This window comes from Dactylosporangium darangshiense (assembly GCF_039537565.1).
Taxonomy (GTDB): Bacteria; Actinomycetota; Actinomycetes; order Mycobacteriales; family Micromonosporaceae; genus Dactylosporangium; species Dactylosporangium darangshiense.
Map to the genome: position 1 here is coordinate 115,344 of NZ_BAABAT010000023.1, position 57,671 is coordinate 173,014.

The following is a 57,671-nucleotide window of genomic DNA, read 5'->3' on the forward strand; positions in this document are numbered from 1 at the left end:
ACGTCGTCGTGCTCGTCGGCGATGAAGCCGTCCACCGACACCGAGTTGTTCATGATGACGATGCCCACAGGGTCTCCTCCAGTCTCCTTGCGCCTTCGCCTCCGATCCTGTCGGCCCCGGGGCGGCCGGGCATGTAAAAAATCAATCGGCGGGCATCGGGCCGCTGTCCGGCGCGAACCCCGGCTCGGCGGGGAACCTGCGCCGCAGGGCCAGGTACTGCGTCGGGGCGTGGCCGGTGAAGTCCTTGAACTCCCGGCTGAAGTGGGCCTGGTCGAAGTAGCCCGCCGCATGGGCGAGCGCCGCCCAGTCGACCGGATGCCGGGCGTCGACGGACAGGATCAGCCGCGCAAAGCGGTAGATCCGCGCCACCCGCTTCGGTGTGACCCCGACATGGGACTTGAACTGCGCGGCCAGGTGGTTGCCGCTCACCCCGGCGGCATCGGTCAGCGCACCGACCGATACGCCACCGTGGGACGTCTCCAAACGCCCGCCCGTGTGCCGGACCAGGTCGAGACCGCGCGGCGGTTGCCCGGCAAGCCGCGTCCGCAGCTCCTCCTCCAGCACCCGCAGTGTCTCCGTGGCCGATGCGCTCTCGCCGACCCGGTTGCGAATCCGGTCCAGCGACCGTTGCCAGACGTCGCCGGCCGGCACCCAGCGGTCGCACAGCTCGGTCGCCGCCACGTCGACGAACGGCGACAACCCCCAGGGCTTGAAGTGCACCCCGACCAGCCGCACCCGAGCGGGGTACTCGACGACGAAACGCCTGGTCCACAGGCCCATGAACCACCCGTCGGTGAACACCGCCGGCGGCACCGACGGGTCGCAGTCCCACAGGCGGGCGGGTTCGCCCAGGTTGAGGAACAGGTGCGCCGACGGCATCGGCGGGACGTTCATCCGGCGGTGGCGCGGCGGCCCGGTCAGGCAGTAGATGTCGTCGATGAACCGGTCGAGCGGCGGGGCGGGCACCCGGCTCACGTACTCCATGGGCTCAGTCTGCTCGACAAGGGTCCGGTTTGCGCGATACCGGGTTTTGACAACCGCCGGGCCGGGCCGGTCGCACCTAGTAAGCGAGGAGGGTGCGATGCCCAGCGGGGAAGGCGATGAACAGCGGCAGTTCCGGGAGTACTTCACAGCCCGGCACGACAGTGTGCGCCGCACGGCCTACGTCCTGTGCGGAGACTGGCACTGGGCCGACGACCTGACACAGAACGCGTTCATGCGGCTCGCGGTGAGCTGGTCCAAGGTCCGGGACCGCGGCGCGCTCGACGCGTTCGTCCGGACCTGCCTGGTGCGGGCCTATCTGGCCGAGGCGCGGCGGCACTGGCGGCGCCGGGAGTCCAGCGTGGCCGACCCACCCGATCGGCTGGCGCCGCCCGGTAGCGCCGAGGGCACCGAGGGCCGGATGGCTTTCGCGGCGGCGCTGCGGCGGCTGCCAGCGAGGCAGCGGGCGGTGCTGGTCTGCCGCTTTTACCAAGACCTGGACGTGGCGGCAACGGCAGCGGCACTGGGCTGCTCGGCCGGCACGGTGAAGAGCCAGACCGCCCGTGGCCTGGCCCGGTTGCGCGAAGTACTGCAGGAGGACGGGGAGATAACGATGGCCGGTGATTGGCGATGACGAACCTTCACACGCGATTCGAGGACCTGGCGGGAACGTCCGGGCCACCAACCCGGCTCAGCGCCGACGCGGTATACATTGCGGCGCACCGCCGCCGGCGCCGCCGGCAGACGACGTGGACCGCCACCGGTGTGCTGGCCGGCGCGCTCGCCCTCGGCGTGGGCCTGCAGATGCTGCGCCCGGCCCCGGAAGCGCCGCAGCCGGCCCAGCCGACCGGCGGCTCGGTGGTCTCGGTCGCCGCCACCGACGCCAAGCACCTGTACGCCGGCGTGCGAACCTGTCCCGATGACGGCTGCAAGATCCAGCTCATCGGCTCCGACGACGGCGGCCGCACCTGGACGGTCCGCCAGGACGACTTCGGCGATGGCCAGGTCGACGCGCCGGCCCCTGGTGTGCTGGTGCACGTGACCGAGAGCGAGGGCGACCCGTCCGCTCAGACCGGGCCGAAGATCGTCTACACCTACCACGTCAGCACGGACGGCGGCCGGACCTGGCGCGACCTACAGGCCGTCGGCGAGGCCGTGGCCGCAGTGCCCGCCAACGGCTGGGTCCAGTGTTCCCAGACAACCCTGGAACAGCCTTGCCGGCTACTCGCCGCCGACCCGGCCACCGGGCGCCTGGCCCCCCTGGCCGACCAGCCGCTGTTGAGTATCGGCCTGACGGCGGCCGCGCCGGGCTCGCCGGGCACCTGGATCACCGGCCACGCGTCGACCACCGACTTCCGCGCGGCCGTCGCACTCAGCCACGACCGGGGGCGCACCTGGTCGCTGCGCACCTTCGGCCCGGCGAGCGAGGAGAACGTCGCCGTGTCGACCGTCGACGGCATGACCGCCTACGTCGTCGTGTCCAGGGTGCAGTCCGCGACGGAACCGGCGGCAACGGCCGCAGGCAACACGCTCGAGGTTCTGCGCACCACCGACGGCGGCCAGACGTGGGCATCCACGGATGCCGGACATTCCCTGCCGAGCGTCTTCGGCTACATCCAGCAGGGCGACTCCTACGTGTCCGCCGACGGCAGCCACGTCGTGCTGTCGCGCGACAACGACCGGCAGCAGTGGTACGTCAGCAACGACAACGGTGCCACCTATCGCGCCGGGACGCCGGCCGGACTCGGCGACCACCTGACCGTGTCCGGAACGCGCCCACCGGTCCAGACCACCGTGCCCGGCGTGTACCTGGCGTTCGACGATCGGGCCGCCTACACGTCCGCAGACGGCCTGCACTGGACGCGCGTCGCGATCGAGCCCGTGTAGCGGCGTCACCCGCCGTCACGGGGTTCGGCGATACCGCGACCCGTAGACTGCCGAGCCGTACGGGTGCCCGGACGGCGACGAAAGCCGAAAGGCGCACAGCTTCCCGATCTTCATGCCCGGCCGCTGCATCATCGGCAGCTTGCCGACGTTGCGCAGCTCCAGCGTCACGTGCCCGCAGGAGCCGGGGTCGGTGAAGCCCGCGGTCGAGTGCGTGAGCAGCCCGAGCCGACGCAGGCTGGACTTGCCCGCCAGCCGGCCGGCGCTGGACGTCCGATCGGCCGCCAGGGTGAGGGCGGGCGCCCGGCCCGCCCTCACCTACCTCACCGCGCGAAGCGCCCAATCGCGGCGATCACGCCACCGAGGGCGATCAGGACACCGGCCAGCGCCGTGAGGACGGCGGCCAACCCGCTGATCGCCCCGCTGACCCACAGGACGATCACGATGAGGACAATTACGGCCAGCACCGCGAGCAGCGGAAACCACGGCCACATGCCGGGGAGCCGCTTTCGGGCAGGCCTACGGTGGGGACCGTTGTCCCCTTGTACTGTGTGCATTACGGAGTGGACTCCTTAGCGGTTCGCAGCCGGCTGGGACAACTTCGTGCGCGGGCCGCCGGTCTTGACCACCGGTGGCCCGCTCCTCATTGCTCTCCAAGCTGAACTTGTCAGAAGAGCCGAGGAGGCGGTCGCCCGCCTGCCGCACACTCTCGCACACAGAGTTTCTGGGACGCCTCCAGCAGCTCGCGCCTCATAACCTGGCGTCACCAAGGTCAGCCGGCAGCGGGCTGCAGCGTAACCGCAGGTGAGGCGGGTGGGGCGGTGCGCACGAGAACTGTCGTCGGTGTATCCCCGTTCCCGCTGCGTGCCCTCCGCGCCCAGTCGCCGGGCCTGCAGAGAGCCGCAGATCTGCTGGCGGCTGACCTGTACGTTCTCCATCTCCGATGCGGGCGAACGTGGTGGCCTCCCGCTCGATTGTTCGAGGGGTTGCGAACAGGACGGTGAACATCGTCGTGGGGAAGCCCATGGCCTTGTAGATCAGGCCCGTGTAGAAGTCGACGTTCGGGTACAGCTTGCGGGAGACGAAAAAGTCGTCGGCCAGCGCGATCTTATCCGGCGTTCTTGGCACACGATCATCCGCAAAGCGTTGCTGGTCAACGGATCGACTGGCCGCACTCATCACGTCCGCCCGCTATCGACACCCATGCCGTTCCATCTCCAGAACCAGCATGCCTGACCGGTCGGTCAAGGGCTGACCGACCGGTCAGAGCGATTCGGTGGTATTGGTCGCGGTGCCCCCCTTCCAGGCCAGCATGCCCGCCGCCCGGCTGAGGCGGTGGAGGGTAGCCGGGCGACGCCGCGGGTAGACCCTCTTCCACCGTTCGGCGGAAGGGCGGCGAACGCGATGAGTGGGCAAGCTCCGCCGATGCTGTTCCTGGTCGGCCAGGACGCCGAGGAGCTCGGCGCGTTGCGGCAGGCGCTCGAGCGGCGGTTCGGCGCCGACTACCAGGTCGAGGCGGAGACCGTCCCCGAGCGCGGGCTGTCCGCGCTTGCCGCGTTGAGGCAGCGCGGCGAGCAGGTCGCGGTGCTCGTCGCGGACCTGGCGTTGGCCGGCATGAGCGGCGATGAGTTTCTGCAGCGGGCACACGCGATGCATCCGTTCGCGCGGCGAGCGCTGGTGGTGCCGATCTTCAACCGCCCGGCCGAACAGGAGGTTTTTCGCGGCATGGCGCTCGGACGGGTGGACATGATCCTGATCAGGCCGTGGAGTCCGGCTGAGCACTGGCTGTACCCGCGCGTCGGCATGCTGCTCGACGAGTGGGTACAGGCCACCGAACAGCCCGGCGAGGTCAACGCGATGCGGATCGTCGCCGAGCCGGGCGCACCGAGCACGCACGCGCTGCGCGACCTGCTCCACCGCAACGCCGTCCCGTTCCAGTCGTTCCCGCCCGGCTCGCCCGAGGGCCAGCGCCTGCTCGAACTGGCTGGGCAGGACGGGCGGCGGTTACCAGTCTGCGTGTACTTCAACGGACGGGTGCAGACCGATCCGTCGGTCCCGCAGATCGCCGAGGCGCTGGGGTTCGGCAGCCGTCCCCGGCACAGCCGGTACGACCTGATCATCGTCGGGGCCGGGCCCGCGGGCCTGTCCGCCGCCCTGTCCGGCGCCTCGGAAGGACTGCACACGCTCGTCCTGGAACCGCACACGGTCGGCGGGCAGGCCAGCACCACCTCGATAATCCGCAACTTCCTAGGCTTCCCGTTCGGGGTCAGCGGCAAGACCCTCACGACCCTCGCCCGCAACCAGGCGTTGCTGTTCGGCGCCGAACTGGTCTTCAACCGTGCCGCCGGACTCCGCAGGCGCGGCCAGCAGCTGCTGATCACATTGGCCGACGGCAGCGAGGTGAGCAGCGGCGCCGTGGTGCTCAGCGTCGGCGCCCGGTATCGCCGGCTGGACGCGCCCGGTGTCGAGGATCTGGTCGGCGCCGGCGTGTTCTACGGCGCTGCGGTCAGCGAGGCGCCCGCCACCCGAGGCCAGCCCGTCTACATCGTCGGCGCCGGCAACTCTGCCGGCCAGGCCGCGGTACATCTCGCGCAGTACGCCGAACACGTGACCCTCGTGGTCCGCGGCGAAACACTGTCGTCGAGCATGTCGGACTATCTGATCCAACAGATCGCCATCCGGCCGAACGTCACCATCTGCACCAATACCCAGGTTGTAGGCGCCTCCGGGGCAGGGCGGCTGGAACGGCTCAGCCTGTACGACGCGGCGACCTGCCGTACCAAACCGGTCCCGGCATCGGCTCTGTTCATCCTCATCGGCTCCACGCCGCACACCGACTGGCTGCCCGCCACCTTCGTTCGAGATCAGTCCGGCTTTCTGCTCACCGGGCGTGAGCTGGTACGCCGTCAGCCGCCGACCGGCTGGCCGCTGACGCGCAACCCGCTGGCTATGGAGACGAGCGTCCCCGGCGTGGTCGCCGCCGGCGATGTACGGCACGGATCGACGAAGCGGGTGGCCTCGGCGGTCGGCGAGGGCGCCGCGGCCGTACACGCTGTGCACCGGCTGCTCGACAAACCCGCCGACCAGTAGCCGCCGAGCGAAGGTGGTCACCATGTGGGATGAGGTGGGCTTGCCAGCGGCCGGCCTAGCGTTGCACCATGCGGCTGGTGGTCGATCTGACCCGGTGCCAGGGGTACGGACAGTGTGTCTTTGCCGCGCCGGGGTGTTCCAGATGCACGGCGACGAAGCGGACCCGCCGCCGTACCGGCCCAATCCCGTCCTCCGCGGCCCACGGCACCTGCCCGTCGCCCTCGCCGGGGTCCGCTGCGCCGAGGATCGCCGCACGCGAGGCACTACCGGGCTCGTGGAGTCGGTCTCCTGAGGAGGCCGGGCCGGAAGGCTGACTCGTACCCCATGGAAACCAGGCCGGAGCGCAGCGCCGACGAGCTGAGGTGGCTCGCCGACGAACAGGCGTCGCTGGGGCGGATCGCGATGCTCATCGCGCGGGGATCGCCGTCGCCGGTGGTGCTCGCGACCGTCGCCACAGACGTGGGCCGCCTGCTGGACGCCGAGTCCGCGGCCGTGGCCCGGTACGACGCCGACGGCGCTGTACTGGTCGGCGCTTGGGACACGGCCGGCGACGCCGTAGCGACCGGCGGCCAGATCCCGCTCGGCGTCCGGGACGTCACCACGCGTGTCCACGAGACCGGCCGACCGGCGCGGACCGACGGGCGCTCGGCTGACTCCCGCGCAGCAGCCGCCGCGGTGCACGGCCACGCCGCGCGGTCGGCTCTCGGCGCGCCGATCACCGTCGAGGGCCGCCTCTGGGGAACGGTGGTCGTGTGGTCGCCGCGCGACGCGGGCTTCCCCGCCGGCGCGGAGGGCCACCTGGCGGTTTTCGCCGACCTTGTCGCGGTCGCGATCGCCAGAGCCGAAGCGCGCGACGAGCTTCTCCGGGTCGCCGAAGAGCAGGCCGCGCTACGCCGGGTGGCGACACTGGTCGCCCAGGGAGTGGGGCCGGAGCTGGTGTTCGCCGCGGTGGCCGAAGAGGTCGGCGCGCTCTTCGACGCCGACACTACGGTGATCGTGCGATTCGAGCCGGGCGGGGAGGCGACGCTGATGGGACGCGCCGGCTGCATCAGCCTCGAACCGGGGGCGCGCCGGAAGCTCGACGAGCGCGCCGCCCAAACGCCGGTGCGCGAGACCGGCCGCTCCGTCCGCTTCGATATGGACGACCCGGCGTCGCCGACCGTGCCCGCGAGCGCCCGCGCGGAAGGAATCCGCTCCGCCGTCGACGTTCCGATATCGGTCGAGGGTCGCATCTGGGGCGCGATCGGCGTCGGCTCCCGAGGTCGACGGTTTCCTGCAGATACCGAGCACCGGCTGCTCGAATACACCGACCTGATCGCACAGGCGATCGCGAACGCCGAAGCGCGCAGCGAACTGGCACAGACACGCGCGCGTCTCGTCGCCACCGCCGACGCAACGCGCCGACGCATCGAGCGGGACCTGCACGACGGGGCCCAGCAACGGCTGGTGTCGCTGGGACTGCAGGTGCGAGCGGCGCAGTCCGCGTTCGGTGCGGAGCTCGACGGCATCGCGGCCGGGCTGACCGAGGCGCTGGACGATCTGCGCGAGATCGCGCGCGGAATCCACCCCGCCATCCTCGCCGAAGGCGGTCTGGTTCCCGCCCTCAAGGCGCTCGCCCGCCGATCGTCCGTGCCTGTGGAGCTGAACATACGGACGTCCGTGCGGCTGCCCGAGCCGCTCGAGGTCAGCGCGTACTACGTGGTCGCCGAGGGGCTGACCAATGTGGCCAAGCACGCGCGGGCCTCCGTCGCCACGGTCACCGTCGAGGTCGTGGACGAGCAGGTACGCGTGTCGGTCCGCGACGACGGTACCGGCGGGGCGACCTTCACCGGCAGCGGCCTGGTCGGCCTCAAGCAACGCGTCGAGATGCTCGGCGGACGGATCTCCCTCGACAGTCCGCCCGGGGCCGGAACGATCCTGCAGGCAGAGCTGCCGCTCACCGTGGCCGACGACGGCATTGGCACGGGATCCGCATGACGCTCAAGCCCGGAACACCGGCAAGGCGGCGCACAGGTCCGGCAGGTCATGCCCAGCACGCATCACCGTGCCGTCCGGGCGCACGACGGCGGCGCATGCACCGCCTTGTATCAGCCACTGGTGTAGTTGACCGCCGGGTGAGGCGGCGACCAACACCGCGCCGCGGCGTTCGATCTCTGCTCGTTGCGCGGCGGACGGCGCGACGGACGTGACCACTGCAAACCGGCCTGCGGCCACGTCGTCGAAACGGCCGGCGCCGTCGACGACCGCGTTCGGGCACAGCGTGCCCGCCAGGGTGCGGCGCAGCCGTGGCCGCATCACCAGGGCGGATCGGCGCAGCGCCGGCGTCGCGCTGTGCATGGCCTGCTGCCTGAGGCCGGGTATGAGGCGCCACCGCGGCGCGACGACGCGGCGGGCGACGTGGCCGAACCGGCCGCCGCCCGTCATCGCGGTGCCGAGCAGTATCGCCAGCCTGATCATCGAACGGGCGTGGGCCTTGCGTTCGATCTCGTAGGTGTCGAGGACGGTGCCGGGCAGAGTCGCGCCGAGAACCCCGGCGAGCTTCCAGGCGAGGTTCATCGCGTCTCGCAGCCCGGCAGACATGCCCTGGCCGATGAACGGCGGGGTGAGGTGGGCGGCGTCGCCGAGCAGGAACACCCGCCGGTCGCGCCACCGGTCGGCGACCTGCCCGCGGAAGGTGTACTCGGCCACTCGGACGATGTGCAGCGCCTCGGCCGGGACGGCCTTGGTCCACGGCATGATCAGCGGATGCAGGTGGGTGATGTCGCGGTAGTGCTCGGCCGTCTCATCCGGCGTCATGCGGAACTCCCACCGGTAGCGGGTCTGCCCGACGCGCATGTACGTGGCCGCGCGGACGGAATCGCAGACCTGATGGACGCCTTCCCAATGGCCGAGGTCGGCGTCAGTGGCTACGTCGACGACGAGCCAGCGTTGCGTGAACTGCAGATCCTGCATGGTGGCGCCGATTGCGGCCCTGATGAGACTGTTGGCGCCGTCGCAGCCCAGGACATACTCGGCAAGCACGTGGTACCGCCTGCCGGTCGTCCGGTCCGTGACGTCGACCCGCACGCTGCCGGCCTCCTGGGTGAGCGTGGTGACCTCGGTGCCGCCGCGGACGGTCACGCTGCCGTACCGCTGGAGGTTCCCGCGCAGGATCGCCTCCAGCTCAGGCTGGTCGAACATGCTTCCCTCGGGATAGCCGTGCCGACCGTGCTCGCCGTCGCGCCGGAACTCGGCCAGCACCCGCATGCTGCGGTCGACGAGTCGCAGCCCCCGGTGTGGTCTGGAGATCGCGGCGAACGCATCGCGGAGACCGAGGCGCGCCAGGATGCGGTGGACCTCGTCGTCGAGGGCGACCGCGCGCGGCTGCGGGTAAACCGACGCCCACCGCTCCAGCAGCAGGCACTCGACGCCGTACTGGCCGAGCAGCGTCGCGGCGGTCAGCCCGGTGGGGCCCGCGCCGACGATCACCACGGGAACCGCGCTCACCGCGTCGTACCGAGATGGAGCATCAGGTAGGAGGCGACGAGGAGACCGCAGATGACGGCGGGGGTGGACTTCCGCGGGCCGTCGCCGTTGCGCAGGTGCACCACGACGGCTGCGCCGAGCAGGAGCAGCAGCCCGGCACCGGCCAGACCGCCGATCGGCGGCTCGATCAGGCCGGTGAGCAATCCCGTCGCGCCGGCGATCTCGAGCACGCCGATGCGGCGGTAGGCGGCGGTGGAAAACCCTGCCTCCGCGGCCCGCACGCGCATCGGCGCCAGGGTCAGGATTTTGGCCGTACCCAGGGCGAGGAAGACCAGGGCGAGCAGCCCCGCGAGGATGGCCGAAGCGAGTGTCACGACAGCACCACCAATCGCCATTCGATGGCATAACGGCCCAGGATGGCCTTGATGGCCGCCTCGTCGGTGGATGGAGAGACCTTGACGGTGGTTACGATGGCGCTGCCCTTGATTGTGGCTTCGATGTCGTGCACCCCGTCGATCTCGTCGAGTGCGGCGCGGAGCTCGCTACGGGTGGCGTCCGCCCGCAGCGCGAGCTTGTACAGCTTGCCCACGGCGGTGACGGGAAGTGCATCGAGGACCGTCACGGCCTTGGGCGCCGCGGCGGGGTCGGGCACCCGCTCATGTGTCCAGTCGCGCAGTTCGCTCTCGGTTACCGTGGCGCCGGGAGCGAGGGTGACGTAGGCGACGGGTACCTCGCCGGCATGGAGGTCGGGGCGCCCGACCGCGCCGGCCGCGGTGACCTGCGGATGGGCCAGCAGCGCGTCCTCGATGCTCGCCGGGTCGATGTTGTGCCCTCCGCGGATGATGAGGTCCTTGGCCCGGCCGGCGAGGTAGACGAACCCGTCCCCGTCGATGCCTGCGAGATCGCCTGTGTCCAGCCAGCCGTCAACGAGCTTGCCAAGGCCGTCCAGGACGTGGCCGTTCTCGCCGCGGCCGATGACGTAGCCGGGGAAGACCGTCGGGCCGCTGATAGCCAGCACGCCCGTCGATCCTGGGGGTAGCTCCTCCCAGGTTCCGTCCGCTCCGACATGCACCGCCCGCATTCGCTGATAGGGCAGGCGCTGCCCGACGGAGCGCGGCCGCGGCGCTTCGGGGAAGCTGCGTGCGCTCGCGCAGGTCGCCTCGGTCAGGCCGTATCCCTCGATCAGGCTTGTCCCGGTGGAGGCCCGGAAGCTGTCCCGGACCGCGATGGGCAGCGGCGCGGCCCCCACCATCGGGAATCGCAGGCTGCTGATGTCGGCGTCGACCGGGCACTGGGCCAGCGTGGCGTACACGGTGGGCACCGCGCTCATGGCTGCGATCCGGTAGTGCTCGACGATCTTCCAGAACTCGCCGTACAGGGCAGGGTCGCGGTAGCCCAGCGGACCGGCCCACACCACCGTCTGCCCCTTGAACATGGGCGCGAGCAGGGTGACGACGAGTGCGTTGACGTGGAACAACGGAAGGGCCGCGAAGGCCACGCAATCCTGGTCGAACAGATTGCTGGCGGCCAGCATCCAGGCGTCGGTGATCTCGTTGGCGTGCGTGTGCGCGGCCAGTTTCGGCGTGCCGGTGGTGCCGCCGGTATGGAACATCGCGGCCAGATCCGACAAGCGGGGCAGGTCACCGTCGAAAGTGGACGAGCCCATGGCGGCGGCGAGCTCGCCCAGATAGCCGACGCGCACGCCGGCGACCGCGGGCAGCGGCTCGGGCGTGCACGCCGCCTCGGTGGGCCGCACTGCCAGGATCGCGTCGAGCAGGCCGTCGCGGGCGAGCGCTTGCGCGGTGTCCCACGTGTCCGGCGCGAGGTCGGGCCCGGCCGTGATCAGGACCCGGGCACCGCAGCGTCCAAGGAGTTCGCCGAGGTGTGGCCGTGACAGGCTGCCGCCCAGGGGTACGGCGATCCCGGCGAGCTGTGCGGCCAGCGTCGCGGTGATCAGTTCGGCGCAGTTGGGTGCCATCACGGCGACCGCGTCACGCCGTCGGATACCGAGGTGGTGGAGCAGGTTGGCGTATCGGTGGACGTCGGCCAGGACTTCGACGAAGGTGCGGCTCAGCGGCTCCCGCCAGCGGGCGGCGTCCGGCAGGACGGTGATCGCCGTACGGTTGGGCCAGTGTGTCGCTGCTCGCGCGAGCAACGCGTAGGTCGATTCGGGCAGACCACGCGCCTCGAGCGGCACGGCCTCGATCGCGGCCAGGTCGTCGGGCGTGGCGTAGTCGGGCCACAGCAGGTCCTCGGTCATTGAGCGTGCCTCACGACCGTGCGCTGCCGGCCGAGATCGATCGCGCCGTCGTCGGTGGCGATCGCGGTCTCGACGACATCGCCGTCCTTCAGGTACTTCGGGTTGTGCGCCTGGCCGCTGAAGAAGAGCTTCCATTTCACCGCGGGTGGCAGCAGCGAGGCGACGAGCTCGACCGGCTTCGGCGGGGCACTCAGGGCCGTCCCCACGGGCGTGCCGGTCAGCAGCAGGTCACCGGCGTCGAGTCGCTGGAAGCGGGTCAGCGCCTGCAGCGTCTGGACGGGCAGGTAGATCATGTCTGCGGCCGTCATGTTCTGCCGGAGTTCGCCGTTGACCCACAGCTGCAGCCGCAGATCGGTGAACCGCTTGAGCTCGTCGGCGTCGAGCAGCACCAGCGCGGGCCCGACCGGGGTGAACGTCGGGTACGACTTGGCCTCGTAGAACTGCGTCTGCGGAAGCTGGACATCACGCGCCGAGACGTCGTTGGTGACCACCAGGCCCGCGACGTAGTCGGCGATATTGTCCGCGGTGATGGTCGTGCCGACGGGCGTCTCGCGGCCGAAGACGAGCCCGATTTCCGCCTCGTAGTCCAGCAGCCGGACGTGGGCGGGGCGGACTACGTCGTCGAACGGGCCGCTGATCGAGCCCGACGTCTTGCGGAAGAACGTCAACGGGACGGTCTCGGGATTGCCGTTCGTGTCCTTGACGTGCGAGGCGAAGTTCGTCATCTGGGCGACGACGCGGCAGGGCGCCGTCACCGGGGAGACCAGGGCAAGGCCGTCGACCGGGACGATGTCCCTGCTCGTCGCGGCCGCGAGGATCGCCTGCCGGTCGGCCAGCAGGGCGGCGGTGGTCGTGGCGCTGGTGTTCACCTTGGCGGCGCCGGTTGGGGTGAGCACCCACCAGGCGTCGGGAGTATGGACGACGGAAATGGTCACGAGGTGGCTACTTTCAACAGACCGCGGAGGCGGTTGAGGTCGAACTCGTTGTCCTGGCGCAGTGCGCCGATGACGGCGCGCAGCTCGCGAAACGCTTCCCGGCCGGGTTTGATGCCGAGGAAGTCCCTGGTCGCTGGCGGACCCCACTGGGCAAGCCCGGAGGCGCTCATCGGCGCCCAGCCCGGCTCGAGCGTGCAGTCGAACAGGTCGCCGTCGCTGAAGTGCTCGACCAGGAAGCCGTCCGGGTCGCGCCAGTAGTCGAAGAGCTGGCTGCCCTGGATGTGTCGGCCGATCCCCCAGGACCGCTGGTAGCCCCGCTCGAGCAGGTACTCGCCGCCGGCGGCCAGCGCGTCGAGGTCGGCGACCTGGTAGGCCGAGTGCACGTACCGGTTGGCCGGGCCGAGGACCATCGCGAGCGTGTGGTGATCGGTGGGCGTGCCCCCGCAGTCGCAGCGGATGAAGCTCATGACCGGGCCACGCTCGCGCTGTCCTCGGTAGTACAGGAAATCGCTGACGATCAGGCCCAGGTGCTCGAGATACCAGCTGAGCGTCGCGAGGTACTTTGTGGTCTGCAGTACGACGTGACCGAGCCGCTGCACGTTGGCCGGCTCGCGCGGGGGCCGCTGGGTGGCGTTCACCCGCGTGGCGTCGTGCCCGATGTTGAACGTGAGTGCCTGCTGGGCCGCAAGTGCGGGAAGCTCGTGCGTGCCGGATACGACGCGCACTCGCAGTCCGCTCGGATCCATCAGATCCACCGTCACCCCACCCAGGGTCTCCGGCAGCGTGGCGATCGTCCTGCCCGTAGCGTCCGCGAGCCGCACCACGTCCGTCGGTTCTGCGGCCATGAAGGCGGGGCCCATGAACCGCGACCGTGGGCCTCGGCGAATGAGCACGCAGGGCGAGCCCGCATCCGTGCCCCGCAGCTGCAGTTCGTCCTGGGTGCGCAGCGACGTCGTGAAGCCGAAGGCCTGGGCGAACACCTCGGCCCCATCAAGGTCGGGCTTCTGGAACTCCAGCCAGGCCAGGCCGCGCACCTTGACGATCGGGTTGCGCGCTCTGCCCGGATGCTCGCCCCGCAGGGCGCCCTGTTCGCTGTGCAGACCGGTGTGCGGATCGTGCTGGCCGATCATCTGACGCCTCCCTCCGTAACACTGACGAAATCGTCACTTACGAGCGTAGCGTCAGTCAAGGGACACTGACGATTCCGTCATTTCTGAAGGCCTTGGGTAGGGTGGGCACATCCGACCTTGGAGGAGGGCGCAGGCATGGTGGACCGGACCGCGGAAGCCCCGACACGCCTGGAACGACGCAAGGCCCACACGCGGGCCGCGCTGGTGCGTGCGGCCCAGACCTTCATCGCGTCCGGGAAGCTCAACGTTCCGATCCTTGAGCTCACTCAGACCGCGGACGTGGGAATGGGGTCGTTCTACAACCACTTCGACAGCAGGGAACAGCTCTTCCACGCCGCGCTGGAGGACGCCCTCGAGCGCCACGGCGCCCTGCTCGACGAACTGACGCAGGGCCTGGACGACCCGGCCCACGTCTTCGCTCAGAGCTTCCGCCTGACCGGGCGCCTCCACCGCCGGGAACCCGACCTCAGCAAGGTCCTGCTCAACTACGGCCTCGTGCTGACCACGTCGGACCGGGGACTCGCACCACGAGCCCGCCGCGACATCGAAAACGGCATCCACGCCGGCCGATTCAACGTTCGCGACCCCGAATTGGCGATGGTGACCGTGGCCGGCGCCGCGCTGTGCCTCGGCCAACTACTGCACGACCACCCGGAGCGCGACGACGCAGGAGCCGCCGACCAGGTCACCGAGGACCTGCTGCGCATGCTCGGCCTTTCGGCCGACCAGGCCCACGAGATCTGCCAGCGGCCGCTACCCGATCTCAAGGGGTAACGCTGCGCTGGACGTAGCCATCGGGCGGGACGTCATGCCTGGTTGGCTTGGGGTATGGCCGTTTCTCGCTGGGTTTCCGTGAAGGCGAGCATTCCCCGAAGCGTTGGTGGTTCGAGGACGGGCCGGTCGACCGGTCGGTTGGCCACCCGGCGTCTCACTCGGTCGTGACCGGGGATCGGCATAGCGTGAGCACGTCTGTGCGCCGGGTACGTCCAGCCGGTACGCCTAGATGTACTGACCATGAGCGTTGATGACACGGCGTGGCGGCTTGATCGATAGGAAGACCTCCGGCGAGGTGGAGTTGCGACGCTTCACCGAACCGGAGGTCTCATGGCCCACCGTAACGCCCGGCCGACCGTGCATGGCCGGCGACTGCTCATCCAGCGTGTCGTGGCCGCGCCGCCGCCATCCGACGCCGAAGAGCGACTGGCGCAGTTCACCGAGCTCGTCGCGACCGCGATTGCAACACCGAGAGCCGGGCGGAGCTCACACCGTCGCGGGCGCGGATCGTCGTGGTCGCCGACGAGGCTCGCCGCAGCATCGAACGCAACCTGCACGACGGCGTCCAGCAGCGCCTGGTGTCACTCGGCCTGGAAATGCGCGGTGGCGGGTGTAGCGATGGCTTTCACCCACAGCCGGCCGGGTACGGCAGCCCAGACCGGCGGCGCCTGGCAATAAGCCGTAGCGTGCCGGCCGTCAGGGGCAGAACTTGATCAGCGTGTCCGTCGTCTCGCGACTTGCCTTCAGCGTGGTGGCGACGTTGTCGTAGCCGTTGCCGGCGTTGTACTGCTTGAGCGCGGCGACGAGGTTCGCGAGCGAGGTACGCAGCTCCGGGCCTTGTGCCTGGCCGGCGATGGGTTCGAGCTTGCTGGCCCACTCGACCGCCGCGGCCCGCAGCTGTGCCAGGAGGGCATCGGCGCCGGCGGTGTCGCCCTGCTTGGACGCGTTGGTCTCCTTGTCGAGGAGATCGCTGACCTTGGCGCTGTACTCCAGGTGGACTTTCTTGACGTCCTCGCAGACTTTGGCGTCCGGGGCCGCCGACGCTGACGGTGAGGACGACGCGGCGGGCGCGGAGGCGCCGGCGGCGGACTGCTCTGCGGTGGTGTCGGCGCAGCCGGCGCCGACGACCAGCACCGCCGTCGCGATGAGCGCGGCCGTGAGGTGTCGCATGAGGGCGTAACTCCTTCGTGGACCAAGATCGGATGAACGCCGCCGGAGTGTATACGGGCCTCGACGTTCCCGTGCCCCTGGCCCATCGGGTGCGCGGCAGGTGAAGCGCCGGTCCGGAACAGGCCCCGCGCGACGGGTCACCATCCAGCGGGTCTTCGACGGCGCCGGAGCCATCGCGCACGGCACCCGTGTCAGTGACTTGGTCAAGGGCTCCGACGCCGTCGTCGTCGAACCGGTTTGTGGCGCGTCGGGTTGGGTAGGGCGGCGCGACGACGTTCCTGCCAGCGCCCGTCTTTATCCCGCTTGTTCCATCGATCCGCCTTTGCGAGTCCACTGCACCAGGTCACCGACCAACCGCCGGTACCCGCGGTTCACGGAAGGAGTGCCGACGGCCAGCATGGCGCCGCCATTAGCGGATGAAGACGAGCGGGGACAGCGGCGGCAGTTGCTCGGCCGCGGGATGCTACTGCTCTTCATTGCTCTGATCGGCTGTTTCACCGCTTGGGGCATAGCGCAGGACCTGACCACGCCGATGGTGGCGGGCTTCAAGCGCATCTTCCAGATGAGCACCTTCCAGGCGTCGCTGGTCCAGTTGGCGTACTTCGGCGCATACTTCCTGCTCGCGCTCCCGGCGGCCTTTCTCAACCAGCGCTTCGGCTACAAGACGGGAATCCTCACCGGACTGGGGCTGGCGGCGCTGGGCGCCTTCCTCTTCTACCCTGCAAGCAAGATCATGACGTACGAGGCGTTCCTGCTGGCCCTGTTTGCGATGGCCGCCGGCTGCTCGATCCTGGAGACCTCCGCGAACCCGTACGTCATGTCACTCGGCCCGGAAGAGACAGCGACCCGGCGACTGAACTTAGCCCAGGCATTCAATCCGCTGGGGACGAACATCGGTGTGCTGCTGGCCTCGACCCTCATCCTGCCCAAACTCGCGGAACCGGTGGACATCTCGTCGCTGAGCCAGGACCAGCTGCACGCCATCCGCGCGGGCGAGCTCGGCGCCGTGATGGCCCCTTACCTGGGGCTGGCCGTCCTGCTGGCACTCATCGCCGTCGCCATCGCGAGTCAGAAGGCACCGCCGATCGTCGAGGAGTTCCCCGACACCGGCCCGCACACCGGCGGCACCGGCCACCTGTTCGAGGTGCTGTGGCGCAGCAAGCGGTACCGCTTCGGGGTGATCGCCCAGTTTGCAAACGTCGCGGCTCAGGTGTGCACCTGGACGTTCCTGATCCAGTACGTACAGCAGGCACTGGGCGGCAGCCTGCAGAAGGGCGGCGCCTACCTTCAGGTCAGCTTGCTCGTCTTCCTTGGATCACGCTTCCTGATGACGTGGGTGATCGGTCGCGTGCGCGCCACCACGGTGCTCGCCGTGCTGGCCTTCCTGGCGGTGGTGCTGTGCTTGTTCGCGATATTGAGTCCCAACCTCGCAGGGGTCCTCGCCGTGGTCGCCCTGTCCTTCTGTCTGTCGCTCATGTTCCCGACAATCTACGGCGTTGCCCTCAAAGGGCTCGGGCCGGCGACCAAGTTCGGCGCCGCCGGCCTCGTGATGGCCATCGTGGGCGGCGCGATCATGCCGCTGGTACAGGGCAAGCTCGTGGACGAGACGAGCGCGGCGATCTCCTTTGTCGTCCCAGCGGCCTGCTTCGCCGTCGTCGGGCTCTACGCGCTCTACGACCTCAGGGCCGCGCCCGCGTCCGTCCGCGGGAGCACCCAGTCAGACCTGCCCGGGGACGCCGGGCCGAGCACCGTCACCGGGGGCGCGGCATGAACCGCCGGCGCCGCGCGGTCGCGGCAGTCGTGGTCGTGGCGCTCGCCGTGACCGGCTGCGGCGCGCAGAAGCCGACGAGCGCCACGACGGACACCAAGCAGCTCGAGGTCCTGTCGTGGTGGACCTCCGGGTCGGAGGCCGCCGCGCTGAACGTCCTTTTGTCCGCTATGCACCAGACGAATCCGAATGTCGAGGTCGTAAATGCTGCGGTCGCAGGCGGCGCCGGGTCACAGGCGGTCGTGGCGCTGGCCAAGCGGCTGCAGCATGGCAACCCACCGGACGTCTGGCAGACCTTCGCGGGCAAGTCCGTGCAAGGCTACGCCGACCGCGGCGTCATCCGCGACGTCGCGTCGGTCTTCACCGACGGTGGCCTCCGCGCGACGATGCAGCCGACCATCCTGCGTTCGCTCATGCACGACGGCAAGCCGTACGGGGTGCCGACGGGTGCTCATCGCAGCAACATGCTGTGGTTCAACATCTCGCTACTCAACCGAGCCGGCGTCACGCTGCCCTCCAGCGGCTATTCCCTCGCCGCCTTCCTGGACGGACTGCAAAAGGTCAAGGCGTCTGGAGCCACTCCCCTGTGTCTCGGCGGCAAGGACCCGTTCACCACCGTCGAGCTGTTCGAGAACGTGCTACTTAGCACAATCGGGGTGCAGGGCTGGCAGGACATGGCTGACGACCGCCTCAATTGGCGCAGCGCGCAGGTGCGCACGGCGCTGCGGACCTTCGGCGATATCCTCGCCTACGCCGATCCCGAGGCCGGCACGTTGACCTGGGACGCGGCGACAAGAAAGCTCGCCACCGGTGGTTGCGCCTTCGAGTCCATGAACGACTCGGTATATGGCGAGCTGGTCACCGACGGCGCACAGGATGACAAAGACTTCGGAGCTGTGGCGTTTCCCGGCACGGGCGACAGCTTCCTCGCGGTTGTCGACGTCTTCGTGGCCGCGACCAGGGCCAAGAACGCCAAGAACGCCCTTGCCTTCCTCAACGACATCAGTAAGCCGGCGACCCAGATTCCGTTCAGTAAGGCGAAGGGGTCGGTACCGGTACTCCGAAATATCGATATTTCGTCCCTGTCCGCCTACCAGCGGGATGCCTCGAAGAGCCTCTGGGGCTCATCGGTGCTGCTTTCGGTCGCCCACGGCGAGGCCATGAGCCCGGAGTTCCAGGAGGGCTTCTACGATGCGGTGTCGACCTACGCGCGTACCCGTGACCCGGACGCCTTCGCCCGGGAACTCGAAAACGCGGTCACCAAGGATAAGATCCCGCCACGCTGACCCGGCGGTCAGGCGTTGTCGCTCACCGCCCGGAGCACGGTCTCGACTCGATCGGCAACTCCTGTGAGCGAGCGGCAGGAGGCCGAGCACCAGGAGCCCCAGGTCTTCGACGGCGACGAGGGGCGGTGACGGCCGACGTCGCGGCAGCCGACAGCGGGCCTCGGGAGCCGAGCGAGGACGGGGGGCGGCGACCGAGGACCGTCGATGTACTCGAATATCGCCTGCCGGGCGGTAGCACGGGGTGGGCCAGGCTTGCCAGTGGATGAGTTCGGTTTGATCGTGGCGAAGAACGACTCGGCGACAGCGTTGTCCCAGCACGGCCCGCGCCGGCCGACCGACAACCGCACGCCGTGCTTGCTGGCAAGGTGGGCGTGCTGGGCGCCGGTGTACTGACTGGTTTCAACCAGTCGTCGCAACACCGGTGCTTTCCAGTGACAGTAGCTGTTCGTTCAAGGCTTCGGCAGGTGTCTTCCAGCCGAGTGTCCTACGTGGACGGGTGGTTGTGGATGGCGGCGATGGCGTCGAGTTCGTCACGGTTCCAGCGGGCCAGGTCGGCGCCCTTGGGAACTATTGGCGGAGCAGGCCGTTGGCGCTTTCGTTCGTGCCCCGCTGCCATGGGCTGTATGGGTCGGCGAAGTAGATCTGGATACCGGTGTCGATCGTCAGCTTGGCGTGTTGGGCGAGTTCCTTGCCGCGGTCCCAGGTCAGCGTCCGGCGCAATTGTTCGGGCAGGGTGGTGATGGTCGCGGCGATCGCGTCGCGGACCTCCTCGGCGCCGTGCCCGGCCAGGGCCGGCCCGTCCTTACCCCGGCTTCGGCGCCATATCCTTCCATCCGGGGCAGGTGCAGCAGCATCGTGAACCTGGTGGTTCGCTCGACGAGAGTTCCGATCGCGGACCTGTCCAGCCCGATGATCAGGTCGCCTTCCCACTGGCCGGGCACGGCTCGGTCGTCGGCCTCGCCGGGCCGTTCGCTGATCATCACCTCGGGGGTGACCATGCCGTCACGTCGTTTGCGCCCGCGAGCGCGCGGCACCCGCAGCGCGCGGCCGGTGCGTAGACACGCGACCAGTTCACGCTTCAGCGCGCCACGGCCCTGTATGAACAGGGCTGGCGTCCCGGCGCCCCGGTGTGTTGGAGCGTGTGTCGGTCACCGGATCCGCCAGAGCCGGACCGTGCCTCCTCTACCGCTGTTGGCGCTGGCGAAGATTTTGGCGTCGACGGGGCTGAAGGCCAGCGCGCCTGTAGCGAGGCCGCCGAGGTCGATCAGCCCTGTCTGATCGCCGGTCTCGACCGACCACAGCCGGATGGTGGAGTCGGTGCCGCCGCTGGCGATCGTCCGGCCGTCGCGGCTGACCGCGACGGAGTCGACCCCGCCGGTCTGGCCGGACAACGTCATCTGCCTCGGGTGGAAGGTTGTGGCGTCCCAGATCCGGACGGTGTTGTCCGCGCCGGCGCTGACGGCGTAGCGGCAGTCCGGGGTGTACGCCACGCCGTCCACCGCACCGGTGTGGCCACCGGTTCCGGGGGTGACCTTTCGCGGCGACGTTGTCCAGAACTGGGGTTCCTCGATGGGCCCGCTTGCCACGAAGCGGGTGGAGTCGCCTGGGCAGAACGCGATCGCGGGCCGGCTGGCCGCGAACCGCTCCGGCGGCGCGGGGAACGGCGCGCCGATCTGTTCGCCGTTCTCGATGGACCACAGCCGGACTTCTCCGGCGTAGTCGATCGATGCAACGGTGTCGTCAGAGCTGAACGCGACGGCGCTGATTCGATGCCCGTGGCCCGCGAACGGCGCGGTACCGCCCGCGCCCGTCATTTTTGCCAGTTTCCAAGGTTGGTGGGTCTCGGCGTCCCACAGATGGATGCGGCTGTCCTCGCCGGCCGAGGCGATGATCTTGCCGTTCGGGCTGAACGCCACCGTGTAAACCTCGCTGTTGCCGGCGATCGGGGCGCCAAGCGGCCTACCCGTCGCAGCGTCGTACACCCGTACTGTCTTGTCGACGCTCGCCGAGGCGAGCTTCGTGCCGTCCGGACTGAACGCCACCGACTCGACCGAACTCGTGTGATCCCGAAGCTCGTAGACGAGCTCGGCATCGGGTCGGTTCAGCAGCCGATACAGGGCCACCGCGCCGACACCGACGGCAAGGAGCAGGACGACAGCAATGGCGATGCGCCGGCGCGGGTCGGTCGCCCGCGCGCCGCCGCGCGGACCGGCATCGGGCCGCGCGTCATCTGTTCCAGCGGCAGGCGTCGCGCCGTCCAGCATGTCGACGGCACCCGCAGGCTCCGCCGCATTGACGAGCGCCGCCGCCGGGACGGCAGGCCCGCCGGGCGTGACACCCGCTGCACTCACCCGTGCCGCGGCTGGCGCAGCCGCAAGCGTGCGCAACAGCGGCGCGATCAGGCTCCCCTCGGCGACGACGAGCTCCGGCTGATCCACGATGGTCGGCGCGATGCGCAGCGTCCGGTGCAGCAGCGTCGCCGCCAGGGGGACCCGGGACGCCCCGCCGACCAGGAGCACTCCGCCGATCTCGTCGGGTGCTACGGCCGTCTGGCGCAGCACCTCGACAGTCAGCTTTGCGGTGCGCTCCAGCAGCGGGCGTACTGCGCGATCGAACTCCTCGCGGGTCAGGTGCAGGTCGGCGCCGACGAGCGGGACGTGCACGTCGGCGGTGGCGTGCCGGGTGAGCCGCTCCTTCGCAGCCCTGGCCGAAGCCCACAGTGCCCGCCGCGCCTGCTCGTCCTCGCTGGTACGCGGCCAGTCCAGCCGTCCCCAGCCGTCCGTGCGCTCCGCGGTCAGCGACCTCGCGTGCGCCACGATCGCCGCATCCAGGTCTAGGCCGCCGACGTCGGGCAGGCCGGCCGCGCTGATCACGTCGAAGCCCTCGACGGTTCGGCGGACCACGCTGACGTCGAAGGTACCGGCACCGAGGTCGTAGATGACGAGGCAGCGCCCCGGCAGTACGTCGCCCGCCGTGGCGAAATACGCAGCGGCGGCGACGGGCTCCGGCACGAGCCCGACCTCGCCCAGCCCGGCCCGCTCGGCCGCATCGGTGAGGATGCCCAGCCGGGTCCGTTGCCAGGAGGCGGGATGCGTGAGGATAACGGAGCCGGGGACCGCGCCCGACACCCGGCGTGCCTCCGCGGCGACCCGCCCGAGCACGGCCGCCAGCAGTTCCGCGATCGCGTACTCGCCATCGCCCAGCCACACCATGCCGTCGTCGATACGCCGCTTCGGGTTAGCCTCCAGACCCGCCGGATACCCGGACGCGGCCCGTTCGGCGTCCTGACCCGTCAGCAACCCGGAGCCGGGGCCGGCGAAGACTGCGGAGGACAACAACGGAGACGCGTCGAACAGCAGGTTCCGCACGCCGCCGTCTGCTCCGGCCAGGACGGCGACGGTGGTGGAGGTGCCGAGATCGATACCCAACCGGATCAGCACGACGTTAACGTATGAGTCAACGAGCCCGGACGATCTCCGCCGAACGGGCAGTAAACACTACTCCAGGCCCCGCGAACGTCGCAGGCTCGGCGAGCCGCCGCCAAGAACCGCGGCAAGGCCGCCCATGACGACGGGCGCGGTGACGAGCCACCGCCCAACCGCCCGCGCCGATTCCTGTGGTATTGCCGTGATGACGTTGTCGATGCTGTAGAAATAGGCGGTCGTCTCCCCGACGGCGAGCGTGAACACCAGCAGCACGGCCCAGCGGGCGACACCGATGGCGACGCTGTATCTGGCAGCGACGCGCAGCGGAAATGCAAGCTCCACCAGTGCGGCGACGAGCAGCGCGCCGACGACGAGGAACCGCGTCGCCGGGAACGCATTGTTCTCGTAGTGCACCGCCACCTCACCGTCGCGAGTGGTCACCGCGACCGCCACACAGATGACAACGACGAGGACGGCCGCGCACAAGGCCAGCGTCCGGACGGCGCGCGACGGGCGACGCCGCCCAGCGGTCGTGTCGGGCGCGGCGCCCGCACCCGGCGCCAACAGCAGCACTACGTCGAGCACGACGAGTCCGGTGGCGGCGACGGACCGGCCCCACCGGATCTCTTCGCCGCTGCCGAAGGTGTACGTGTCGGTGCCGAACGCGGTGACGATCCAGAGGACCGACACAGCGACCCCGCCGATCCGCAGGCCCCACTCGATAGTGGCGTTGCGGGACGCCCTGACACTTCGGGCACGTGCCGCCACGAACACCGCGGCGGCCAGCACCGGCGCCGCAAGGAATCCCAGCCAGAAGCCGGACAGCGTGACCAGGCCCAGGAGCGACCCGGCGGAGCGCGCATAGTTCACGTCCGAGAAGTGGATCAACGCCAGCTCGGGCAGCGAATGCTCAAAGATCACCCACGGCAGCGCCAGCCCGGCGAGCAGCAGGACGGTTCCGGCGGCGAGGGCGTACACCGACACCACGGCGCTGATCGCCGGTATCGCCGGCTCGGCGGCCGGTGCCGGGCCTCGCCCCGCGGTGTCGTTGACCAGCGCCGACGCCGACGCCGCGTCGGGTTGCGACCCGCCGATTGGCGTCACCTCGGCTGACCTCATCTCGACGTGGGTCATGTCAGCGCCCGCCGCGTCGACAGCTGGCGCGCCGACAAATGCGGCGGCCATGACCGGCGCCGGGCCTGCCGGCGCGGGCCCGGGGTCGCTGCTGAGAAGGGATGCGTCAACCAGGGCGGGCCCGGGCTCCGCGAGGTGCCGGACGGCCGAGGGCGGCACCTGCAGAGCGCCCTCGGCGACGACGAGCTCCGGCTGGTCGAGTGCGGTCGGCGCGATCCGCAGCACCCGATGCAGGATGGTGGCGGCGAGCGGAATCCGCGACGAGCCACCGACAAGAAGAACGCCGCCGATCAGCTCGCGCGGGACGCCCACCTCGCGCAGCAGGCCGAGCGTGAGCTCGGCGGTGCGGTCCAGGTACGGCCGGGCCGCCTGCTCGAACTCCTCCCTGGTCAGATGGATCCGCTCGTCCGCCAGGGGAACGTGCAGGTCGGCGGTTGCGTGGCGGGACAACTGCTCCTTCGCCTGTCGTGCGCCCCGCCACAACGCCTGACGGGCCTGCTGGTCGCTCGGTGTGCCGGGCCAGTCGAGGCGCTGCCAGGCGTCGCGGGCGCCGGCAGTCAGCGCCCGAGCGTGCCGAACCACCGCCGCGTCGAGGTCGATGCCGCCGATATCGTCGAGCCCGGCGGTACCGACGACCTCGAACCCGCCGGGCCCGGAGCGGACCACCGTGGCATCGAACGTTCCGGCGCCCAGGTCGTAGATCACCAGGCAGCGCCCGTCGGGCAGCGATGCGGAGGTAACTGTCATCAGGTACGCGGCGGCGGCGACGGGCTCAGGTACGAACCCGACGCGTTCGAGGCCCGCTCGTGCGGCGGCGGTGGCGAGCACGTCGAGCCGGGCGCGGCCCCAGGCCGCCGGATGGGTGAGCACCACAGTGCCGGCTGGCGCCCCGTTGGTTACCCGTTGCGCCTCGTCGGCGACCCGTTTGAGGACCGCGGCGATGATCTCGGCGACCGCGTACTCCTGCTCACCGAGCCACAGGGTCCCGTCGTTGATGCGCCGCTTGGGGTTGGCCTCCAGCCCTGCCGGATAACCGGCCGCGGCCCGTTCGGCGTCCTGGCCGGTCAGTAGTACCGCGGACGCATCGGCGAAGACCGCCGAGGACAGCAGCGGCGAGGCATCGAAGAGCAGCGGGCCAGTCCGCCCGTTCCCCCCGTCCAGCGCCGCGACGGTACTCGACGTGCCGAAATCGATCGCCAGCCGGTAACCCGCTCTGTCCATGCCGACACGGTAGTCAATTCGACCGATCTGTGGCAGACGCGATTTCGCAAGGGTTGGCGGTCCGCATGTACGTCACATCAACAATTGCCGACGGATACCTCCCTAACGTGTCGGAACCGACAAGTAGACCGACATTTTCGTGAGACGCCGACAAAGTTGGATGAGAACCTACATGTAGGTTCTCATCGCGTTTGTCGCTTGATCATGTGGTTATCAGCAACTCGGACCCGATTCTCAAGATCTTGTCACCTGGATTTCTCAAGATCTTGTCGCTTTCCTGCTACTTACCAGTTGATCCCCAAGTCGAGGGCCGTCGCGCCGAGTCGGGTTACGCGGATTGAGGCAGATCAGCCCACATTTCCCCGGTCGGATCGGGTCCACTGGCCTGCTGTTGGTAGCCCGTGCCGCAGCCGGAATTTCACGAACCTGACCCGGCTGGCCGCGGCGCCGGGCGAGCACAGTCCGCCGGCCCCGTGATGGGATGCGCCGCATGAACGAATCGCATCCGCCGGTGCTGGAGATGCTGTGAGAGGCGCGTGACCCCCGCCAGGCGCTCGACGGAAGGTTCGGCTTCAGCCAAGCGCAGGCGGCTGCCCGCTGGGTGGCGGACACGCTGGACGAGCGCTGGGGCGTTCGCGTCGACTCCTGCGAGCGGATCGTGATGAGTGGCGGCAACGCGCTGGCGTGGGTAGGCACGCCGTCCGGTCGGCTGCTCGCCAAGTGGTCGGTGGTGCCCGGGCGTTTCTCCCGCCTGGCGGAGCTAGCGCGGCTCACCACCTGGCTGGACGGCCGCGGGCTGCCGGTTTCGGCGCCCGTTCCCGCGCGAGACGGCCGTCTTCAGGCCGAGGTCGACGGTGTCTCGATGGGCCTGCAGCGGGTGATCGAGGGCGATCTCCTCGACACCGCCGATCCCGCTCAAGTGCGGGCGGCCGGAGCGGCACTGGCCCGGCTGCAAGACGCGCTGGCGGCATACCCGGACGCTGCTCGACCTCCCGCACTCGCCGTTGCGTGTGAGCCGTTGACGCAGCGGGTCACCAGCTGGCTCGACGCTCGCGCCGAGCATCTGCCGGCAGCGGCTCGCGACGTGCTGCGCGGGCTGGTTACCGCCGCTCCACCCGACCGGCTGCCGCGACAACTTGTCCACTTCGACTTCCGCTCGGCCAACATCTTGTTTGCCGACAACGAGGTCACCGCGATCCTCAACTTCGAGGAAGCCCAGCACGACCACCGGCTCGTCGAGCTGGCCCGCGCGGCGATCCTGCTCGGCACCCGCTACCACAACTGGGGGCCGGTGCCGGCCGAGGTCCGCACGGAGTTTCTCGCCGGCTACCAGGGCCGGACCCACCTGGCGGCAGTTCCTGGCAGCGCACACGATCCTGGCATGTGACTTCTCTTCTACCTGGCGTTGCAGCGCAAGTCACGGGTCTCACCTGCAGGGCCACCATGGGGTAGGCGTGACCCGGGCGCGGGGCCGGTAGAGCCGCGCACCACCAGCCGGGCGACCGGCTCGAGCGCCGGCGCGGGGAGCAGGCGCGGGTCCGCCATCAGCCGCAGCAGCAGGTCCATGCCGGCCCGGCCGACCTCCTCGCTGGGCTGGCCGACGGTGGTCAGCGCCGGGCTGACCAGCTCGGCCGGCAGGATGTCGTCGAAGCCGACGATGCTGATCCGGCCGGGCACCGCGACGCCGCGGGCGCCGAGGGCGTCGAGCAGGCCCAGCGCCACCAGGTCGTTGTAGGCGACCACCGCCGTCACCCCGGCCTCGAGGATCCGGTCGGCCGCGGCGATACCGCCGGCGAAGCGCGGCTCGACGTTGGCGGTCTCGACGAGGTCGACGCCGGCGGCGGCCATGGCGGTGCGCAGCAGGCACAGCCGGTCGCGGTTGGACCAGGATGCGCGGGGGCCGGCGACGTACGCCAGCCGCTCGTGCCCGAGCGCGACGAGGTGCGCGACCGCCTGGCGGATGCCCTCGCCGTTGGCAGTCGTCACCGACGGGATCCCGGCGACCCGCCGGTTGAGCATCACCATTGGCGTCTCGCGGGCCAGGGCCCGCAGCCGCGACTCGCTGGTGCGTGGGGCGCACAGCACGACGCCGTCGACCTGCTTGACGAGCGCGTGAACGCGGTCCGCCTCGACGCCCGCGTCCTCGTCGGTATCGGTGAGGAAGACCCAGTGGCCGGACTCCCGGGCGCGCGCCTGCACCCCCTTGACAACGGCGGCGAAGTACGGGTTGAGCAGGTCGGGCACGAGCAGCCCGACGTTGCCGGTGCGCCCGGTGCTCAGCGCGCGGGCCACCCGGTTGGGGTGGTAGCCGAGCTCGTCCGCCGCCTGCTCGATCCGCCGGCGGGTGCCGGGCGGCAGCAGGTCGGAGCCGGCCAGCGCCCGGCTCACTGTCGACGTCGATACGCCGACCGCCCGGGCGATGTCCTTGATGGTTACCGCCATGACCGACTCCTGGAAGTGAGTGCCGCGTCCACGGTTTGCTGCAAGGGGTCCGGGCGGGCGGCCGCGGGGCGCCGAACCCGCGGCCGCCCGGCCCGGACGATCAGGTGACGGTGACCCGCATGATCTGGTCGGAGCCGTTGCCGGCGCCGCCGTTGTTGTCGCAGTTGGTGGTGGTGAGCCAGAAGGCGTCGGCGCCGGGGATTTTGGTGACGGTGCGGAGGCGGCCGTAGGTGCCGACGTAGTAGGCGCTGGGGGTGCCGGTGGTTTCCCCGCTCAGGATGGGGATGCGCCAGAGGCGTTCGCCGCGCAGGGCGGCCACGTAGACGACGTCGCGCACGATGGCGATGCCGCTGGGTGATGCCTGGTCGACGGACCATTGACGTTCGGGGTTTTGCATGCCGGCGACGGTGCAGGTGCCTTCGCAGGTGGGCCAGCCGTAGTTGAGGCCGGGTTTGATGAGGTTGAGTTCGTCGTACATGGAGTTGCCGAACTCGGCCTCCCACAGCCGGCCTTGGGAGTCCCAGGCGATGCCTTGCGGGTTGCGGTGGCCGTAGCTGTACACGAGGGTGCCGAACGGGTTGCCCGGCGCTGGGGTGCCGTCGGTTTTCATCCGCAGGATCTTGCCGTTGAGGGAGTTTTTGTCTTGTGCGTTGCTGCCGGTTTGGGCGTCGCCGGTGGTGGCGTAGAGGTAGCCGTCGGGGCCGAACGCGAGCCGGCCGCCGTTGTGGTACCGGTTCTTCGCGATGCCGGTGACGAGGGTGGTGTATCCGGTGAGGGTGCTGCCGTTGTAGGTCATGCGCGCGATGCGGTTGCCCTCGGATGCGGTGTGCATGAGGTACACGAAGTGGTTGGTGGCCCAGTTGGGGTCGAACGCCACGCCGAGCAGTCCGCCCTCACCGTTGGTGGTGACGACGTTGGGGACGGTGCCGACGAGGGTTTTGGCGCCGCCGGTGGTGGCGAGTTTGTACACCCGGAACTGGCCGGCGGCGACCTTGTCGTCGCGTTCGGTGACCAGCGCTGATTGCCCGTCGGGGGCGAAGGCGACACCCCAGGGGATGGTCCAGCCGGTCGAGTAGGTGGCGATGGCCGACGGTACGCCGCCGCTGCACGCGGGTGTGGTGAAGGTGACGGTGTTGCTTGGCGGCGAGGTGTTGCCGGCCAGGTCCCGGGCGACCACGTTGAGGGTGTAGGGGGTGTTGCAGGCGAGGCTGGTGACGGTGGTCGTGGTCGCGGGTGGGGTGCCGTTGACCGAGGTGACCACGGTGGTGCCGATCCGGACGTCGTAGGCGACGACGCCGCGGTTGTCGGTCGATGCGGCCCAGGTGAGGGTCACGCTGCCGGAGGTGAGGTTGGAGTAGGTGAGGCTGGCCGGTGCGGTCGGGGCCTGGGTGTCGGTGCTGGGCAGGGTGGTGCAGATGGCCTGGGCGCTGGACAGCGACACATTGCCGGCGGCGTCGCGGGCGAAGACGGACAGCCGGTATTCGGTGTTGGGGGTGAGCCCGGTCAGGGTTGTGCTGGTGCCGGTGCCGGCGGACTGCGTGAGGAGGTTGCCGTCGTGGTAGATGTCGTAGCCGGTCACGGCGACGTTGTCGGTGGAGGCGCCCCAGGACAGGTTGATGCTGGTGTCGGTGATGTTGGCGCAGCTGGGCTGGCCTGGTGTGGTGGGTGCGGTCGAGTCGCTCTGTCCGGTGACCCGCAGCCGGTCCAGGTTCGGGCCGCCGTTGGCGGTGGTGGCGGTGGCGCGGACGGTGTTGGTGCCGGCGTTGAGGGTGACGGAGATGGTCTGGTCGGCCCAGGTGTCCCAGTCGGCGGTCGCGCCGAAGGATAGGTTGAGGGCGGCGGAGTTGCCGTTGACGGTGATGTCCATCGGCCGGTTGACCGTGGTGCCGTTGGCGTAGCGGAACGTCAGTTGCGCGGTACCCGTCGCCGCCGCGCTCACGGAGAACTCCACGTAGGACCCGGCGATGTTCGTGTAGTCCACGAACCCGGTACCGGTGTAGCCGGTGTGGTTCGAGGCGACCGCGCCTTGCGAGACGGTGGCCGTCTCGGCCTGGTAGTCGGTGGACGCCGCGGCCACGCTGAAATCGACGTAGTCGAGGTTGGCGTAGCCCAGCGCCGTGGTGGCCGCGATCCGGATCTTGTTGGGTCCGGCGTTGACGTTGGCGGTGACCGTTTTGTCGGCCCAGGTGTCCCAGTTGGTGGTCGGGTCGAACGCGGCGGCCGCGGCCACGACGGTGCCGTTGACGCTGATGTCGGCGGGTCGGTTCGCGGTGGTGCCGTTGGAGTAGCGGATGATGAAGGTGCCGGGGCCGGCGTTGGGCGCGGTGACGGTGCATTCGAGGTAGTTGCCGACGGCGTTGTCGCCGTTGGCGAATCCGGTGCCGCTGTAGTTGGCGTGGTTGGTGTCGACGGTGCCCGCCGACATCGTGCAGCCCTCCGCCTCGTACCGGGTCGACGCGGCGCCGGCGGCTGTCGTGATCACCATCGGCAGCACGAGCAGGAGCCCGGCGGCGGCCGACAGACTGGTTCTTCTCATTGATCCTCCCATCGAAGGAGAGCTCAGCGGACGTTGAGGTAGTCGACGTTCGGCCCGCCGTTGGCGGTCGTGGCGGTGAGGCGGACGGTGTTGGCGCCGGCGGCGAGCGTCGCCGTGAGCTCGGCGGTGGCCCACGTGTCCCAGTTCGCGGTCGGCGGGAAGGACACCGTGACCGGCGCCGCACCGTTGACGGTCACCGCCATCGGGCGGGCGGAGGTGGTGCCGTTGGCGAAGCGGACGGTCAGGGTCCGCTGGCCTGCGGCGGCCACCGTCACCGCGCACTCGACGTAGGCGCCGGCAACGTTGTCGCCGTTGACGAATCCGGTCCCGGTGTAGCCCGCGTGGTTGGCCTCCACCGCACCTTGCGACACGGTGCAGTCCTCGGCCTGGTAGTCGACCGGCGCCGGGCCGGCGGCCACCGCGTCGAGGTAGTCCAGGTTGGGGTTGCCGCCGGCGGTGGTGGCGGTGATGCGGACGGTGTTGGTGCCGGCGTGTAGCGGTACGCCGATCGTCTTGACTGCCCAGGTGTCCCAGTTCGCGGTCGGCGGGAACGAGGTGCCGGCCGCGACCACGGTGCCGTTGACGCTGATGTCGGCGGGCCGGTCGGCGGCGGTGCCGTTGGCGTAGCCGACGCTCAGGTTCGCGGTGCCGGCGGCGGCCGCGTCGACCGTGAACTCCACGTAGGACCCGGCGACGTTGTCGCCGTTGACGAACCCGGTGCCGGAGAAGCCCGCGTGGTTGGACTCGACCACGCCCTGGCCGATCGTGGCGGCCTCGGCCTCGTGACGGTTCGGGACGGCGTCGCCGCGCGACACCCGGTACATGACCACGCCGTGGCCGGGCACCGAGGCGCCGATCGAGCCGGTGGTGGTGCTCGTCGCCTTCGACCACAGGTCCTTGAGGCGGTAGCTCGGCGACCCGGCCAGGCCGATCGCGGCGGCGGTGGTGCTCACGGTGGCCGTGGTGGTGTTCTCGTTGAGCAGCACCACCGCGCGGTCGCCGTTGGCGAGCACCTTGTTGTACACCACGACCCCGCCGCCGGCGGAGACGATCGTGCCCTGCCGGCCGAGCGCGTCCTGGTCCACGGCGATCACGTCGGTGTTCTTCAGCGTGGCCAGGGTGGTGCTGGACGCCGAGCGGATGTCGCTGCCGATCAGCAGCGGCGCCGCCATCTCCGCCCAGAGGCTGAAGTGGGTGCGGTACTCGGTGTCGGTCATGCCGCCGTTGCCGACCTCGAGCATGTCGGGGTCGTTCCAGTGCCCGGGGCCGGCGAACTGGGCCAGGTCGTCGTTGGTGTGCACGCGCGAGATCATGCTGGTCCAGTTGTCGCTGATGTCGCCGGTGGTGCGCCACAGGTTGCCGACGTCGGCGCCCCATTCCCAGACCTTGGGCGGGCCGGTGCGGCCCCATTCGCAGATGCTGTACACGATCGGCCGTCCGGTGTTGGCCAGCGCGTCGCGCATCGCCGTGTAGCGGGTCCGGGCGTCGACGTTCTGGTTGTTGCAGTTGTCGTACTTGAGGTAGTCCACGCCCCATGACGCCCACAGGTTCGCGTCCTGCTGCTCGTGGCCGAGGCCGCCGGGGAAGCCGTTGGTGTTGCACGTCTTCGTGCCGGCGCTGGAGTAGATGCCGAACTTCAAGCCCTTGCCGTGGACGTAGTCGGCCAGGTACTTGATGCCGTGCGGGAACCGGGCCGGGTCGGGCACCAGGTTGCCGTTGCCGTCGCGGGACGGCAGCGCCCAGCAGTCGTCGAGGTTGACGTAGGTGTAGCCGGCGTCCTTGAGCCCGGCGGACACGAACTTGTCGGCGATGCCGATGACGAACGCCTCGTTGAACGTGGCCGTGCAGCCGGTGGTGTTCCAGTTGTTGAAGCCCATCGGGGGAGTGCGGGCGAGCCCGTTCTCCAGCGCGACGGCGGGCTGCGGGCGGGCCAGCACGGCGGCGGCCAGCGCCGCCAGCGCCAGCACGGGCAGCGCCGTCAGGAGTCTTCGCATGCTGCTTCCTCGATTCCGGGTGCGTCAGACGGCGGTGGCGACGACGTCGAGGCGGTCCAGGTTCGGCCCGCCGTTGGCGGTGGTGGCGGTGAGCCGCACGGTATTGGTGCCGGCGTTGAGGTTGGCGGTGACGGGCACGTCGGCCCAGGCGGTCCAGTCGCCCGTCGGGTCGAAGGCGACGGCGGAGGCGACCGCGGTGCCGTTGACGGTCAGCGACATCGGGCGGTTGGCGGTCGTGCCGTTGGCGTGGCGGAAGGTCAGCGTCGCCGGTCCGGCGGCGGGGGCGTTGACGGTCCACTGCACCCAGGCGCCGGTGGCGTTCTCGGTGTTGACAAAGCCGGTGCCGGTGAAGCCGGCGTGGTTGCTGTCGACGGTGCCGCCGGAGCGGGAGGCGTTCTCCGCCTCGTAGCGCACCGCCGCGACGGTCGTGGCCTTGTACGCGCGCATGCGGGTCAGCAGCATGTAGGTGTCCTGCAGGGAGCCTGACGCGTCGCCGAGCGAGCGGTAGATGCCCCACTTGGGCCGCACCCGGTCGCCGAGGAAGGTGTCCAGCCCCGACCGGCTGACGTCGATCACCGGCGTCGCGCCGTCGTGCAGTGCCCAGCGCACCACGCCCTTGGCCCCGTCGCCGACGGTCATCTCCAACTCGACGTCGATCCACTTGTTCTGCAGCGGCGCGAGGTCGGCCCGGCCGACGATGACGTCGTCGTTGAAGGCGTGCAGCTGGATCTTCGGTACGTTGTCGACACGCTGCAGCGACGTGGTGAGGATCGGCAGCGAGCCGTCGCCGGGCATCTTCATCTGCATGATGTGGGTGAAGGTGGTGGTTGCCTTGAGGCTGCCCGGGATGTACATCGCGTAGGTCCAGCGCCAGGTCTCGCCGTTGGCGACGACGAGGTCGGCGCCCTGGGCGTGCATGCCCTTGACCTCCTGGCGCTGCCGGTCGGTCATCGAGTCGCGGTCGACCATGTGCATGTTGAACCGGAAGTTGTTGTTCTGGACGAAGATGTGCGGCTGCCCGGCCGGGTGGGAGTTGGCGCGGTCGTCCTCGACGCCTTCGAAGGCGCCCAGGCCGTCGACGCCGGCCTCGGGCGCCCAGCGCTGCTGCCAGCCGGTGGCGGCGGCCGCCGCCGTGACCCTTCCGAACACGGAGCCGACGATCGCCGCCCCCGTGACGGCGATCAGTGTCCTGCGTTGCATGGTGGGGTTCCTTTCCGGATGCGGTGCCCGCGGCGCTCGGGCACCGCATCGCGCGGTTCAGCCGACGGTGATCCGATCGAGGTTCGGGCCGCCGTTGGCGGTGGTGGAGGTGAGCCGGATCAGGTTCGTGCCGGCGTTGAGGTTGGCGGTGAACGTGGTCGTGGCCCAGGTGTCCCAGTTGCCCGTGCCGGCGAACGTCGGCGAGGTGGCCGCCGCCCCGTTGACGGTGATGCTCATCGGCCGGGCCGTGGTCGTGCCGTTGGCGTAGCGGACCGTGACCGGCACCGAGCCCGCGGCCGCCGCCGTCACCGCGCACTCCACGTAGGCCCCGACCTCGTTGGTGCCGTTGACGAAGCCGGTGCCGGTGAAGCCGCTGTGGTCGGCATCGACCGTGCCGTGGAAGACGGTGCAGTTCTCGGCCTGGTAGTCCACGCCCGTGGAGGTGGAGCAGTTCTGGCTGGACGCGGAGTCCGCGTTGACGCGCAGGGCGCCGCCCGCGGTGTTCTGGCTGTTCTTGACGCAGTAGCCGGAGACGGCCTGGAAGCCCATGTCGTACGGACCGCTGGCCGTTCGCTCGGCGGTGAACCCGTCGAAGGTGAGGTTCGCCGCGCCGTTGGCGATGACCGCCGGCCGGCCGTCGCCGGAGGCGAACTCGACCGAGCTGTTCGTCCAGGTGATGTCGTGCGCGTTGTGGACGTACCAGCCGTAGGCCGGGCGGGTGCCGATGCTGTTCGGGTTGTAGTTGTTCGGGTCGTTGCTGGGCACGCCGGTGTCCATGGTGCCGTTGCCGCCGGGCACGGTGATGTGCACGTTGGTGAAGTGCACGTCGGAGATCCGGTTGCCGCCGGACTCGCCCCAGATGGTGGGGCTGAACGACGGGCCGGCGCCGGTGGCGGTGATGTTGTCGTAGGTGATGTTGCTGATGTGGCCGACGCCCGGACTGTTGCCGCAGCGTTTGCGGGTGCCGATCTTCTGCATGATCGGCGACCGCACGCCGGTCATCGTGATGTCGCGGTAGTGCACGTCGCTGATGTTCGCGCCGTCCATGGACACCATGCCGAGGCCGGACTTGTCCGCACCGGTGATGGTGATCCGCTGGAAGTTGTAGTCGGTGAAGTCGCCGCACGTCTCGGAGCCGAACATCAGCGCGTTGCAGCACTGCGCGGACAGGTGCGAGTCGGTGACGGTGACGTGCCCGTTGGGCAGCTTCGCGCCGAGGGCGTAGTCGCTCTTGAACACGAGCGCGTCGTCGTTGGCGGCGATGTCCGCGTTGGTGACGGTGACGTTGGAGGCGCTGATGACGTTCCAGCCGTCACGGTCGCCGGCGGTGTCGATGTGCAGGTGGTCGGAGGTGATGTTGTTGCAGTTGTTGGTGAGGATGGCGAAGTGCCCGCCGCGGCGGAACGTCACGCCGTCGAGCCGCAGCCCGTCGCAGCGGGTCAGCGACAGGATCTTGTCGGCCTCGCCGGAGCCGGGGTTGCCGGTGATGAGATTGCCGGCCCCGTCGATCGTGCCGGAGCCGGTGATGCCGACGTTGGTGAGACGGTCACCGTAGATCATCGCGTTGTGGAAGTGGCTGTGGCCGTAGTCCTGGAAGCTGTCGTTCGGGTTGGACTCGGGCGCATCGTAGGTGTCGGCGCTGGAGCCCTGGATGGTCGAGCCGGCGTCGAGCTGGAGCGTGACGTTGCTCTTGAGGTGGATGGTGTGCTTCGACTTGTAGTTGCCCGACGGGAACTGCACGGTGCCACCGCCGGCGCTGTTGGCCGCGGTGATCGCGGCGTTGATCGCCGGGGTGTCGTCCGTGGAGCCGTCACCGGTCGCGCCGTAGCTGCGCACGTTGTACGTGGCGGCGTACGCCGCGGCCGGCACGCCGAGCATGGCCGCGACGACGGCGAGCACCGCCGCGACGCGAGCGAGTCTGCGCATGTTGTTCCCCGCCTCCTAGGGGGACATGCGGGCGCCCCGGGTCTGGGCGCCCGCGGGCTCAGCCGACTGTGATCTTGTCCAGGTTCGGTCCGCCGTTCGCCGTGGTTGCGGTCAGGCGGATGGTGTTCGCGCCGGCGGTCAACGGCGCTGGGAACGTGACCGTGGTCCAGGTGTCCCAGTCGGCGGTGGCGTTGAACGCCTGCCCGGCCACGACAGTGGTGCCGTTGACTACGAGGTCCATCGGCCGGTTCGTCGTGGTGCCGTTGGCAAACCGGATGGTGACCGGCACGGTGCCCGCCGATGCCGCGTTGACCGCGAACTCGACGTAGGACCCGGTGACGTTGGTGTAGTCGACGAACCCGGTCCCGGTGTAGCCGGTGTGGTTGGTGGCGGCGGTGCCCTGCGAGATCGTGGCGTCCTCGGCCTGGTAGTCCACGGGGGACGTGCCGCCGGACACGGTGCTGTCGAGGTAGTCGATGTTCGGGTTGCCGCCCGCGGTGGTGGCGGTGATGCGGACGGTGTTGGCGCCGGCGTGGACCGGTACGCCGATCGTCTTGACCGCCCAGGTGTCCCAGTTCGCGGTGGGCGGGAACGAGGTGCCGGCCGCGACCACGGTGCCGTTGACGCTGATGTCGGCGGGCCGGTCGGCGGCGGTGCCGTTGGCGTAGCCGATGCTCAGGTTCGCCGTGCCGGCGCCGGCGGCGTCGAGGTTGAACTCCAGGTAGGAGCCGGCGACGTTGTCGCCGTTGACGTACCCGGTGCCGGAGTAGCCGGTGTGCGTGGTCTCCAGCACGCCTTGCGAGATCGTGGCGTCCTCGGCCTCGAGCCGGCCGGGCGGCGGCGGCCCTGCGGCGCCCGCGTAGTCCGAACCGACCCACGCCTCGTCGATGCGCAGCCGGTTGTTGCCCTGGCTGCTCACCTTCTCCAGGCGGACGTGCCGGGCGGTGGTGCGGGGCAGGTCGATGATCTGCACGCCCCGCGCGTTGGGCAGCGTGCCGGACTTGATCTGGGTCCAGGTGCTGCCGTCGTTGGAGGTGTAGACCCGGTAGTCGCGGATGCGGGCCGACCCGGACGCCGGGAACACCGTCGAGTCCTCGCGCTGGTTGATGGCCAGGTACTGGATCGGCTTGGCGGAGCCGAGATCGAAGCGCAGCGAGACGGGCTGGGAAGTGCCGGCGTCCCAATAGGTCAGGTAGTCGCCGTCGGCGGCCGCGGAGGCGGCGTGCCCGCTGGCGGAGGCACTCGCGCTCATCGTGTAGGTCGGCGGCGGGATGATGCCCTCACGGCCGTTGGTGACGACCTTGAAGACGGTGTCGTAGGTGTCCCAGCTCGAGAGGCCGGTCAGGGTCAGGGTGCCGCCGCTCTGGCTGAAGGTGACCGCGCTCCCGGTCCGCAGGTTGGTGACCGACGACACCCGGTAGCCGTTGTCGCGCACGGACAGCGTGCTGCCGGTCGGTCGCTCGGTGACGTGGATGTACTGCAGGTTGGGGTCGGTCTTGCTGATCGTGGTGACGCCGTAGGCGCCGTTGTTCCACGCGCCCGGTTTCAGGCCGCCGTACATGTAGCCGCCGCCCTCGGTGCCGTGCAGCGACGGCCAGATCGGATCGAGGTAGCCGTTGGCGAAGTTGTTGAAGTTCGCTTGGTTGGACGGGAACTTCCCGTTGACCATCGCGGTCTCGGCCATCAGCGACTTCACCGATGAGCCGGCGTTGGTGATCATGCGGCCCAGCGTCAGCTTGTTGTCCACCGCCGAGTTGCTGCCGTCGTACCACCAGGCGCCGGTGGACGGCAGCTTGTAGTCCGCCTCGATCAGCCGCGGCGCCGCCGTGTACACCGCCTGCGGGTAGTCGTAGGACGGCGTCATGCCGGTCTTCTGCTCGTTGCTGATCATGTCCATGATCGGCGTGTCTTCATTGTTGTTGCTGATCGTGTAGTTGGGTCGCTGCTGGTAGATCTGCTGGTAGAGGTTGTGGTCGAGCCAGTACTGGTTGTCGTTGTCGATCCAGAACCCGCCGAGGTCGGGGTAGCGGTTCATCACCTCGAAGAACAGGTCGTAGCTGAACTCCCCGAAGCCGTCGCGGGTGGTCAGGTCCACGTTGTGGCCGGCGTAGGAGGAGAACGCCTTGGAGTCCAGCCAGCTCTGACCGGACGACAGGCCCTCGTTCCACCACTGTGGATCGTCGGTCATGTAGAGGATGGTGCGCATGTTGGCGGCCTTCGCCGCGGCGATGGTCTCGCCGAGGAAGTCGCGGTTGGTCTTGCAGCTGCCCGGAATCGCCGACGGCCACGGCCGGGCGTAGCCGAGCCGGCTGTGGAACGTCGCGAGGACCAGGTACTGCAGGTGCAGCTTCTTGGCCTCGTTGACCCAGTAGTCGGCGTTCCAGCCGCCGTTGGTGACGTCGGCCTCCCACTGGCTGCAGCTGGTGTGCTGCGGTGACGTGCGTTCTCCCCAGTGCAGGAAGAGCCCGCCGATCGAGTCGCGCAGGAACTGCTGGCGCGGGTTCTGCAGGTCGGCGTGTGCCCCGGGCGCGTCCAGCACGAACGCGGTCGCGGCGGCGACGAGCAGCACACCGAGCCATGCGCTGATCCTTCGTCTCACCTCTACCCCTTCCGTGAGCGATAGGTTGGATCAATTAAGTCTCCTTGCTATTTGGCGGAGTCTATATACGGGGCAGAGCCTGACGGAAGCCCCATGCTTCGCCTCAATTGGTCCGATGATTATCGGGCGCTGGCCCTTGACTTGCATCGATCTACATCGGTACGTTGTCTGGCGCGCCCGCCAAGGAGGCGATAGGCGTCCATATATGTGTCACCCGTTCAGTGGGTCGGGAGAGGAGATCCCGCGTGCGTACGTACCTTGCGGCCGCACTCGTCGTGGCGCTGACCGTGGGCGGCACCGCCGTCGCCGGCCCGGCGTCCGCGGCGTCAACGGTCTACGAGGCCGAGCAGGCCACCGTCTTGCACGGCACGGTGGACGCCGACCACACCGGCTACACCGGCACCGGCTTCGTCAACAGCACGAACGAGACCGGCGCCTACGTGGAGTTCGCGGTACACGCCACCGCCGCCGGCAGTGCCGGCCTGACCTTCCGCTATGCCAACGGCACCACCGCCGACCGTCCCGGCGCGGTAAGCCTCAACGGGGTGGTCGCGGCGACGCCTCAGTTCACGAGGACGGCGAACTGGGACACGTGGGCCGCCACGACGGTGACCGTGATGCTGACCGCCGGCACGAACCTCGTGCGGGTGACCAGCACCACCGCCGGCGGCCTGCCCAACCTGGACTCGCTCACGGTCTCCGACGGCACGACCGGCGGCGGTGGCACCGACTGGTCCGACGCCCTCGTCGACTCGACCATGCGGCGGTTCACCCCGTCGAGCGTCGGCGGCTGGAGCTACCCCGTCGCGCTGTACATGATGGGGCAGTACCAGGTGGCGCTGCGCACGACCGACCCGGCCCGCCGGGCCGCGCTCATCGCCTACATCCGCGCCTGGGCGGACCGGTTCGTCGACAGCTCCGGCCACATCTCCAACGGCTTCACCAGCCTCGACAGCATGATGCCCGGCCAGGTCATGATCGCGATGTACCGCGAGACCGGGCTGGCCAAGTACCGCCTGGCCGCCAAGCAGATCCACGACCGGCTCGCGCCCGGCGGCGGGTACCCGACCACGAACGACGGCGGGTTCTGGCACGCCACCAGCTCCAGCCGGGCGCACCAGCTGTGGGCCGACGGCACGTTCATGGCCGACCCGTTCATGGCGCAGTACGGCCACTACGTCGGCGACAGCACCCAGTCCTACGACATCGCCACGAACCAGCTCGTCGTCTACGCAAGCCACCTGCAGCAGCCCAACGGCCTGCTCAAGCACGCCTACGACGAGTCCGCGACGGCGTCCTGGGCGGACCCTTCGACCGGCCTGGCCCCCGAGTACTGGTGCCGCGCCGTCGGCTGGTTCGGCGTCGCTGCCGTCCAGGTGCTCGACCTCATCCCACCCGACCACCCGCGCCGCGCCCGGCTCATCTCGATCCTGCAGAACCTGGTGCGCGGGATGGCCACCTACCAGGACCCGGCCAGCGGCCGCTGGTTCCAGGTGGTCGACAAGGGCAGCCGCGGCGACAACTGGACCGAGACGTCGTGCTCGGCGATGTACACCTACACCGTCGACGCCGCAATCAAGCGCGGCTACGTCCCGGCGTCGTACCAGTCCACTGTGGACGCCGGGCGGACCGGCGAAGTCAACCGGATCTCCCTGCACAGCGACGGCCTGACCTACCTGACGACCATCTCGATCGGCACCAACGTCGGCGACTACGCCTACTACGTCGGCCGCACACAGGCCACGAACGACTTCCACGGTCTCGGCGCCTTCCTGTTCTTCGCCGAGGAGTCGTTCCACTGATGCGGTTCGACCCCGGGCATCGCGTTGACGAACGCGTTCGTCAACGGCTGACGCAACAGTCGGGGAGGCGTCCCGTCGCCGCGGCGCGCGGCGACGGGACGCTGCCGTCACTCGGCGGACGGGCGGCTGTCGATCTGGGTCCGCACGAACTGCTCCAAGCCGGCCACGTGTACCGCTGCCCGCAGCCGGGCCAGCTCGGGATCCCGCGCCCGCAGCGCGGCCAGGATGGCGCGATGCTCGTCGAGCGTGCGCCGCGCCGCGCCGTCGTCGGTCAGCTCCCGCCACAGCCGCGCCCGCATGGTGTGCCCGGACAGCAGCTCGGTCAGCGACGCCAGCACCGGGTTCCCGGACGCCTCCACGATGAGCCGGTGGAAGGCACGGTCGTGTTCGAGCAGCGCGTCGACCTGCCCGTCCTCGACGAGCACCGCGGCCTCGTCGAGGATCTCGGCGAGCCGGGCCAGCTCCGCCTCGCCGAGCCGGACCGCCGCCTGGCTCGTGGCGTGGGACTCCAGGGCCCGCCGGGTCTCCAGCAGGAACAGCTCCGAGCTGTTCTGGTGCAGGTCCATGGTGATCGCCAGCGAACCGAGCAGCAGGCGCGGCTCCAGGCTGGTGACGTAGGTCCCGTCGCCCTGCCGGGAGTCCAGCACGCCGATCATCGTCAGCGACCGCACCGCCTCGCGCAGGGTGCCGCGGGACACGCCGAGCTCCGCGGCCAGCTCCCGCTCGACGGGCAGCTTGTCGCCGGCCCGGAGGCGGCCGTCGAGAATCATCGTCTTGATCGCCCCGACGGTGTCGTCGCTCAGCGCCATGGCGCACAATCGTAGTCTTTTGTCCGACCGGATCCGCGGGTGCGCCCATTGCCCCTCCATCTGTCGAGGTCCTCCTTCACCCGGGCGACGAGCCGGTGCGGCATGCTCGATCGCTGGGTCACGGCTGGGTTGAGCGGGAAGCACGGGTCGGCGCCGCAGACGGTCAGCCCTTGGTGGCACCGCCGGTGAGCCCCTTGACGAAATGCCGTTGCAGGGCGAGGTAGAACGCCAGGACGGGCAGCGTGGCCAGGAACATCAACGCGAACACGGAGCCGAAGTCGGACTGGTACTGGCCGATTGCGCGGTACACGCCGGTGGTGACGGTGGTGCCGCGGCCGGGACCGAGGATGATGAGCGGATCGATGAAGTCGTTCCAGATCCACACGCCGAGAAAGATCATCACGCTGGCGCTGGCCGGTCGCAGCAGCGGGAACACGACGCGCCAGAACACCTGGGCGCGGCCCGCGCCGTCGATGGTGGCGGCTTCCTCGAGCTCGATCGGGATGGTACGGATGAAGCCGGCGAAGACGAACATGCCAAAGGGCAGGTAGTAGCCGACGTTGAACAGGATCAGGCCCTGGACGGTGGCCATCAGGTGCCCGGCGCGCAGCACGTCGGTGATCGGGATGAGGATCACCTGCGGCGGGATCATGAGCCCGGCGAGCAGGACCAGGGTCAGCGCCCTGGCCCAGCGGCTGCGGGTGCGGGCGACGTAGTGGCCGAGCATCGCCGAGAGCACGACGAGGACGAGCACGGAGACCGTGGTGACAATGACGCTGTTGGTGAGGCTGACCCAGAACAGGCGGTCCGGCCGGGTCAGCACGGCGACGATGTTGTCCAGCGTCGGTGGCCGGGGCAGCGACGCCGGGGCGGCGGAGATCTGGTCGCCGGGCTTGAACACGTTGGTCAGCACCAGGTACAGAGGAACGAAGAACACGGTGGTGACGCCGAGTGCGGTGACCGGGCGCAGCCAAGGGATTCGGTCGTTCACAGGTCGATCTCCCTGCCTCGCAGGATCCGCAGGGCGACCGCGGTGGTGACGCACACGATCACGAGCATGGCGATGGCCATCGCGGAGGCGTAGCCGACGTGGTTGGCGTCGAAGCCGGTCTGCAGCACGTTGAACGCGATGGTGGCGGTGGTACCGGCGCCGGGGCCGCCGTTGGTGATCACCTTGATGTAGTCATATGTCTTGAAAGCCGAGATCAGCAACACGACGGTGTTGATGGTCAGCGCGGGGGCCAGCAGCGGCCAGGTGACGGCCCTGAACCGCTGGAATGCGCCGGCGCCGTCGATGGCGGAGGCCTCCTGCAGCTCCACCGGGATGCCCTGCAGCCCGGCCAGGTAGACCACGACGCAGAAGCCCAGCATCTGCCACGAGATGATCGATGCCACCGAGTACAGGGCGTAGTCCGGGTCGGACAACCAGTTGGGTGGCCGGTCGACGCCGAGCGCCCGCAGGGCCTGGTTGAGCGGCCCGTCGGTGTCCAGCAGCCGGGTCCAGATGACGCTGACGACCACCGAGCTGAGGATCATCGGCGTGAAGAACACGCTGCGCATCGCGTTGTAGAACTTGCCGGACCGGTCCAGCAGCAGCGCGACGAGCAGCCCGAGCACGTTGGGCACCATGACGACGATCAGGGTCAGTATCGTGGTGACGCGCAGCGCGGTGAGGAACTGATCGTCGCGCAGCAGCATCCAGTAGTTGTGCGCGCCGACGTACCGGGTGGGCGGGTTGAACGGGTTGGCATTGGTCAGGCTGTAACCGAAGCTCACCGCGATCGGGGCCAGCACGAAGCAGGCGTATACCAGCACACCGGGGGCGCCGAAGCCGGCGAAATGGGCGAGCTCGGCCCGGGCTGGACCGCGCCGGCGCCGAATACGGCGCGGTCCAGGCTCGTGCGCCACCGTCCCCCGCACGGCGGCCGTCCCCGACGGTGTTGCGGTGCGCAAAGGCATCTCAGCTCGCCTTGGCCCACTCGGTGTCGAGGTACGCGGCGGCCTCGGCGGCCGTCTTCCGCCCGCTGATCAGGTCCTGGGCCGCGGCGTCGACCTTGGCGGCCATGCCCGGCAGCAGCCCGTCGTCGGCGGTCTCCCAACGGAAGGTGTGCACCACCGCGTTCTGGGCGACGGCCTGCTGGTAGAGGTCGAAGCCGGCCTTGTACACGGCGCCGACGTCGGCCGGCGGGGTGTAGCCCTTGATGGCCGGGAACAGTCCGTCGGCCTTCACCGAGGCGTCGAGCTGGGTCTTGTCGAGCTGGAAGGCCAGCGCGAACTTCTTGGCCGCGTCCAGGTTCGCCGCCTTGGCGCTGACGATCATGCCGCCGCCGGTGTAGGCGGGCACGACCAGCTTGCCGTCGGCGGTGGGGAAGTTGAACACGCCGATGTCGAACGGGTGCTTGCTGTCGGCGCTGGCGGCGAACCAGTTGCCCATCGGGTACATCGCACCCTTGGCGTCCAGGAACGCCTGCTCGGTGGCGGCGTAGTCCCGCGACACGTCGGACTTGGCGATGTAGCCCTGCTGGGCCAGGTTCGCGAACTTGGCCAGGGCTGCAACGAAGTCCTGGTCGGCGAACTTCACCTGGCCGGCCCGGCGCTTGGTCAGCCAGTCCGGTGTCTTGCCGTACACGTCGACGCTGACGACGCCGGCCAGGATCATCGACGAGGCGAAGGTGTCCTTGCCACCACCCACGACGAACGGCGTCGTGCCCTTGGCCTTGAGCTTCGCGGCCGCGTCGAGCAGTTCGGTCCAGGTCTTCGGCGTGGCGGCGATGCCGGCATCGGTGAACATCTTCTTGTTGTAGTAGATCGGCGGGATGGTCTGGGTGTTGGCCGGGAGCTGAAAGTACTTGCCCTTGATGGGGTTGGCGGTGGGGAAGACGAAGTCCTTGAGCTCATCGGGCTGCCAGGCGTAGAGGTTGCCGGCCTCGGCGAACCCGGCCGGCGAGACGGCGATCATCACGTCGGGGAACTGCCCGGACTGCAGCAGCTGCTTGGCGTAGTCGGTGCGCCCGTCGGCGGTCGGTGCGACCAGCTTGTTGACCTTGATGTCGGGGTACTTGTCGGTGATCCGCTTGATGGCGGCGTCCCAGTAGGCCGGGGTCAGGTTCGGAGTTTCGAAGGTCAGAAAGCTGATGGTCTTCGTCCCGGAACCGCTGTCGGAGCCGCCGACGCTGCAGCCTTGTACCGCGGCGCCGGCGAGCAGTGCAACCGCGGTGCCGAGCGCCTGCCGTCGTGTCACAGATGGCATGTGGGGTGTCCCTTCCGAATGCGCAAGGGGTGCGGGATGAGCAAGCAAAGAGGGTGCGGGACCTCAAATGAACGCGCGTACATTTCCCGGCGAGCGGGACGCTACGCCGCGCGAGCGACGCCGTCAATGAGTCAACAGCGCCGGACGCCGGACGGTTGACGGGATTCGACCGGAGAGCCAATACTGGCGTCCGGCTTTGATGTACGCGTGTTCAGCAGCCTCGAAAGGATGGGCGATGGCCACGAGCGAAGAGGTGGCACGCCTGGCCGGGGTGTCCCGGGCGACGGTTTCGCGCGTGCTGTCCGGCACGGCGAAGGTCAAGGACGCCACCCGGATCCGCGTCGAGGCAGCCGCGGCCCGCCTGGGCTACCAGCCCGACGTGGCCGCGCAGAGCCTGTCCGGGGCCCGATCCAAGACGATCGCGCTGGGCTTCTTCGCCAACGACGTCTGGACCCTGTCGCAACTGACCCGGCCGCAGTACCACTTCCACCTCGACGTGCTGCACCACATCGAGGCGGCGGCCGCCAAGGCCGGCTACGACCTACTCGTGCCCTCGCGCCCGACCAGCGCGGCCAGCGACAGCTACGTGCGGTTGCTGCGGTCCCGGCGAGTGGCCGGCACGATCATGGTCGCCTGCCCCCCGGACGACGTGCGAATCCAGGCCCTGGTCGAGTCGCGGCTGCCGACCGTCTTCGTCGACGCGATCGGCGCCGGCCCGCACGCCACCTACGTGGCCTCGGACAACGCCGACGGCGCCCGGCAGATCACCGAACACCTCCTCGCGCTCGGGCACCGCCGCATCGCCCGGATCACCGGCACCGAGACCGACCCGTCCGGCCGCGACCGGCTCGCCGGCATCCGCGCGGCGCTCGGCGCGGCCGGCATCCCCGAGGACCCCGGCCTCGCCCGCCGGTCGGACTGGTCCACCGAGGGCGCCTACCGCGCCGCGCTCGACCTGCTCGAAACCCGCCGGGACTTCACGGCCGTCATCGCCGAGAGCGACATGATGGCCATCGGCATCCTCCGCGCGCTGCACGAACACGGCCTGCGGGTGCCCGACGACGTATCGATCACCGGGTTCGACGACATCGACCTGGCCGCGTTCACCCAGCCGCCGCTGACCACGGTCCGGCAGGACACCGACGCCATCGGCGCCGCCGCGGTCACCTCGCTGCTCGACATCATCGACGGCGGGACCCCACCACCGATCCTGCTGCCCACCGAGGTCGTCGTCCGCCGCTCGACTGCAGCACCGCGCGCATGACCGCCCCGGCCCGCCCGGCGACGGCAACGCCCTCGCCCATCACCGGCGGACTCGCCGAGGGTGTCTGGTGCCTGTCCACCCCCAACAGCAGTTACGTGCTCGCCGTTGCCGCCGACGGACGCCTCGTGCAGCTGCACTGGGGGGCCCGGCTCTCCCCCGGCGACGGGCCCCGCCTCGGCGAGGCCGCCGCCGTGCCGCCGTACCAGCTGCCGCTGGAGAGCCAGGAGCCGCTGCCGGTCGACGGTGGCCTGCGCTGGGGGCCGCCGTCGCTGCAGATCGCCTTTCCCGGCGGCGTACGGTCCCTCGAGCTGAAGCTCGTCGACGACGTCGTCGCCGCCGAGCCCGGCGCACACCGGCTCGACCTGGTGCTCGCCGACACGCACTTCCCGCTCCAGGTCGTCCTGCACCATCGCGTCCGCGAGGACTCCGACGTCATCGAACGCTGGGTCACACTCCGGCACACCGCAGACAGCGGCGAACCGCTTCGGATCATCCGCGCCGACTCCGGCAACTGGCTCATCCCCCAGCTCGGCGACTACCGCTACAGCGTCGTGAGCGGCGGCTACTACGCCGAGGGCCAGCTGCGGCGCGGGCGGCTGCCCGATGGGGAGTACCGCCTCACCAGCCGCACCGGCATCACCGCGCACCACGCCAACCCCTGGATGATGATCGACGACGGCACGGCCACCGAGGCGCACGGGCCGGTGTGGAGTGTGGCACTCGCGTGGAGCGGCTCCTGGCGCCTCACCGCCCACCGCCAGTTCCAGGGCCGCGCCGCCGTCAGCGCCGGGTTCGGCCACGACGGCCTCAGCTGGCCCCTCGACCCCGGCGCCGAACTGACCACACCACCGATCCTCGGCCTCTACACCGACGGAGGTTTCGGCGCGGCCAGCCGCGGCTGGCACCAGCACGCCCGCACCCACGTGCTGCCCCACCCCGGCGAGGACCGGCCCGTGCTGTACAACTCGTGGGAAGCCGTCGAATTCGACGTCGACGAAACCGCACAGCTCGACCTCGCCCGCCGCGCCGCGGACCTCGGCGTGGAACTGTTCGTCATCGACGACGGCTGGTTCAGCACCCGCACCAGCGACCGTTCCGGCCTCGGCGACTGGTGGCCCAACCCAGGCCGCTTCCCCAACGGGCTGGCCGCCGTCGCCCGGCATGTCCACCAGCTCGGCATGCGGTTCGGCGTCTGGGTCGAACCGGAGATGGTCAACCCCGACAGCGAGCTGTACCGCGCCCACCCGGACTGGGTACTGCACTTCCCGCACCGGCGCCGCGACGAGCTGCGCCGCCAGCTCGTGCTCAACTTCGCCCGCGCCGACGTGCGCGCCTGGGCCCTCGACTGGCTCGACCGGCTCGTCACCGACAACCACGTCGACCACCTCAAGTGGGACATGAACCGCGGCTTCAGCCAGGCCGGCTGGCCCGAACGCGGCGACGCCCAGGACTGGCTGTGGATCGACCACACCCGCGGCGTCTACCAGGTCATCGACCAGTTACGCGCCCGGCACCCGGCCCTGCGCATCGAGTCCTGCGCCGGCGGCGGCGGACGCGTCGACTACGGCATCCTGGCCCGCACCGACCAGGTCTGGCCGTCGGACAACACCGACGCCTACCAACGCCAGTCCATCCAGCACGGGCTGAGCCAGCTCTACCCCGCCATCGTCATGTCGGCCTGGGTCACCGACAAGCCGTACAGCCACGACGAACAACGCAACCAGTACGCCTACCACGTCGCCATGGCCGGCGTCCTGGGCATCGGCGGCAACCTCAACGCCTGGACCGACGGGCGACACGAGCAGGCCCGCCGCAACATCGGCCTCTACAAACAGATCCGCGCGATCGTGCAGCATGGCGCGCAGCACCGCCTCGGCGATCCGCCCGGCGCCGGCCTCACCGCAATCCAGTACCTGCTCGGGGACGAGACCGTCGTCTTCGTCTACCGACCGCGCGCCGAGGTCACGCCCGACCCCGACACCCTCCCCCTCGCCGGCCTCGACCCGGACGCCACCTACACCGACCCGGACACCGGAACCGTCGCCTCGGGCCGGACCCTGATGTCCGCCGGCCTGCCGGTATGCAGCCGACTGCCCGCCGGCGACTGGGCCAGCGCCGTGATCCGCCTCAACCGCACCGGCTGACGCCGAAACCGGTCGCCCGGCGCCGCCCGGCAGTCCCGGTCATCGGACTACTCCACGGCCGCCGGCAGGCTGATCTCGCGCTTGAGGATCTTCCCGGTCGGGCCCTTCGGCAACGCGTCGAGGAGCCAGATCCGGCGGGGGTACTTGTACGCCGCGACCTGGCTCTTGACGTACGCCTGCAGGCTCTCGACGCTCTCGGTGACGCCCGGTCGCAGCACCACCGCAGCGCCGACCTCCTCGCCGAGCGCGGCATCGGGGATGCCGACGACCGCCGCCTCCAGCACGGCGGGGTGCTCGTAGAGGACCTCCTCGATCTCGCGGGGGTAGACGTTGTACCCGCCGCGGATGATGAGTTCCTTCTTGCGGTCGACGATGAAGAGGTACCCCTCGTCGTCGGCCCGGGCCAGGTCGCCGCTGCGGAACCAGCCGTCCGGGATCGCCTCCTCGGTCGCGTCCGGCCGGCGCCAGTAGCCCTTCATCACGTTGTGGCCGCGGATGGCGATCTCGCCGACGGCGCCGGGCGGCACGTCGGCGCCGGTGTCGTCGACCACCCGGATCTCCACGCCGCGGATCGGGGTACCGATGGAACCGGGCTTGCGGGGGCGGTCGGGCTGGTTGAACGAGGCGACCGGGGAGGTCTCGGACAGGCCGTACCCCTCCAGGATGATGCAGTCGAACGTCCTCTCGAACCCGTGCAGCACCTCGACCGGCAGCGCGGCCCCGCCGGAGACGCAGACCCGCAGCGCGTCGTAGCGCGGCCGGCCGGCGACGGCGCCGGCGGCGCCGAGCAGCGCCACGTACATGGTCGGCACGCCCTCGAAGACCGTCACCCGGTCCCGGGCGAGCACGTCGAGCACTATGTCGGGGACGAACCGCGGCACCAGCGTCAGGCAGGCGCCGGCGCTGATCGCGGCGTTGAGGCCGCAGGTCTGGCCGAACGAGTGGAACAGCGGCAGCCCGCCGAAGATGACGTCGTCCGGGCCGAGTCGGAACAGGTCCCGGGCGGCGACCTCGACGTTGGTGGCCAGGTTGGCGTGGGTCAGTTCGGCGCCCTTGGGCTGGCCGGTCGTGCCCGAGGTGTAGAGGATGACGCCGGTGTCGAAGGGGTCACGATCGCAGACACCCAACTCCCGGGGCACCGGCAGGGCCGCGCCGAAGCCGGCCTCCACGATCGTGCAGTCGATGCCGGCCCGCGCCGCGCCGGCGTTCGCCGCGCCCGCACACGCCGCGCCGGCAAAGATCATCCGGGCCTGCGAATCGCCCAGGTAGTAGGCGACCTCACGCTCCTTCAACAGCGGATTCATCGGTACCACGACGGCACCGGCGCGCAGGATCGCGTAGTACACGACCGCGAACTCGGGGACGTTGGGCAGCATCACGGCGATCCGGTCACCCGGCCGCACCTCACGGCCGGCGAGCAGTCCGGTGACGCCGGCGACGCGCCGGTCGAGCTCCCGGTAGGTGAGGACGGTCTCGTGCAGCCGGACCGCGGGGCGGTCGGGGAATGCGCGCGCGCTGCGCACAAGGTTTCCGGCGAGATTCATGGCGGACCTCCGGGCGGCGGTTGAGGTGCCACGATTCTGGCCAGCGTCGGGCCGGCCGAGCCATGTCCCCCGGCACACGGCCCCGAACCGGTCCGTTGTGCCCGCGCACAACGCCGCACCCTCCCCGTCCCGCGCCCGGGCCCGTACGCTGCGTGGATGGCGCACGTACCCGCCTTCCCCGGGCCGACCGTCGCCGCGATCGGCGAGCGGCTGTTCGGCCGGATCGACGAGCTCGCGGACGAGCTGACGGCGGCGATCCGCGCGGCGGAGCCGTTCTACGACGCGGGGAACGTCGTGCCGACCGCCGACCTGCGCAGCTCGATCCACGACAACCTGGTGTACATCCTGAGCCGGCTGGCCGGCCGGGCCACGTCCGACCTCGGGCCGCCGCGGGCGACCGGCCGCCGCCGCGCCGAGCAGGGGGCGCCGCTGCCGGCGATCCTGCACTCGTACCGCGTCGCCGGCACGCACATCTGGTCGGCGATCGTCGAGGAGGGCCTGGGCCTGGACGGCAACGCGGAGGCGCTACTGCCCGCCGCGTCCGAGCTGTGGTCGATCATGGATGAGCTGTCCAGCTCGGTCACCGACGCCTACCGCGAGACGGTGGTCGAGCTGACCCGCAGCCACGCGCAGACCCGCAACGCCATGCTCGACGTGCTGCTGCACGGCGACACCGGCGACGGGTCCCGGCTCTGGGAGAGCGCGGCCGGGCTGCGGCTGCCGCGCCAGGGAGTATTCGTCGTCGCCGCCGCGCACGCCGAGCGGCTCGGCGCGGAGTCGATCCCCCACGCCGAGGAGGCGCTGCGGGCCCGCGACATCGAGTCGGCCTGGCGAGTGGAGATCGACGCGCACGTGGGCGTGGTGGTGCTGACCCCGCGCAACACCATCGACCGGTTGTGTGCCCTCCTCGCCGACCTGGCCGGCGGGCCGGTGGGGGTCAGCGAGCAGTACCACAGTCTGGAGCAGACCCCGACCGCGCTGCGGCAGGCCCGGCTCGCTTACGCCACCGGCGCGCAGACCGAGCGCGGCGTGATTCGCTACGAGCAGGTGCCGATCGCGGTACTCCTGGCGAGCGCGCCGGACGCGGCGGCCAATGTCGCCCACGCGGTCCTCGGGCCGGTCCTCGCCCTGCCGGCGCAGGAGTGCCAGTTGCTGCTGGCGACGCTGCGGGCCTGGTTCGCCGAGGACGGGGCTACGTCGGCGGCGGCCGCGAAGCTGTACCTGCACCGCAACACCGTGCGGTACCGGCTGCGGCGGGTCGAGGAGCTCACCGGTCGCAGCCTGACCCGGCCGAACGGCATCGCGGAGCTGCACCTGGCACTGGAGGCGGCCCGGATCCTGCAGATCCCGATGTGAGGCCTGCGGGAGTCCGAACCGAGGCTAATGGTGCGGCGCTCAGACGGATTTCCGTCGTACATGCGTGCGGCGCCTGGTCGAGGCCGGTCGGCGTCGGCCGGCCCGGCCAGGGTGCAGCGCCGCCGTCGACGGCGAGAGTGACGACGTCGTGCTTCCGCGCGGAATGGCCGCTACTTGCCGGTGGGGATGCGGCCCGGCCAGTCGCGGTACCGGATCTCGCCGCGCATCGCGTCATCGTCCGGCACCAAAGACCGCTCGCTCAGTTCGGCGCCGAAGTAGCGGGCGTGCGGATCGGTGACCACCTGGCGCGGATCGTTCCACGCGGCCAGTGCGTCCCGGAAGAACTCGTCCTCCCGGAACCGCTCCGGCCCGCCGACCTCCACCGTGCCGTTCACCGGTGCCCCCAACGCGACCTTGCTGACCGCCCGGGCCACGTCGTCGCTCGCGATGGGCTGGAAGGACACCGGGGCCACCCGGACCGTGTTGCCGTCCGTGGCCCCGTCGGCGATGCCGCGGACGAACTCGAAGAACTGCGTCGCGTGCACGATCGAGAACGGGATCGACGATGCTTCGATGAGCGCCTCCTGCGCGGCCTTCGCCCGAAAGTAGCCGCTGTCGGAAAGCCGCTCCGTCCCCACCACCGACAGGGCGACGTGATGCCCGACGCCCGCCGCCGCCTCGGCCGCGAGCAAGTTACGGGTGGAGGTCGTGAAGAACTCCATCGCTGGGCCGTCCTCGAACGACGGGGAGTTCGACACGTCGATCACCACGGACGCGCCCACCAGGACGTCGGCGAGCCCTTCGCCGGTGACGGTGTTGACGCCGGTGCTCGGCGCCGCCGCCACCACCTCGTGTTCGTGTTCGCGCAGATTCAGCGCGACCTTGGAGCCGATGAGACCGGTGCCACCGATAATCACGATCTTCATGACATGCCTTCCTGTACGCCGCCGGTATCACCATCGTGCAGGTGGGCTCGGTACTCCGCCTCTTACTCTCAGAGTGGTTGTCCTCGTCGCGAGCAAGCGGAGCCCGGGACTCTCAGGGTCGCGGGGTACCGCGTCCCCGTATCGAACTCGCGGATCATCCTGCGGAGGGACGCGGGGCGCGCAGGTGGGCCCGCTTCTGCAGCTCCTCCTCCTCGACCAGCGTGAGCATCGGCTGGCCCGGCGCGCACAGCATGAACACGACGTACTTGGCCGGCGTGTCCGAAAGGGCGTTGCCGTTCTGGTAGTGGATCACGTCACCGCCCGGCTCCCAGAACGTCTCACCGGCCCTGATCACCCGCTCCGGCTCACCCTCCAGCTCCCACCGGACCGCGCCTTCGATCACGTAGCCGAAACACGGCCCCGAGTGGCGGTGCGGCGCAGTCCCGGGGTTACCGGGAGGCCACTCGACGAGGATGGTCATCCCCGAGGCACCCTCGGGGATGAACGGCGGCTTGATGTCCTCCAACATCTTGGGTCCGGACGTCGCCGGGCTCTCCTGCCCGGCGGTCCCGCCCACCGACTCGTTGACCGACACTGAACTAAACCTCCGTATGCCTGCCCGGAATGGACAATCTCGCGTCGGGCCCCTTGCTGGGCCGGTGTACCGAGCTGTCGTTCGCCGGTGGTCGTGTCCGTCGATTCGGGCTCACATGACGTGCTTCGCAGTGAAAGACGGCCCGCATCTGTGGCAGGCAGTGCGCCTTCTGCATCGCACCAAGGGCCCAGAACAACGGTACTCGTGGGTCGGTGCTGAGCTCTCCGTTTCACCTACCTGCCGGGGTGTGAGCCGGATCCTCGCCGGGTGGCCGAGGTGGTTCCGGGGGTGATCACCCGTTCGCGGTCGCCGGAGCAGGCTGCATCCGCAGCAGAGTTCGCGGCCGATGATGCCGACCGACGCACCGCACTCGGCGCAGTCGCGTTGCCGCTCGCCCGTCGCCGACAGCCTTCGGCGGCTCGACCGCGGCCGAGCGACTGATCGCAACTGTCCGAATACCTCCTTGTGGGGTGGGCGACATGGACGGCGGTTGTGTCAGTCGGGTCGGTTCAGGGCGTAGATCGCGCTCGGGCCGGCGTCGGAAGGGTCGTCGGAGTCGAGTTTGCGCTCATCGACGAGGGTGAAACCGGCTTTCTCCAGGGCGCGACGAGATGCCACGTTGTCAGCCTGTGGCGCTGCCACGATCACGTCGATGTCCGGATAGTCGGCGAAGACGCGTGGGGTGAAGATGGCGATGGCGGCGGAGCCGATGCCGAGTCCGATGTAGCTGGCCTCGCCGATGAGGTAGTCGATGCCGGCTGCGGCGGGGATGCGGATGGCGTTGTCCCAGTGCGGGTGGTCGGCGTGTCGGTAGGACTGGATGATGCCGATCGGCCGGTGGTGGATCTCGATGATGCATACCTGGGTCGGGGCGGTTGCGTCGATGCAGGGGCCGTACTTGGCCTCGATCTGGGCCGAGGTGATGCCCCACCAGCGGCGCACGTGTGCTGCGTTCAGCCACGTTTGCAGCAGCGGGAAGTCACGTCTGGTCAGCGGCCGGATGGTGATTGCGTCCGACGGGTCTGGCTGGTGACGCACTTCGGTGGGGTGCATGGTGGCTCCTCAGCTGCGTCGGGCGAGGTCGGCGGCGTAGTCGGTCCAGTCGCCGGCGCCGGCGCGTTGCCAGGCGGCGGCCACAGCGATGTGGATGCCGAGCATCCGGGCCAGCCACTTGGCCGGCGGCGTGAACAGAGCCTTCGACACCGTCACCGCGAGCGGCGGGACCGTCATGCATTCATTATGTGCGGTTGCCGTCAATGCGACGGTGCCGCGCCCTCCCCGCCGGCGCCCAACCGGACGCAGCGTGCTCTACCCACCAAGAGAGCAGCGCTCCGCGTTACCGCGGCAGGGGTGCAGCGCCGTGCACCCCTGCCGCAGCCGCTTTACTTCGCGATGAGGAACTCGCGGACGGACAGCGCGCGGCCGACCACTCGGACGTCGCCGAGCCAGCCGTAGAAGCTCTGCTCCACGATGCGGTCATAGTCGTAGGCGCCGAGCATCCAGAACTCGCCGGTCGTGACGATGCCGTTCGCCGGCGTGGACGGGTTGCCGACGACCGGGCAGCCGTCGATGTACATCACCGAGTGCGTGCCGTCGTTGACGACCGCGATGTGCCACCACTGATTCTTCGGCAGCAGGTGGCTCCAGTTGGTGATGATGTCGTTCTGGTTGCGCGGGAAGACGGCCCACTGCGCCGCTCCCCCGCTGTCGAGGTTCAGGGTGCCGGTCGGCTCGCTCGGGTCGGCGCCGGTCTTGCCGGCGTCGCGGCCGCTGCCCATGCGGCTGAGCAGGCCGCACCACGCGTGCGAGCCGTCGTCGAAGTCCGACGGCAGCTTGACGAACGCCTCGATCGTGTAGCCCCGCTCGAACGTCGCCTTGTTCAGCGGCGCGTCGTCGGCGGTGCGCAGGTAGGCGCCGCGGATCGGGTTCTTGCCGCCGAGGAAGTGCAGGCTCGCGTGCGCCGGCTGGTCCGAGTGATGGTCGTTGGAGTAGGTCAGGGCCGCGTCGCCGCCGCCCAGCGACACCCGGGTCAGGTCGTTGCCGTTGCCCGACTGGTCGCGGATCTTGCCCTGCAGCACCGGGGAGCCGTCGGCGGCGCCATCGAACCGCCAGTACGCCAGCGTCCCGGGCACCACCACGGCGCGCGCCGGGCGCGGACCGCGCACCGGCACCGGGTCGAAGCCGTTGAACCGCGCGCCGAAGTCGATCGGCACGCTGAACGCGTTGGCCGGATCGGTGAGTTCGACCTCCAGCCGCTCCAGCTCCGAGCGGCGCTCCTCGGCGATCGACTGCATGTACGGCGAGAAGGTCCGCACGTCGATCGTCTTGCGGGACAGGTCGAAGCGGTACGTGCGGATCATCGCGCCGCCGCCGAAGTAGCGGTCCTGGTAGTTGGTGATGTGGACGTGCACGTCGTGCCCGGCGTTGTTCTTCAGCACCGTGCGCCCAGGCGGCCAGAAATGGCCGTTGAGGGTGAGGAAGATCTGGTCGTTCTTGACGATGAGGTTGTCCCACAGCTGCCGGCCGAAGTCCGACAGGTGCGCCTCGCCCGCGTCGTCGGCAAACGCGATCTCGTGGGTGGTGACGATGACCGGCAGCTTCGGGTGCTTGTCGATGACCGACTGCGCCCAGGCGATGCCCGTGGCCGACGGCCGCCAGTCCAGCGCAAGCACCAGCCACTGCCGTCCCGCGGCGCGGAAGACGTGGTAGGTGTTGTACCCGTCGGGGCTGGCCCCGCCGAACGTGCTGGACCGGGAGAATCGTTGGGGTCCGAACGCTTGCAGGTACGGGGTGTTGCCGCGCTGGTCGTCGGTCCCCGAGTTGATGTCGTGGTTGCCGGCCAGCACGCTGTAGTCCGCGTGGGCCCGGTCGAGCACCTCGAACGACTTGCCGATCGCGGCGAAGTCGCTGACGAGCCCGTTCTGGGTCATGTCGCCGAGGTGCGTGAGGAAGACGATGTTCTCCTCGCGCGAGTTCTCGAGGATCCAGCGCAGCGACGCGTCCAGCGGCGCGGGGTGCACGCGGTCGTTGTCGAAGAGGTACTGCGTGTCCGGCATCACGACGAGCGTGAACCGCTGGTCGTCGCGGTCGGGCCGCCAGCCGGCGCCGCCCGGCAGGTCGTCCGGGTTCGCCGCGGCGGGCAGCGCGGGCAGCCCGCCGAGCGCCAGCCCGCCCCCGCCGGCGAGGCCGGCCGCGGTCAGCAGCCAGCGGCGGCTCACCCCGCCCTGGGGGTGCTCGTGCAGGTCGGCACACTGCGGCGTCTCCGCCATGGCCTGGGCCAGGCAGCGGTCGTGATCGTGGTTGTGGTCGCGCATCGGCACTTCCCATCGCTAGCGGTTGGCCGTGGTCGACCCTGCGGTACCGCCCGGAACGATCCTGGAACGGTCAACCAAGAGCCTGGGAGGAGTCCGTGAACGCCAGTCGGCACCCCGCGACCCGCGTGCCACACTGCGATCGGGGTGTCACGCGGTGTCGGGCGCGGCGACCGTGGGGATCCCGGCGCGGCGGGAGGCACGAGGCTGAGCTGGAGGCGCACCTTACCGACGCCGGGTTTCGCATCCGGATTGACAACCGTTCGTACCGTAAAGACGTGCGTCTGACTCGATCCGTCCTTGCAGGCGTCTTCGCGGGCCTCGCCCTGACCGCCTGTGACGGCAGCAAGGCCACCACTGCCGGCGCCTCCGCCGGCAACGTCGCCGCTGGCTCGGCCGCGGCTCCGACCGGAGGTTCGGGTGGCCGCTCCGCGACGCAGCCGACCTGTGCGATCGCGCCGGCCTCGCTGGTCAATGCCGTGCTCGGTACGGACGTCGGCGACCCCGAGGAGAACGACGGGGCCTTCGCCACCGTCTGTGATTACATAGGCGCGTCGGCCGGCCACATGAGCGTCCGGCTCTTGACCCGTGAGGACGCCGACGCGTTCGCGAAGGTGCGCGCCGGCTTCGAGAGCAGCGTTCAGCCGACCAAGGACTTTCCGGGCCTCGGCGACGAGGCGTTCTCCAGCAGTACCGCAGGCCAGCTCACCAACGCCCTGGCCGTGCGCAAGGGCACCGTCGCGGTCATCGTGTACTCGGGAGCAAGCCTCGACGCCGAGAGGAACCTGATCCAGCAGCTGCTGGCGAAGCTGTAGCGCGCGCACAGCTCATTTACTGACAGCGATATCCCACCCGGTCGTCGGTTCGACCTGCCTGCAAGACGATCGACGTGTCTGACGGCAGCACGGGAGGAGATCCTCCGGGCGGTGAACGCCGGGCTCGACGAGCTGCGACACGAGCGAGGCACGGTGCGTGGTACCGCACCGTGCCTCCCCTCGAAGGCGGGCCGCCCGCTCCGCCGGATGAGATCAGCCTGTGATCGGCTTGGCCGACCGGGCGACCCAGGCCAGCGCCAGGCCGCCGAGCAGGCCGACCGGCGGGAAGGGACCGAGCAGGGCGGCCAGCCCGGCCAGGATGAGCAGGATGCTCGCACCCCTCGAGGTCGCCTTGCGCCGCCAGCCGACGATCGCCAGGCTGACGTAGCCGGCCAGGCAGAGCACCATGCTGGGCAGCAGGGTCAGGTTCAGCAGGAAGGTCTCCTTGCCCGCGTCCTCGAAGACGTCCTCGGGGAGCACGTTCGCGAGGTTGGCGACCATGGTGCCGTAGACCCAGCCCTGGACGCCGACGAAGGCGGCGCCGGCGGCGGCCAGTGACAAGGCCCAGCGGGGCAGCCGGGTCACCCCGGCCAGGCCGGGCAGGGTCACCGCGACGATGACGTACGCCAGCCCGGCGAGCAGGCATTCCACGATGGTGATCGGGGCACGTTGCGCTTCGGCGTTGCTCGCCCCGGCCAGCAGGAACAGCCCGGCGATGTAGCCGGCGCTGCCGAGCGCGCCGACGAGCGCGGCCGCGGTGACGGCGGTACGCATGCCGGAGCCGGTCCGGTCGAGCACTTCGGTTGGGGCGCTGGTGGTCACGGTGGACATCGAAACTCCCGGAGTCGAAGGGACTTGCCGATCACAGGATCTGGCTCCGGTGAGCCCGCCACAGCCGCCGTGGGACGGTCGTCGCCGACCCGTCCCGCGAGGGTCGTCGATGGCGGCCTTCCCCCGTGCGGCGGACGCGCGATGGCGTCTCGTGGGGGAACCGCCGCCGGTGTTGTAGGCCCTATGCTGCGGCGATGGCGGGCGATGATGCGGTACGGCGAGACGCCCTCGTCGACGCTCTGATCGCGGTGACGCTGGGCGTGCTGGTCGTCGTCGAGGTGGCCTCGCCCGCTCCGGGGGTGGCGTACGACTTCCGCGCGCCGAACGCCTGGGCGGTACTGCTCGCACTGGGGGTGACCCTGCCGCTCGCGGTACGCTGCCGGTGCTCGCGCTGACGACCGCCGCGTTGTTCGTCCTCGCAGCCGGTGGCTGGAACACCGGTGACGGCGCGTTCTGCCAGATGATCGCCCTCTACACGGTCGGGTCCTGGGCTCGACGGCCGATCGCGCTCGGCGGGCTGCTGATCACGTACACGGCGATGGCCGGGTTGGTTCTGGTGCGCGCCCCGTACTTCGAGAGCCCCTTGACAGCGGTCAGTTTCGTTGCCGTGACCGTCGCATGGGCGTTCGGCCGGGGCATGCAGGCCCGTCGCCGCGCCCGCGAACGGGCCGTCGCCGTGGCGTTAGAGGCGGAGGCGGCCCGCGCCGTCGCGGCCGAGCGGGCCGTGTTCGGCGAGCGCCTGCGGATCGCCCGTGAGCTGCACGACGTCGTCTCGCACACGCTGTCGGTCATCGCGGTGCAGTCGGCGTTGGCCCGCTACCAGGTCGGCACGACCGGACCGGTGGGATCAGCGCTGGCGGCCATCGAGGACGCGAGCCGCGCGGCGCTCGACGACCTGCGGCGGATGCTCGGCGTTCTCCGCGCGCGGCCGGACCAGGAGGCCCAGCCGCCGGCGGCGACTCCGGCGCCGCCCGGCCCGGGCGGGGAGATCGACGGCGGAGGCGTACGCGAGTCGCTCGTAGATGTCGCGATCGCCGTCGCGCTGGCGGCGTTCGCCGTGGCGGATGCCTTTGTGGACGATCCGTCGGTGGCCGCCGATCCGCGGCCGCCGACGCCTGGCGTGGTCCTGTTGCTGCTCGCCGCGAGCCTGCCGCTGTCGGTTCGCCGCGGGTGGCCGCTGCCGGTGCTGGCGGTGACGTCGGCGGCCGCCTTCACGCTCACCGTTGTGGGCGCGGCCTATGACGTGGCGTCGTTCTGCGCCTACGTGGCCCTGTACACGGTTGCGACCTGGCGGCCGTTCCGGATCGCGGCACTGGGCCTCGGCGTCTTCGCTCTTGCCGAGGCCGGGTTGATCGTGTTGCAGCCGCACGGCTACGACGTCGCGACCGACCTCGCCGGCCTCGGCGCGCTGATTCCCTGGGGGCTGGGGCTGCTGGTGCGGCGCTGGCGGGAGGACCGCCGCCGGGCGCTGCTGCGGGCGCAGGAGGCCGAACGGACCACGGCGGTCGCCGCCGAGCGTTCCGCGTACGCGGAACGCCTGCTCATCGCCGCGGAGTTCCACGACGTTGTCTCGCACACGCTGACCGCGATCGCCGTGCAGTCGGGCGTGGCCCGGCATGCCTTGCGCGAGGGATCGGGCCATCCCGCGGAGGCGGTGCTGACCGCGGTCGAGGAGGCGAGCCGGACGGCCCTGGATGATCTGCGGCGCATGCTCGGCGCATTGGGCACGGAACATGACGGCGGGCTGCGCCCGGCTCCAGGGCTGGCCGAGCTGAGCCTGCTCGCCTCGGCGCATCGAGCGGCG

41 protein-coding genes and 5 pseudogenes (1 of these 46 only partly in view) are annotated in these 57,671 nt (G+C 70.0%); 15 read left to right on the forward strand and 31 right to left on the reverse strand.

Annotation, left to right across the window (positions count from 1 at the left end):
* Both ABD901_RS34090 and ABD901_RS34095 read right to left on the reverse strand, forming a co-directional pair.
* Positions 1-68, reverse strand: the start of a protein-coding gene (locus ABD901_RS34090) for a dihydrofolate reductase family protein (protein WP_345133231.1). The gene continues 544 nt to the left of window position 1, outside the view; the window shows 68 of its 612 coding nt (coding positions 1-68); it begins with the start codon at positions 66-68; its stop codon lies beyond the left edge, outside the window.
* Positions 69-141: 73 nt separating this feature from the next.
* Positions 142-984 (reverse strand): AraC family transcriptional regulator, encoded by an 843-nt coding sequence (locus ABD901_RS34095; RefSeq protein WP_345133233.1) that lies wholly within the window; start codon positions 982-984, stop codon positions 142-144.
* 97 nt (positions 985-1,081) lie between these two features.
* On the opposite strand from ABD901_RS34095, the gene ABD901_RS34100 reads away from it, so the two are divergent.
* Positions 1,082-1,615 (forward strand): SigE family RNA polymerase sigma factor, encoded by a 534-nt coding sequence (locus tag ABD901_RS34100; RefSeq protein ID WP_345133234.1) that lies wholly within the window; start codon positions 1,082-1,084, stop codon positions 1,613-1,615.
* Complete coding sequence (locus ABD901_RS34105) at positions 1,612-2,868, forward strand: sialidase family protein (protein WP_345133236.1); 1,257 nt, start codon at positions 1,612-1,614, stop codon at positions 2,866-2,868. The genes ABD901_RS34100 and ABD901_RS34105 overlap by 4 nt, the downstream gene beginning before the upstream one ends.
* A gap of 15 nt (positions 2,869-2,883) precedes the next feature.
* Here the strand turns inward: ABD901_RS34105 and ABD901_RS34110 are convergent.
* The 3 genes and pseudogenes from ABD901_RS34110 to ABD901_RS34120 form a co-directional block, all read right to left on the reverse strand.
* A pseudogene (locus ABD901_RS34110) lies at positions 2,884-3,129 on the reverse strand (dCTP deaminase); the annotation flags it as partial.
* A gap of 59 nt (positions 3,130-3,188) precedes the next feature.
* Positions 3,189-3,359: a hypothetical protein gene (locus ABD901_RS34115; RefSeq protein WP_345133238.1), complete on the reverse strand. Its 171-nt coding sequence runs from the start codon at positions 3,357-3,359 to the stop codon at positions 3,189-3,191.
* A gap of 484 nt (positions 3,360-3,843) precedes the next feature.
* A pseudogene (locus ABD901_RS34120) lies at positions 3,844-4,044 on the reverse strand (citrate/2-methylcitrate synthase); the annotation flags it as partial.
* Between the two features lie 246 nt (positions 4,045-4,290).
* On the opposite strand from ABD901_RS34120, the gene ABD901_RS34125 reads away from it, so the two are divergent.
* Together ABD901_RS34125 and ABD901_RS34130 are read left to right on the forward strand one after the other, a co-directional pair.
* A complete protein-coding gene (locus ABD901_RS34125) occupies positions 4,291-5,955 on the forward strand; it encodes an NAD(P)/FAD-dependent oxidoreductase (RefSeq protein WP_345133240.1) in 1,665 nt (554 codons plus the stop codon).
* 432 nt (positions 5,956-6,387) lie between these two features.
* Positions 6,388-7,932 (forward strand): GAF domain-containing sensor histidine kinase, encoded by a 1,545-nt coding sequence (locus ABD901_RS34130; protein ID WP_345133242.1) that lies wholly within the window; start codon positions 6,388-6,390, stop codon positions 7,930-7,932.
* A 3-nt stretch (positions 7,933-7,935) separates the two neighbouring features.
* Here the strand turns inward: ABD901_RS34130 and mhpA are convergent, their stop codons facing one another.
* The 5 genes from mhpA to ABD901_RS34155 are packed head-to-tail and all read right to left on the reverse strand — an operon-like array spanning position 7,936 to position 13,745.
* A complete protein-coding gene (mhpA, locus tag ABD901_RS34135) occupies positions 7,936-9,441 on the reverse strand; it encodes a bifunctional 3-(3-hydroxy-phenyl)propionate/3-hydroxycinnamic acid hydroxylase MhpA (RefSeq protein WP_345133244.1) in 1,506 nt (501 codons plus the stop codon).
* Positions 9,438-9,794 (reverse strand): DoxX family protein, encoded by a 357-nt coding sequence (locus ABD901_RS34140; RefSeq protein ID WP_345133246.1) that lies wholly within the window; start codon positions 9,792-9,794, stop codon positions 9,438-9,440. Before ABD901_RS34140 ends, mhpA begins: the two co-directional genes overlap by 4 nt.
* On the reverse strand, positions 9,791-11,680 hold the full coding sequence (locus ABD901_RS34145) for an acyl-CoA synthetase (RefSeq protein ID WP_345133248.1): 1,890 nt from the start codon (positions 11,678-11,680) through the stop codon (positions 9,791-9,793). Before ABD901_RS34145 ends, ABD901_RS34140 begins: the two co-directional genes overlap by 4 nt.
* A complete protein-coding gene (locus tag ABD901_RS34150) occupies positions 11,677-12,615 on the reverse strand; it encodes a fumarylacetoacetate hydrolase family protein (protein ID WP_345133250.1) in 939 nt (312 codons plus the stop codon). Before ABD901_RS34150 ends, ABD901_RS34145 begins: the two co-directional genes overlap by 4 nt.
* The gene (locus tag ABD901_RS34155; protein ID WP_345133252.1) at positions 12,612-13,745 is read right to left on the reverse strand and encodes a VOC family protein; all 1,134 of its coding nucleotides are present in this window, start codon (positions 13,743-13,745) and stop codon (positions 12,612-12,614) included. Before ABD901_RS34155 ends, ABD901_RS34150 begins: the two co-directional genes overlap by 4 nt.
* A 135-nt stretch (positions 13,746-13,880) precedes the next feature.
* Between ABD901_RS34155 and ABD901_RS34160 the strand changes: the two genes are divergently transcribed.
* Positions 13,881-14,519 (forward strand): TetR/AcrR family transcriptional regulator, encoded by a 639-nt coding sequence (locus tag ABD901_RS34160; protein ID WP_345133253.1) that lies wholly within the window; start codon positions 13,881-13,883, stop codon positions 14,517-14,519.
* Between the two features lie 696 nt (positions 14,520-15,215).
* Here the strand turns inward: ABD901_RS34160 and ABD901_RS34165 are convergent.
* The gene (locus tag ABD901_RS34165; RefSeq protein ID WP_345133255.1) at positions 15,216-15,689 is read right to left on the reverse strand and encodes a hypothetical protein; all 474 of its coding nucleotides are present in this window, start codon (positions 15,687-15,689) and stop codon (positions 15,216-15,218) included.
* A gap of 100 nt (positions 15,690-15,789) precedes the next feature.
* Here ABD901_RS34165 and fucP point away from each other — a divergent pair, with 100 nt between their 5' ends.
* Positions 15,790-17,460, forward strand: coding sequence for an L-fucose:H+ symporter permease (gene fucP / locus ABD901_RS34170; protein WP_345133258.1), 1,671 nt, complete (start codon positions 15,790-15,792; stop codon positions 17,458-17,460).
* 35 nt (positions 17,461-17,495) lie between these two features.
* Positions 17,496-18,743, forward strand: a complete 1,248-nt coding sequence (locus ABD901_RS34175) for an ABC transporter substrate-binding protein (RefSeq protein ID WP_345133260.1) — start codon at positions 17,496-17,498, stop codon at positions 18,741-18,743.
* 399 nt (positions 18,744-19,142) lie between these two features.
* Here the strand turns inward: ABD901_RS34175 and ABD901_RS34180 are convergent.
* The 3 genes and pseudogenes from ABD901_RS34180 to ABD901_RS34190 all read right to left on the reverse strand — a co-directional run.
* Positions 19,143-19,852: pseudogene (locus tag ABD901_RS34180) on the reverse strand (IS30 family transposase); the annotation flags it as partial.
* 39 nt (positions 19,853-19,891) lie between these two features.
* Positions 19,892-22,183 carry an Hsp70 family protein gene (locus ABD901_RS34185; protein ID WP_345133262.1) on the reverse strand — a complete coding sequence of 764 codons (2,292 nt, stop codon included), beginning with the start codon at positions 22,181-22,183 and terminating at the stop codon, positions 19,892-19,894.
* A gap of 57 nt (positions 22,184-22,240) precedes the next feature.
* The gene (locus tag ABD901_RS34190) at positions 22,241-24,523 is read right to left on the reverse strand and encodes an Hsp70 family protein (protein ID WP_345133264.1); all 2,283 of its coding nucleotides are present in this window, start codon (positions 24,521-24,523) and stop codon (positions 22,241-22,243) included.
* A gap of 490 nt (positions 24,524-25,013) precedes the next feature.
* Between ABD901_RS34190 and ABD901_RS34195 the strand changes: the two are divergent.
* Positions 25,014-25,871 (forward strand): annotated as a pseudogene (locus tag ABD901_RS34195) (phosphotransferase); the annotation flags it as partial.
* 47 nt (positions 25,872-25,918) lie between these two features.
* Here the strand turns inward: ABD901_RS34195 and ABD901_RS34200 are convergent.
* The 6 genes from ABD901_RS34200 to ABD901_RS34225 all read right to left on the reverse strand — a co-directional run bounded on the left by ABD901_RS34200 (position 25,919) and on the right by ABD901_RS34225 (position 37,220).
* The gene (locus ABD901_RS34200; RefSeq protein WP_345133266.1) at positions 25,919-26,965 is read right to left on the reverse strand and encodes a LacI family DNA-binding transcriptional regulator; all 1,047 of its coding nucleotides are present in this window, start codon (positions 26,963-26,965) and stop codon (positions 25,919-25,921) included.
* Positions 26,966-27,065: 100 nt separating this feature from the next.
* Positions 27,066-29,501, reverse strand: a complete 2,436-nt coding sequence (locus ABD901_RS34205) for a PQQ-dependent sugar dehydrogenase (protein WP_345133268.1) — start codon at positions 29,499-29,501, stop codon at positions 27,066-27,068.
* 23 nt (positions 29,502-29,524) lie between these two features.
* Positions 29,525-31,495, reverse strand: coding sequence for a carbohydrate-binding protein (locus ABD901_RS34210; protein WP_345133269.1), 1,971 nt, complete (start codon positions 31,493-31,495; stop codon positions 29,525-29,527).
* A 24-nt stretch (positions 31,496-31,519) separates the two neighbouring features.
* Positions 31,520-32,695, reverse strand: a complete 1,176-nt coding sequence (locus tag ABD901_RS34215) for a carbohydrate-binding protein (RefSeq protein ID WP_345133270.1) — start codon at positions 32,693-32,695, stop codon at positions 31,520-31,522.
* 57 nt (positions 32,696-32,752) lie between these two features.
* Entirely contained in the window at positions 32,753-34,621 is a 1,869-nt protein-coding gene (locus ABD901_RS34220) for a glycosyl hydrolase family 28 protein (RefSeq protein WP_345133272.1), read from the reverse strand.
* Between the two features lie 58 nt (positions 34,622-34,679).
* On the reverse strand, positions 34,680-37,220 hold the full coding sequence (locus ABD901_RS34225; RefSeq protein ID WP_345133274.1) for a discoidin domain-containing protein: 2,541 nt from the start codon (positions 37,218-37,220) through the stop codon (positions 34,680-34,682).
* A 245-nt stretch (positions 37,221-37,465) separates the two neighbouring features.
* Here ABD901_RS34225 and ABD901_RS34230 point away from each other — a divergent pair, with 245 nt between their 5' ends.
* Complete coding sequence (locus ABD901_RS34230; RefSeq protein ID WP_345133276.1) at positions 37,466-39,022, forward strand: glycoside hydrolase family 88 protein; 1,557 nt, start codon at positions 37,466-37,468, stop codon at positions 39,020-39,022.
* Positions 39,023-39,129: 107 nt separating this feature from the next.
* Here ABD901_RS34230 and ABD901_RS34235 read toward each other — a convergent pair whose 3' ends face one another.
* The 4 genes from ABD901_RS34235 to ABD901_RS34250 form a co-directional block, all read right to left on the reverse strand.
* On the reverse strand, positions 39,130-39,831 hold the full coding sequence (locus ABD901_RS34235) for a FadR/GntR family transcriptional regulator (RefSeq protein ID WP_345133278.1): 702 nt from the start codon (positions 39,829-39,831) through the stop codon (positions 39,130-39,132).
* 163 nt (positions 39,832-39,994) lie between these two features.
* A complete protein-coding gene (locus ABD901_RS34240; protein ID WP_345133280.1) occupies positions 39,995-40,822 on the reverse strand; it encodes a carbohydrate ABC transporter permease in 828 nt (275 codons plus the stop codon).
* A complete protein-coding gene (locus ABD901_RS34245; RefSeq protein WP_345133282.1) occupies positions 40,819-41,625 on the reverse strand; it encodes a carbohydrate ABC transporter permease in 807 nt (268 codons plus the stop codon). Before ABD901_RS34245 ends, ABD901_RS34240 begins: the two co-directional genes overlap by 4 nt.
* A gap of 166 nt (positions 41,626-41,791) precedes the next feature.
* Entirely contained in the window at positions 41,792-43,081 is a 1,290-nt protein-coding gene (locus ABD901_RS34250) for an extracellular solute-binding protein (RefSeq protein ID WP_345133284.1), read from the reverse strand.
* A gap of 235 nt (positions 43,082-43,316) precedes the next feature.
* Between ABD901_RS34250 and ABD901_RS34255 the strand changes: the two genes are divergently transcribed.
* The gene (locus tag ABD901_RS34255) at positions 43,317-44,345 is read left to right on the forward strand and encodes a LacI family DNA-binding transcriptional regulator (RefSeq protein WP_345133286.1); all 1,029 of its coding nucleotides are present in this window, start codon (positions 43,317-43,319) and stop codon (positions 44,343-44,345) included.
* Complete coding sequence (locus tag ABD901_RS34260) at positions 44,342-46,489, forward strand: alpha-galactosidase (RefSeq protein ID WP_345133288.1); 2,148 nt, start codon at positions 44,342-44,344, stop codon at positions 46,487-46,489. Before ABD901_RS34255 ends, ABD901_RS34260 begins: the two co-directional genes overlap by 4 nt.
* A gap of 47 nt (positions 46,490-46,536) precedes the next feature.
* Here the strand turns inward: ABD901_RS34260 and ABD901_RS34265 are convergent, their stop codons facing one another.
* Positions 46,537-48,033, reverse strand: a complete 1,497-nt coding sequence (locus ABD901_RS34265; protein WP_345133290.1) for a long-chain-fatty-acid--CoA ligase — start codon at positions 48,031-48,033, stop codon at positions 46,537-46,539.
* 156 nt (positions 48,034-48,189) lie between these two features.
* Between ABD901_RS34265 and ABD901_RS34270 the strand changes: the two genes are divergently transcribed.
* Entirely contained in the window at positions 48,190-49,389 is a 1,200-nt protein-coding gene (locus tag ABD901_RS34270; protein WP_345133292.1) for a PucR family transcriptional regulator, read from the forward strand.
* 170 nt (positions 49,390-49,559) lie between these two features.
* Here the strand turns inward: ABD901_RS34270 and ABD901_RS34275 are convergent, their stop codons facing one another.
* From ABD901_RS34275 to ABD901_RS34295, 5 genes are all read right to left on the reverse strand, one after another.
* Positions 49,560-50,315 carry an SDR family oxidoreductase gene (locus tag ABD901_RS34275; protein ID WP_345133294.1) on the reverse strand — a complete coding sequence of 252 codons (756 nt, stop codon included), beginning with the start codon at positions 50,313-50,315 and terminating at the stop codon, positions 49,560-49,562.
* A 154-nt stretch (positions 50,316-50,469) separates the two neighbouring features.
* Positions 50,470-50,910 carry a cupin domain-containing protein gene (locus tag ABD901_RS34280; RefSeq protein ID WP_345133295.1) on the reverse strand — a complete coding sequence of 147 codons (441 nt, stop codon included), beginning with the start codon at positions 50,908-50,910 and terminating at the stop codon, positions 50,470-50,472.
* A 495-nt stretch (positions 50,911-51,405) separates the two neighbouring features.
* Entirely contained in the window at positions 51,406-51,963 is a 558-nt protein-coding gene (locus tag ABD901_RS34285) for a GNAT family N-acetyltransferase (protein ID WP_345133297.1), read from the reverse strand.
* Between the two features lie 9 nt (positions 51,964-51,972).
* Complete coding sequence (locus tag ABD901_RS34290) at positions 51,973-52,140, reverse strand: hypothetical protein (RefSeq protein ID WP_345133299.1); 168 nt, start codon at positions 52,138-52,140, stop codon at positions 51,973-51,975.
* Between the two features lie 152 nt (positions 52,141-52,292).
* A complete protein-coding gene (locus ABD901_RS34295) occupies positions 52,293-54,224 on the reverse strand; it encodes a LamG-like jellyroll fold domain-containing protein (RefSeq protein WP_345133301.1) in 1,932 nt (643 codons plus the stop codon).
* Between the two features lie 275 nt (positions 54,225-54,499).
* Here ABD901_RS34295 and ABD901_RS34300 point away from each other — a divergent pair, with 275 nt between their 5' ends.
* On the forward strand, positions 54,500-55,036 hold the full coding sequence (locus ABD901_RS34300; protein WP_345133304.1) for a hypothetical protein: 537 nt from the start codon (positions 54,500-54,502) through the stop codon (positions 55,034-55,036).
* 213 nt (positions 55,037-55,249) lie between these two features.
* On the opposite strand, the gene ABD901_RS34305 is transcribed toward ABD901_RS34300, so the two are convergent.
* A complete protein-coding gene (locus ABD901_RS34305) occupies positions 55,250-55,867 on the reverse strand; it encodes a hypothetical protein (RefSeq protein ID WP_345133306.1) in 618 nt (205 codons plus the stop codon).
* A 194-nt stretch (positions 55,868-56,061) separates the two neighbouring features.
* Here ABD901_RS34305 and ABD901_RS34310 point away from each other — a divergent pair, with 194 nt between their 5' ends.
* Positions 56,062-56,262: a hypothetical protein gene (locus ABD901_RS34310; RefSeq protein WP_345133308.1), complete on the forward strand. Its 201-nt coding sequence runs from the start codon at positions 56,062-56,064 to the stop codon at positions 56,260-56,262.
* Between the two features lie 395 nt (positions 56,263-56,657).
* Positions 56,658-57,533 (forward strand): annotated as a pseudogene (locus ABD901_RS59190) (histidine kinase); the annotation flags it as partial.
* Positions 57,534-57,671: the final 138 nt, after the last annotated feature.

Excerpts from the sequence above, each read along its gene's own strand:
- ABD901_RS34095 (WP_345133233.1), bottom strand. The coding sequence starts at position 984 with ATGGAGTACGTGAGCCGGGTGCCCGCCCCGCCGCTCGACCGGTTCATC.
- ABD901_RS34100 (WP_345133234.1), top strand. The coding sequence starts at position 1,082 with ATGCCCAGCGGGGAAGGCGATGAACAGCGGCAGTTCCGGGAGTACTTC.
- ABD901_RS34105 (WP_345133236.1), top strand. The coding sequence starts at position 1,612 with ATGACGAACCTTCACACGCGATTCGAGGACCTGGCGGGAACGTCCGGG.
- ABD901_RS34115 (WP_345133238.1), bottom strand. The coding sequence starts at position 3,359 with ATGTGGCCGTGGTTTCCGCTGCTCGCGGTGCTGGCCGTAATTGTCCTC.
- ABD901_RS34125 (WP_345133240.1), top strand. The coding sequence starts at position 4,291 with ATGCTGTTCCTGGTCGGCCAGGACGCCGAGGAGCTCGGCGCGTTGCGG.
- ABD901_RS34145 (WP_345133248.1), bottom strand. The coding sequence starts at position 11,680 with ATGACCGAGGACCTGCTGTGGCCCGACTACGCCACGCCCGACGACCTG.
- ABD901_RS34155 (WP_345133252.1), bottom strand. The coding sequence starts at position 13,745 with ATGATCGGCCAGCACGATCCGCACACCGGTCTGCACAGCGAACAGGGC.
- ABD901_RS34160 (WP_345133253.1), top strand. The coding sequence starts at position 13,881 with ATGGTGGACCGGACCGCGGAAGCCCCGACACGCCTGGAACGACGCAAG.
- ABD901_RS34165 (WP_345133255.1), bottom strand. The coding sequence starts at position 15,689 with ATGCGACACCTCACGGCCGCGCTCATCGCGACGGCGGTGCTGGTCGTC.
- ABD901_RS34190 (WP_345133264.1), bottom strand. The coding sequence starts at position 24,523 with ATGGACAGAGCGGGTTACCGGCTGGCGATCGATTTCGGCACGTCGAGT.
- ABD901_RS34200 (WP_345133266.1), bottom strand. The coding sequence starts at position 26,965 with ATGGCGGTAACCATCAAGGACATCGCCCGGGCGGTCGGCGTATCGACG.
- ABD901_RS34205 (WP_345133268.1), bottom strand. The coding sequence starts at position 29,501 with ATGAGAAGAACCAGTCTGTCGGCCGCCGCCGGGCTCCTGCTCGTGCTG.
- ABD901_RS34210 (WP_345133269.1), bottom strand. The coding sequence starts at position 31,495 with ATGCGAAGACTCCTGACGGCGCTGCCCGTGCTGGCGCTGGCGGCGCTG.
- ABD901_RS34215 (WP_345133270.1), bottom strand. The coding sequence starts at position 32,695 with ATGCAACGCAGGACACTGATCGCCGTCACGGGGGCGGCGATCGTCGGC.
- ABD901_RS34220 (WP_345133272.1), bottom strand. The coding sequence starts at position 34,621 with ATGCGCAGACTCGCTCGCGTCGCGGCGGTGCTCGCCGTCGTCGCGGCC.
- ABD901_RS34235 (WP_345133278.1), bottom strand. The coding sequence starts at position 39,831 with ATGGCGCTGAGCGACGACACCGTCGGGGCGATCAAGACGATGATTCTC.
- ABD901_RS34250 (WP_345133284.1), bottom strand. The coding sequence starts at position 43,081 with ATGCCATCTGTGACACGACGGCAGGCGCTCGGCACCGCGGTTGCACTG.
- ABD901_RS34255 (WP_345133286.1), top strand. The coding sequence starts at position 43,317 with ATGGCCACGAGCGAAGAGGTGGCACGCCTGGCCGGGGTGTCCCGGGCG.
- ABD901_RS34260 (WP_345133288.1), top strand. The coding sequence starts at position 44,342 with ATGACCGCCCCGGCCCGCCCGGCGACGGCAACGCCCTCGCCCATCACC.
- ABD901_RS34265 (WP_345133290.1), bottom strand. The coding sequence starts at position 48,033 with ATGAATCTCGCCGGAAACCTTGTGCGCAGCGCGCGCGCATTCCCCGAC.
- ABD901_RS34270 (WP_345133292.1), top strand. The coding sequence starts at position 48,190 with ATGGCGCACGTACCCGCCTTCCCCGGGCCGACCGTCGCCGCGATCGGC.
- ABD901_RS34275 (WP_345133294.1), bottom strand. The coding sequence starts at position 50,315 with ATGAAGATCGTGATTATCGGTGGCACCGGTCTCATCGGCTCCAAGGTC.
- ABD901_RS34285 (WP_345133297.1), bottom strand. The coding sequence starts at position 51,963 with ATGCACCCCACCGAAGTGCGTCACCAGCCAGACCCGTCGGACGCAATC.
- ABD901_RS34290 (WP_345133299.1), bottom strand. The coding sequence starts at position 52,140 with ATGACGGTCCCGCCGCTCGCGGTGACGGTGTCGAAGGCTCTGTTCACG.
- ABD901_RS34295 (WP_345133301.1), bottom strand. The coding sequence starts at position 54,224 with ATGCGCGACCACAACCACGATCACGACCGCTGCCTGGCCCAGGCCATG.
- ABD901_RS34305 (WP_345133306.1), bottom strand. The coding sequence starts at position 55,867 with ATGTCCACCGTGACCACCAGCGCCCCAACCGAAGTGCTCGACCGGACC.
- ABD901_RS34310 (WP_345133308.1), top strand. The coding sequence starts at position 56,062 with ATGGCGGGCGATGATGCGGTACGGCGAGACGCCCTCGTCGACGCTCTG.